Source organism: Paenibacillus sp. EB106-05-06-XG162 (assembly GCF_058791655.1).
In genome coordinates this window covers 344,335-402,005 of the sequence record NZ_JBYTDT010000003.1, presented here as the reverse complement: position 1 = coordinate 402,005, position 57,671 = coordinate 344,335, and the positions used below count along the sequence as shown (strand labels likewise).

The window sequence follows — 57,671 nt, the reverse complement described above, 5'->3', positions numbered from 1 at the left end:
GCGAATGATGGACGCGCACCCGACACGGTGATCACGGAAATGGTATATCGACAACTGAACATGACGACGGTTGCGGAGATGATCGGTTTTGTGTACGATGCGCGGACCCATAAGAAGGACATTGCGGCACTAGCCCCAATTCTCTCGGAGGCATGCCTGCTTGATGATCAAGCGGCTCTTGGCATAGCGCGTCGAAGCGCTGCTTCCTTGTTCGAGCTGGTCATTCCTGTCGTAGAGAAGCTGTCTTTACAGGAAAGAGCATTGGCGATGGCGGGGAGCGTGTTGCTGAAGAACCATTTTGTACAGACGGCGTTGGTCGACATGCTGCAAGAGAAATATCCGAAGCTGCAATGCATAACCCCGAAGCAGGATGCGTCCATCGGTGCGGTTCTCATGGCGTTGGAGCGGGTGAATCGAGCAATATAATAGGTGAAGCACGCTGGATTAGATGATCCGGGGTGCTTTTTTTGATAGACAAATAGGGGAATCGTCTCCGAAGCCAAAACCCCACTGTGGGGTTATTTGTGTTATTTGTTGCCTTGGGGAAGTCGCTAATCGGGGTGAATAAGCATATGTGGGTTCGTTAGAGGGTTCAGTGCGGAATGCGTCGTTTTTGGTCGCTTGAAATCATTGAAATGAAGACAAAAACAGTCATGATTCGCTATATACAAATTTTAAGCATTCAAGCTAAACTTGAGGTGTAATCATGAAATTAAATTTCACTATTATATATAAATTTAGAAAAATATTTTGCAATAAAGTTCGGATATTCCTAAAAGGACGGTGATGCGATGAAACGCTGATAGCTGATCGATCAGAGTGGACACGAATGCATGGACTGAAACGAATGGTTGGAACAATCACAGAAAGGATGTGCCCTTGAGTGAGAAACTTCGTGAATTCATTGCGAGTGAAAATGAATGCAGCATTAGCTGCGGTGTTGATCTGCAGTACGGTGGTTTCAGGATTTGTAAGCGTTTTACCGGCAGCTCATGCACAAGAAGGCGGTGTCAGCACGAAGGCTGCAGCGGAATCTGCCCCGATTCGTGAGAAGGTGATGGCGAAAGATTCTGTAGCCAGAACGATCGAGCTGGAATTGAAAGGAAAGGTCGAACTGAGCAATGCGCTGACGGTGGAACAGCACTTCGGCCAGACCGTATTAACCAAGACGCTAAGGGATGTCATGGTAGGCGCTGAGAATGTGGATGTCTATCTCGGAGCGGATGGGAAAGCAGCCAAGATCGTGATTAACGGCGAGACGCCGATGAATCGTATGCGCGTCGGTATCCGCAAGGATATCACCGATATTGCAGATATGACACAGCTGGGCCATTCGCAAATCGAGATGAAATCGATTGACGGGTTACGTATCAGAGACAAAAAAGGTGGCACAAGCCTGGATATAGCTGCTGGATCGCTCCTCTTATTCACCGTTGACAATGGGCAGATTGCGGTGAAACAGAATGGCGCAGAGCTGATTAAGACAGCGAATCGCCTAATTATAGAGCCTGTAAACAGCGGCTCACTTATTCAGGTGACGTCCATCACCCGCAGTCACGGGAAGCCGCAGTATCGTGGCATATTCGAGGTGTCATTGAATCCAGAGAAGGATAAACTGCGGCTGATTAATGAACTCGATATCGAACAGTATTTATACCAAGTCGTTCCTAGCGAGATGCCGGCATCTTATGGATTGGAAGCGCTGAAAGCACAGTCCGTTGCAGCAAGGACGTATGCGCTTACCGATTATATGACGAGCCGATTCGCAGATCGCGGCTTCCATATCGACGACAGCACATTAAGTCAAGTGTATAACAATCAGGCGGAGAACACGCTGACGACACAAGCCGTACAGGCGACATCCGGCAAAATTATGAAGAGCGGCAGCGAGCTGGTCGATGCGAGATTTTATTCGACATCAGGCGGCTATGGTGCATCGAAGCATGAAGTATGGCAAGATATCGACACGAATCAATTCCCGGGCACGTCGCTCCCTTATCTGATCGGAGACAGCTATACATATGATCTGGCGAACAGCGGCAGCTTGCTCAAGATCGATACGGCGAGTGAGGAAGTGTTGAACGCATTCTACAAAAATTTGAACTATACAGGCTACGATTCGGAATCTCCGTATTTCCGCTGGAAAGTCAGCCTAACGCGTACGGAGCTGCAGAACACCGTTAACAAAAATATGATTGACCGTTATGCGGCTGAGCCGATGTTCGTGTTGACGAAGGACGCTAACGGCAGCTTCGTCAGCAGACCGATTCCGGCGGAAGGCGCAGGCACCATCAGCAACATGTATGTCGCGAAGCGAGGCCGAGGCGGCAACGCGATGGAGCTCGTGATTGAAGGCAGTACGGGCACTTATAAAATTATTCGTGAATTCAATATTCGCTTCACCATCAGACCGAGCAAGACGTATACCGGCGGGACGACGGACATCCTCGCTTACCGTGCCAAAGGCGGAGCGGGGGCTTACGATAATGCTCCGCTTAAAAACCCGAGCATTCTCTATTCCGCCTTCATGACATTCGATCTTGAACGGGATGAGAATGGCAGCTTGAAGAACGTCACCTTCTATGGCGGTGGCAACGGGCATGGCGTCGGCATGAGCCAAGTTGGTGCCCAAATGCTCGGGGCGCAGGGCTGGAGCTATGACCGCATTCTGAACAGCTATTACAAGGGCATGCAACTTGTGGAACTGAATGCGGCGGTGCTCAGCCATCTGGAGATCTCGCCTGCGGTCGCGTCCGTGGAGCCAGGGGCGGAGCAGACTTTTACGGTGAAAGGGTATGACAGCAGCGGCAATGAAATGGCGGTGCAAGCCGATCAGTTGACGTGGAGCCAAACGGGCGCGATTGGCACCATATCAGCTGGTGGCGTGCTGAAGGCAGCGACCAATCCAGCTGCAGGCAAAGTCACCGTATCGACGGGGACCGTTCGTGCGGAAGCGGCGGTCATTGTCGGCAAGCTTGCTCAACTCGTGGAAGACTTCGAGGACATTCAAGACATCGCGGCTTCAAGCGTGCGCGCCGTGCCGGATTCCGTGAAACTGACCCGCGTTGCAAGGCCTGAACCGGTTCGCGCTGGTGTGTATGCCGGTAAATTCGCCTATGATTTCACTGATACCAAAGGAACGTCGGCAGCGTATATGAACTTCAAGGATGCGCTTGGTGGGACGGGACGCGTCTTGGAAGGCTATCCGAAGAAGCTTGGGATGTGGTTCTACGGGGATGCTCAGAAGCATTGGCTGCGCGCTGCGCTCCAGGATGCGGCAGGCAACAAACCTACCGTTGATTTTACGGCATCTGGCGGATTGAACTGGTCCGGATGGAAATACGTTACGGTGGATATGCCGACAGGCCTTACCCCACCGATCCGACTGAATCAGGTATACATTGTGGAGACGAACGATGCCAATAAGAATGGTGGAACGCTATACGTCGATCAGTTGTCCGCCTTGTACACGAACACTGATGTATTTGAGCTCTCCCTGTCGGGACTTACGCCGATGGGCATCGGAGAGACGAAGCAAGCGAGCTTGCTTGCAGCTTACGCAGGCAGCACGGAGCCCGTGCCGGTGCAGAGCGGTGTATCTTATTACAGCAGCAATTCGAAGGTAGCAAGCATCGATGCAAGCGGTACGGTCAAGGCGCTCCAAGAGGGAACAGCAACGATTATCGCATTGTACGGCAGCGCACAGCCGGCTGAATATCAGCTGAAGGTAACGAAGGAGGCTCCAGTGCTCGAACGTGTAGAAATGACGGGATTAAGTGCAATGGAGACCGGTCAGGCGAAGCAAGCGAAGGTGTTCGCAACGTTCACAGGCAATCCGAACCCGGTTGAACTTATCAGCAGCGAAGTCACATTTAGCAGCAGTCAACCCGACGTGGCGTCGATCGATGCCGCTGGCCAGGTGAGTGCACTGAAACCAGGACGGACGACAATCACAGCATCGTATGGCGGGAAATCAGCGATCTACGAGCTGGAGGTCAAGAATCCAGTTCCTGTATTGCAGAGCATTGAGATCAATGGTCTTAGCGCCATGACGATTGGTGATACACAGCTGACCAAGGTTACGGCAAAATACAGCTTGACGCCTGATCCAGTGGAGCTTACGAGCGGCGTCACCTTCACGAGCAGCAATCCGCAGGTTGCGACGGTTGACGAAGCAGGGAAAGTCAAGGCGCTGAGTGTAGGAATTAGCGCAATAAGAGCTTCCTTCGGAGGCAAAACGGCTGAATTTACCGTCGTTGTCAATAAAGTAACTTCCTCTCCGAAACGGGAACTGAGAGCAGCTTGGGTCGCATCGGTTGAGAATATCGATTGGCCGAAGCAGGGCGTCGTGAAACCGGAGGATCAGAAACGGGATTTCTCCGCGCTGCTGGACGAATTGGCCGGCATGGGCATGAATGCCATCATTGTTCAGATTAAGCCGACCGCAGACGCGTTCTACCCGTCCCAGTATGGACCTTGGTCAGAATATCTGACCGGCGTCCAAGGGAAAGATCCGGGGTATGACCCGCTTGCCTTTATGATCGAAGAAGCGCATAAGCGCAACATGGAGTTCCATGCCTGGTTCAATCCGTACCGTGTCAGCATGAAGGATAACATCGGGAATCTGGTCGAGAACCATCCGGCAAGGCAGCATCCGGACTGGATCGTCAGTTATGGCGGCAAGTTATACTATAACCCGGGTGTACCTGCGGCAAAAGATTTTGTCGTCGGAAGCGTCATGGAGGTTGTCCGCAATTATGATATCGACGCCGTGCATATGGATGACTACTTCTACCCTTATCCGGTCAACGGCCAAGACTTCCCGGACGCGGACACTTATAAGACGTACGGCGGAGCTTTCACGAACAAAGCCGACTGGCGAAGAGACAATGTGAATCAGCTGGTTCATGAATTATCAGTCGAGATTAAGCAGGTGAAGAACTATGTCAAGTTCGGCATCAGTCCGTTCGGCGTATGGCGGAACATCGCAGATGATCCGACAGGTTCGGATACGACGGCTGGACAACGTAATTATGATGATTTGTACGCGGATACGCGCAAGTGGATTCACGAAGGCTGGATCGATTACATTACGCCGCAAATTTACTGGAACTTCGGATTTAGTGCGGCTGCTTACGAGAAACTGGTCGATTGGTGGACGAAAGAAACAAAGGGAACGAATGTGCATCTCTATATCGGGCATGCAGACTACAAAATTAACGATAACAACGAAGCTTGGGCCAAACCCGATGAGCTGCCGAACCAGCTCAAGTACAATTGGAACTTCGAGGGGGTTAAAGGCAGCATGCATTTCAGCGCCTCGGATCTTATCCGAAATCCACTCGGCATCAAGGATAGACTCATCCAAGACAGCTATAAATTGCCTTCCCTTATTCCTGTTATGCCGTGGCTGGACAATAATGCTCCTAAAAAGCCTGTTCTGCAGTCTGTGATCAAAGGCGCGGCAGGCATCGAAGTCACCTGGAAGGGTGAACAAGGCAGCGATGAGACTTCCTATGTACTATACCGGATTGAAGGCAAAGAGGGCTTAAACGTGGATAATCCCGCTCACATTGCAGCCATCATTCACAAGCAGTCAGCGGATGTTCAGCATTATACCGATAAAAATGCCGTTGAGGGACGTGTGTACACTTATGCCGTCACGGCCGTGAACCGGCTTCATCACGAGAGCGAAGTCAGCAATCCAATCACCCTTGGCGAGAGCGTGAAGCGGATCGAGCTCGGAATGCTGGGCGAGCTTGCGGTAGGCAGTACCAAGCAGGCGCAAGTATTCGCCTACCTTCCGAACAGTGACGCACCGATGGATGTGACGGGCAGCTCGCAATTTGCAAGCAGTCAGACTGCTGTTGCATCGATCGATGCAGGGGGATTGATCACAGCGCATCAAGAAGGCACGAGTGTCATTACGGCGACCTATGGCGGGCTTACAGCAACGGCGACCATAGAAGTTCGAAAGCAAGAGCAGCAGCTATCGACCGTGTTAACGGGGCCGAGCAAAGTACAGACCGGCCAGCCGTTTACCGTCCAATTCGGTCTTCATGGCGTTACGTCGAATGTATACGCTCAGGACATTACGATTGCGTATGATGAATCGATTGCCGAATACGTCTCGTCAGCACCGCTGATGAACGGGATCGATATCCTATCGGAGAAGAAGAATCCAGGCAAAGTCCGGCTCATTCTTGTTAGTCAAGGTGCTGGCAATGCGGTTAGCGGCAGCGCTGAGCTGGTGAAGCTCTCCTTCCGAGCGAAAAATGTCACGCAGTCGGCTTCAGGCACGATTTCGGTCACCAAAGCATGGCTTGGCGATGGGGAAGGAAACGAGCTGGAGGCGCGGCCAACATCGATCCGAATTGAAGTTACGGTGGTTCCACCAGGCTTGCCGGGTGACGCGAACCATGACGGCAAGTACACGATCGGCGACTTAGCGTTCGCGGCTGCAAATTATGGCAAAGACAATAAGCATCCGGATTGGAGCCGGATCAAGGCCGCCGACTACGACGGCAATGGCGTGATCGATATTGATGACCTCGCTGCCATAGCGAGAAAAATTGTGGAATAGTATGTAACACAAAGACCAACCGTAATAATTAACTACGGTTGGTCTTTTGTGTTTCGGACGAATCAGGAATTCCGCCGATGGGAATGGGAAATGCTGTTGTTAGGCTTTGTTGCCTTTGACCCAAATGGATTGAATATTTAGATCCGTGTCCAGCATTAGCAAGTCGGCTTGCAGACCTGCACGGATGCTGCCTGTACGATCATCGATACCAAGCTGCTTCGCAGCGTTGTAGCTCGTAAGCTGTACCGCTTCTTCGATACTTACACCGACGCGGCGGATGATGTTCTGGAATGCAACAATCATCGTCAGCAAGCTGCCTGCAAGGGAGCCGCCGTCTTTCAGACGTGCTTCACCGTTCTTCGCGATAACGGCAAGACCGCCAAGATCATAATCGCCATCGCCAAGACCCGCAGCAGACATCGCATCGGTAATGACCACGAGGTTGTTGTTCGTCTTGCATTTCACCAGAACTTTCATTGCTGCCGGATGCACATGAATGCAGTCTGCGATTAGCTCTGCCACGATCCGGTCTTCACTCAGGACCGCACCGACCGTACCTGGCGCACGATGCGTCAGAGGCGTCATCGCATTATACGTATGCACCGCTTGGTTCAGACCTGCTTCGACAGCCGTCATCATCTCTTCGTACGTTGCATCCGTATGTGCTGCTGCGACGTTGATTCCGTTCGAACGGGCCCAACGAATCGCTTCGATTGCGCCGTTACGCTCGGCAGCCAGGGAGATTTGCTTAATCACCCCTGGATATTTCGTATTCCAATCTTCCAGCCAATCCACACGTGCTTCAACCATGAATTCAGGGTTCTGTGCACCTTTATATTTCGGGTTAATGAAAGGCCCTTCCATGTGTACGCCATGTACTTGTGCGTACGGCATGGAATTGTTCTTATATTCGCAGACTTCTGCCAAGACACGTTCAATCGCATCGTGCGATTGTGTCATGGTCGTCGCCATAATGGTTGTGGTCCCTTGGCTCAGGTGGAACTTCGTAATGGTATCGAGCACTTCTTTATTCGAATCCATGAAGTCGGCACCGTATCCACCGTGCACATGCACATCGATGAATCCAGGAATAATCCATCCGCCTTGTGCATCAAGCGCTTCATGCTGCCATGCCGCAAGGTCTGCGACCGGCACTTCTGCTTGTGTTCCAACAAATACAATCGTTCCATTCTCGATGCGTACACAACCATTTTTGATGATTCCTTGCGGGGTTACGACGTTGGCGTTAACGATAAAAAATGTGTTTGATGTACTCATTGCAATTCACCTGCCGCTTCTTTGTCGAGTAGTACAACAACATTTGAGTGTGTTTGAAGCAAGGAAGCCGGGCAATCGGTTGTGATTGGGCCTTGCAGCGCACGTTTCACGATGGAAGCTTTATCTTTGCCGCGAACGACGAGGATGATCATTTTCGCTTTGAGGATCGTACCTACACCCATCGTAATCGCTTGGGTAGGAACTTCATCAATGGAGTTGAAGAAGCGTGCATTCGCTTCACGCGTTTGTTCCTTCAATTCTACCAAATGCGTTCCGCCGTTCAGCGTATCGTCTGGTTCATTGAAGCCGATATGTCCATTGTGGCCAAGGCCGAGCAATTGCATGTCCACTTGCTTGGAAGTCGACATCATCTCATCGTAGCTTAGACATTCCGCGAGCAAATCTTCCGCATTACCGTTCGGTACATGCGTTTGTTCCATTGGAATATCGATATGGTTAAAGAGTTGGTTGTTCATGAATGTACGGTAACTCTCTTGATGACCTTCAGGCAAACCAACGTATTCATCTAAGTTGAAGGAAGTGACATGTTTGAAGCTCACGAGACCATTCTGATATTGACGGATAAGTTCTTGGTAAATCCCGATTGGCGTACTTCCTGTTGCAAGTCCTAGAACGGAATAAGGATTCGTCTGCACGAGGCTGGCGATAATGTTCGCCCCGACTTGGTTCAATTCTTCATTCGTCTCAAAAGTCAAAATATTCATGTGGTAATTACCTCCCCTTATCATTGCGGTACTTCTGTACCATTTCATACGATCTTTCAATACGTGGAATGTAGCGTGTATACTGCTCGCTGACGAGACCTGAGAACAAGATATCAATGACATGCAGCTGTGCAATCCGGGATGCCATGTCGCCTCGGCGCATGCCTGCTTCCATCGTTGATGTGAACAATGGAATATCCGCCATGGTCGAAACTGTAGAACTGCCGTATTTCGTTAATGAAATCGTCGTTGCTCCATTTTCTTTGGCACATTTGAGTGCATCAATCGTCTCTTGGGTCTCACCGGAATGCGAGATCGCAATTGCGACATCTCCCGGTGTCAGGTTCGAAGCGGAGATGATCTGTAGATGTGAGTCTGCGCTGTATCGCGTTCTCTTGCCGACAAGACCTAGCTTGTAGCACAAATCCTGTGCGACGATCCCCGATGTCGCCATGCCGTATACATCAACCAACTTCGCCTCTCGCAGCACATCTAATGCACGTTCAAGTTGATGAAGATCTAGTAAACGTGTTGTATCAACGATGGAACGCAAGTGATTGGCTTCGATGGCTGCAACCACGCTTGCTAGCGGGTTGCCTGCGACAATATCTTGATACTCTTGCGCTTGTTCCTTCTGCGCGATGTCCGCGGCGAGTCGCATCTTGAAGTCTGGAAACCCGCGAAAATGCAAGGATTTACAGAACCTCGTCACCGTTGCTGCGCTCGTCGTGGATTGTTCCGCAAGCTCGGTAATGCCCATATTGACTACATTTCCCGGAAAGCTCAGGATGTAGTCGGCAAGCTTGCGTTCTTGCTGATGAAAGGTGTCAAGCTGCTGTTCAATGGCATTCAAAATGCTGGACAAAACTCGCACCCCTCTGTATTCATGTGTGAAAAAGATTTTAATATTTTAACCATTAATCATGAAAATTATTTCAATACCATCATATATGATGGTTCTTTTTTTTTCAATAGAAAGGGTTGGATACGATCATGTTTTTCTAGCGAATTCTTCAAGTGAATCAAGCAACACTTGAAAGTCACATTTTTTGTTCAGGCAATGTTCATATCGCAAAGAATGCGACAAGGATCGGCTAATGCTTGTCAGGACAGTTTGCGGTTCTTCGCAACAATTGCCCCTTGTAGACTACAAGATATTCATCGTATATTCCTGACATGAAATCTGAATTTTCGGCAAGGTACGAACAATGATGAAGGAGCGAAGAATATGAGTCTATGGAAAGCGGCAATAGAGGATGCACTGCTAAAGACAAAGCAAAATATCGAGAAATTTGGCGATTTGTTCCCGCACGTCAGCGTTGATGGTAACGGAGGCAGAACGTATACACTTAATGCAAATGATGATTGGACGGACGGATTCTGGTCCGGCATTCTATGGCTATGCTACGAATATAGCAATGATGAAGTTTATAAACAGGCTGCTGAAAAGACGGTGGATAGCTTTCGCCAACGGCTTGCGGACAATATCGCCCTTGGGCACCATGATATTGGCTTTCTGTACTCGCTCTCATCGAAGGCGCAATGGATCATTTTGAAAGACGAAAGCGCCAGGCAGCTGACGCTGCAGGCGGCCGATAAGCTTATGACCCGTTGGCGAGAGAAGGGGCAGTATATTCAGGCATGGGGACCGATTGGCGATGCGCATAATGGAGGACGCATTATCATCGACTGCCTAATGAACTTGCCGCTATTGTACTGGGCGTACGAACAAACTAGAGATGAGCGGTATCTCCATGTTGCGGCCGCTCATGCCGACAAAAGCCGCCGATATCTTGTACGAGGCGACGATTCTTCTTACCATACGTTCCATTTTGATCAAGAGACAGGCGAGCCGATCGGGGGCACAACACATCAAGGTTTTACGAACGGTTCAACATGGACACGCGGGCAGGCTTGGGGTGTTTACGGCTTCGCGCTCTCTTATCGATATACGAGAAACCCGCTTTATTTGGAAACTTCGCGGCGACTTGCGCGTTTCTTTCTGCAGCATTTGCCTGAAGACGATGTTGCTTATTGGGATTTCAACGTACCGGTGAACGAAAAGACATATCGCGATAGCTCTGCCTCGGCAATCGTTGCAGCGGGCTTGATTGAGCTTATCTCTCATCTGGATGCAGACGACAAGGAACGGGCTTATTTTGAAGACGGGCTTCAGCGTTCGCTGAAATCGCTTGTTGATAACTACTCCACGATGAACGAACCGAACGCGGAAGGTCTGATCAAGCGTGGCTCTTACCACGTGAGAGGCGACTCGTCGCCGGATGATTTCATGATCTGGGGGGATTACTACTACCTAGAAGCACTCATGCGTTTAGAGAAAGGGATTAAAGGCTACTGGTACGAATGATGATCCATTGATCATGAACAGCAGATGATACGCAGAAACGCTTACCGTCCTTAAAGGACGTCGTAGGCGTTTCTCATTTCTACCATATATCTTAGATAGAATCTTCATTGAATACACCTGCCAAAAATGTGCCTTGCTTGTGACAGTTGAAATCGGTTACACTACGTTTACTTAGGCGCAATGCTCATCGTGAGGTGAATTGTTCATGAAATTTCCAGAACTATTTTTCGTGCGTAAAAAATCGATGCTTCGGAAAATGATCATCGTTTCACTTATTATTTCTATTGTACCGACGCTCATCACAGGACTGGGCAGTTATCTCTATGCTTCGTCCGTTGTAGAAACCGAAGTCAATAAGGCTAACTATCAGATTCTGAAATCTGCTTCCGATAATGTGGATAAAAAATTGCAGACGATTCAGATTAATCTGCTGCAAATATTGAACACGCCTTATTTTCTATCGGATTACAAGGTAGATTTAACTGTTGATCAAATGGACTTCTTCGGTAAAGTGTATAAGATACTTGGAGCATTTCAAAATACGAATAAGGATTTAAACGAGCTCGCGATTTATATCCCGAACATTGCATATGTCTCTCCGACGAACGGAACCATCCGTCCAGATGGTATAAACAAGTCCGTTCGGGATAAATTCGATCATGAGCTGAAAGAGAATTACCGACTGCGTTGGATGAACGATACATTCCCGGTAAGGCCTTATGCAAATACGGGCAGGGGCGTTACGCTGATCAACAAGTTTCCACTCGGCAGCAGTTCTCCCATTGGACTTGTGATTGCGTCGGTAGATTCGAGTCAGTTTCGCGAAATTATCGGAGATTCGACTGTTTATAAAGGGCAATCCATGTTCGTTGTGAGTGAGGACGGGACATTAGTCGCAACTACAGCAGACCAACAACAACCAGGCAATTTCTATGAGAGCATCTTGCAAGCAGGGGAAGGGAAGTCCAAGTATAATTTTAACTGGAATGGTACGACCTATCTGGCTACAAGCATCTCTTCGAACTACAGCCATTGGAAATATATCGATGTGATTCCTGTAAATGAATTGAACGCTAAATCGAGAGGCATCGCGTTCATTACGATGGGCATCGTCTTCTTTTTCTTGATTATAAGTGTCGGCGTATCGTTCTTCGGAAGCCGCAAAATTTACAGGCCGGTAGAACGGTTGTTGACGAGTATTCGAGGGGATTCCGGTACAGAGATCGATACCGATGAGATGGGCTTCGTGCATCGCAACTGGCTGGAGCTCAAACATACCGCATCTCAGCTGGAGGCTGAACTGTCGAATCAATTGCCAATGATTCGCGAATCCTTTGTTCTTCAGCTGATGCAAGGCCAATTTGCCCATTATACCAAAGAACAATTGGGAGGATTTCTGAAACGTTATCAGCTTCCGGAGCAAGCGGAATTTGCTGTGCTTGCCGTTGTGTTCGACATAGACACGAGCCGGAAAGGGAAATTCGGTGACAGTGACAGAGAACTCATGCTCTTCTCCATGAAAAATATCATCGACGAATTCATTCCGCTAAGCGGTTGGCAAGGGGTGACGGTCAACGTATTTCATGACAGTTTAGTATCTTGGTTATGCCATGTGCCTGGAACTCCTGAGATGGGCAAGGAGGAGCCCGATTTCTTCGAATTTGCTGAAAACATGCGCAGCAGACTTTCGGAGTATTTGTGTCTCCCTGTAACGGTTGGGCTAAGTGAAATCGGATACGAGATCAAGGAAGTTCCGGGGCTGTACCGTCAAGCGATGTTCGCTTTGGAGTCGCGCATCATTGTGGGGAGAAATAAAGTCATTCAGGACAAGGGTAACTTCGTTAGCGAGAGCAGTTACCCTGTGGAATTGGAACTGCACTATGAGAATTCGCTGAAGCTTGGCAATCAGGAGGAAGCGGAGCGGATGTTAACTGACTTTATGGACACGGTCAAGAGAGTGGCGAGATCCCCAGAGGGTGTGCTGCTGTACTGTAATCAGCTGCTTGCCGCTACATTACGAACGGCTTACAGCTTGAATGTGGAACCAAAACAGTTAATCGAACAAGATGATCCATATACGCATATGCGCAAGCTGAAGAGCATCGAGGACATTACCTCATGGTTTGTTCATGCTTTGATTTCACCGATTATTGGCAGCGTTCAGAGGAATCGTCGTGGTGAGTATGAACGAATGGTCACGACTGCCGTATGCTTCATACACGACAATTATCATCGGGATATCTCGCTCGAAGAATGCGCGGATTATTGCGGTGTCAGTACGTTCCAGATTAGCAAATGGTTTAAGAAAATCAGGCAGATTGCTTTCATTGATTATTTGACGGAATACCGGATTGAGAGAGCGAAGCAAATATTAGCGGAAACAGACTTGCCGGTTGGCGAAGTATCCTTACTTGTTGGGTATCAGCGTCAAAATTTCATGCGCGTCTTCAAGAAACAGGTCGGTACGACTCCCGGACAGTACAGGGAGTCAGTCAAGCAGCTGCCATCCTGACCTTGAAGTTTGAAGAAACTGCCATCCATTGTAGGTATGCTTGGGGTTATCCCTACAAGCATACCTTTTTTCATGAATCCGTTGATTTAGATGCAAGTCGCATGTTTTGTTCAGGTATTCTCGTTGCTGCAAGGAATGCGACACAGAACGAGCAAAGAATTGTCGTGTCGGGTACGCTTCTCCCGCAACAATTGTGCCTTGTAGGTTACAAGAGGAGAATCGTATATTGCAAGTATTAAATCTGCACTTGCAGCTGAGAGAGGTGATGAGCATGACATTATGGTTAAGGGGCTGGGGTACAGCCCTGAAGCGAGACAAGTATTTATACTTATTAATGACGCCGGGCATACTCTTTTTTCTCATCTTTAAATACGGACCCATGTGGGGTTTGACGTTAGCGTTCCAAAACTACTCTCCGTTCCTTGGATTCTGGAAGAGCGAATGGGTAGGCTTCAAATATTTCGCTGAGTTCTTAACGAATCCTGATTTCTTTAAGATCCTACGGAATACGCTGGCGATTAGTTTCCTGAATATCCTGTTTTTTTTTCCGGCACCGATCATCTTAGCTTTGATGCTTAACGAAGTGCGCCGATTAAGGTTTAAGAAATTTGTGCAGACGGCGATCTATTTACCCCACTTCGTATCATGGGTCGTTATTGCAGGCATTTGCTTTATTTTGTTAAGCGAGTCCTCAGGGGTTGTTAACGGACTGATTGTTGAGGCGGGAGGGTCGAAAGTTGACTTTCTGACAAATCCGAATACATTCTGGCTGTTGTTGACGACGCAAAGTATTTGGAAGGATGCCGGATATGGAACAATCATTTTCCTGGCAGCATTGACGAGCATCAATCCCGAGCAATACGAAGCAGCTCAGATCGACGGGGCGAGCCGATGGAAACAGCTGCTGTACATCACGCTGCCAGGGATTAAGTCCACGATCGTTGTGCTGCTCATCCTTCGATTAGGTACGGTTATGGATGTCGGTTTTGAGCAGGTCTATCTGATGAGCAGTGCTCCTGTAGAGAGAGTTGGCGACGTGTTCGATACGTATGCATACCGCGTAGGGGTTCAGCAGGGAAGATTCAGCTTCGCAATCGCTGCAGGGATGTTCAAATCGATCGTCGGCTTCATTATGGTCATTACGGCCAATCGTGTAGCCAAGAAAATGGGTGAGGAAGGGGTGTATTAGGATGGATCGTTCCTCCAGATGGTTAGATGGCTTTATATACGTATTGCTGCTTTTGTTCTCTTTATCTGCAATTCTGCCGTTCATATATATCACGATCGTATCCTTTACAGATCCGCATGAATTTATAACAACGCCGGTTATGCTGTTTCCGAAGTCATGGAGTTTAGCTTCATACCGCTATATCATGTCTTCCAACCAATTTCTTACTTCCTTCTTTGTCACAACGATGTTGACGATCGTCGGTACGGTATGCGCTTTGTTGGTAACGTCCGGATTGGCATACGGGTTATCGCGCAAGAGGTTGAAAGGCCGAAATTTCATCCTGACTTCAATTTTGTTCACGATGTTATTCAACCCAGGTATCATGCCAAACTATTTGTTGATTCGATCATTAGGGCTGTTGAACAGTTTCTGGGCGCTAGTCCTGCCGGGGTTAGCGACTGCTTTTTATGTACTGCTAATGAAAAGCTTCTTCCAAGACGTGCCTGCAGAGCTGGAAGAATCGGGAAGAATGGATGGCTGTTCGGATATCGGGATCTTTTTTCGGATCATTCTTCCGATATCACTTCCGGTGATCGCCGCATTCAGTTTATTTTACGGAGTTGGGTATTGGAACACGTATTTTAACGGAGTCCTTTACATTAATAAGGACACGCTGCGTCCACTCCAAGTCGTCTTACAGCAAATGCTGGCCGCAAGCTCTTCGCCGACCGATTATGCTGAGGCTTCAGCAGCCGTGATACCAGCAGAAACGGTGAAGATGGCAGCTGTTGTCATTACGGCAGTACCTATCGTCATGGTCTATCCGTTCCTTCAGAAATATTTTGTGAAGGGCTTAACGCTCGGTTCGGTCAAGGGGTAAGCTATACGGATCTTGAGAGGGGGGATGCGGCGCGGCGTTATAGAAATGGCAATCATCGATTTTTACTTAAAGGCGGGTCAGCAATATCCATATAAGAGGAGGCAAACAATCAATGAAAAAGTATATGAAGATAACAGGCCTTACGTCAACAGCTTTGCTCATGCTGCTTATGACCGCGTGCGGAAGCGGGGATAGCGCTAATTCAGGTGATACGCAGCAGTCGTCATCAAGTGCAGAGTCCAAGTCTCCTACGGAAATGACAATCATCGCGCCAACTTATAATGATGCTCCAAAGAATGATTTGGAAGCCCTCCAACAAGTCAACCAGAAATTCAATATTAAAATCAATGCTACGTATGTTCCTTCGAATAATTACGATGATAAAGTGAACATCATGCTGGCGTCGAACGACTTGCCGGATTTGACGGTTGTATGGGACATTACGAAGTCAAATTGGGCGCAAGCACTTGATCAAGGGGCCTTCTGGGATTTAACGCCATATATCAAGGACTATCCGAACTTATCCAAGATTGATCCTACCATTTATAGCGCACTTTCGTTTAACGGCAAGACGATGGGGATTCCGCGGGTCAGACCACTTGATGGTCAAGAATCGCTTATTATTCGTAAGGACTGGCTTGACAAATTGGGTTTGCAGCCGCCTAAGACGACCGAAGATTTGTATAAAGTTATGGAGGCGTTTACGAAGAACGATCCAGATGGTAATGGCAAACCTGATACGTACGGTTTCGCTTCGTATGCGACGCCAGGCGTTCAGACGTACCTATTCTCGATGTTCGGATCTTCGTCCTCACAAAACGGTGCGATTATGCAAGGCTGGAAACAAGATAGCAATGGTCAATTGACTCCTGCATTTGCAACTTCTCAGATGAAAGATGCACTCACTTATTGGAGTAAAGCTTTTAAGGATGGCCTCATCGTTCCGGATTATCCGGTCATGAAACCACAGCAGCTGAAAGACATGTTCATTCAAGGAAAAATCGGGATGTACATCGGCAATATCGTCGACATTTATAATGCACCAAACGTCATTCAAGAGCTTCAAAAGGTGAATCCGAAAGCGGATGCAGTTGCTTACGAGCTTCCAGCAGCTCCGGATGGCAAGCATTACTATGAGAAGAGTACAGGATCTTTCGGTCAGCTGATGATCAGCAAGAAAGTTTCGGAAGATAAAATGAAGAAGATTTTAGAAGTTTTGGATTATGGAAATACACTCGAAGGTTCGAAACTGATAAGCTATGGCATGAAGGACAAAGACTATACAGAAACCAATATTCCGACCATCGTGGTACAGACAGATGCTGGCAAGGCGAATCAGTACTCAAATACAGGTCAATGGATTCCTGGCTACTTTAACAAATATTCAAGAGCGGAACATGGAGATATGTCGCCAGAGGTCATTAAGTCCAACCACGAGCTCGTGGATGCGATCAGCAATAATTCTATCCTGGATCCAACTGCTGGTATCAATACACCTACAAACACAGAAAAGGGCGCTGATTTCCTCAAGAAAATTTGCGATAACGAAATCAATACTCTCGTAGGTAAAAGCAGCTTGGAAGACTGGGATAAGTTCGTGAAATCCATGCTTGATGATCCTTCCTTCCAGAAGCTGGAGCAAGAAGCGAACGAAGCATTCAAAGCGAAGAACAACGGTTAGATCATTAAGTTCGTGCGTATTCGTTATATGGTCGGGTAGATGGGTACGGAGATATCCGTACCCCCTGATTTTTTGATTCATGAAGAGGAGTGACCTTTATGCTAATGAACCGTTACGTGAATGACATTTCCGGACTCATAACTCCGTATGAAAGCTATAACCCGTACCCAAAGGTTGAAGAAAGGGCGATATGGGATTCCATCCCGAGCACCATTCGAACCTATTGGATTTCCAGGGGAGAATCTAATCTTGATTTTTCATGGCCTGCGATTACGGCCGTCGATTACATGGGATATTCGAGGAATGGAAATGTTATGCGATTTCAGAATAAATACGAGGAACGCAGGATTTCATTGGCCTCCTTAGTCCTTGCAGAATGTATGGAGGGAGCAGGCCGCTTTATGGATCAGATCGTGAATGGGATCTGGACCATTTGCGAAGAGTCCTCCTGGGTAACTCCCCCTCATATGGTGATTTCCAAAGCGAGCTCTAGGGACTGTATCCCTCATATTTCGGATCAATACATTGACTTATTTGCCGGTGAGACGGCAAGTTTGATGGCAACCACTCATTATCTTTTGCAAAAACCGCTGGATGCCATTAGTCCCAACCTATGCAGTCGAATTCGTATGGAAATGAAGCGCCGTATTTTCGACCCGTATCTGGAACGCAGCGATTTGTGGTGGATGGGACTGCAAACGAACCGTAAAATGAACAATTGGAATCCGTGGATCAACTCCAATTGTTTATCTGCCTTTCTGTTGTTGGAGAGCGATGATGAACGCCGCTATCAAGCCATTGAAAAGGTCATGCGGACGCTTGACCGGTTTATTCACGATTGCAGTACGGACGGCGGATGCGATGAAGGTCCGGTTTACTGGGATCGTGCCGGCGGGGCATTGTTTGACTGCCTGGAGCTGTTTCATGAAGCTTCACAAGGAAAGATGAACTTGTATCAAGAACCATTGATACAAGATATTGGGCGATACCTATACAGAGTCCACATTGACGGTTCCAATTTCGTCAACTTTGCCGATAGCAGCGCACAATTTGACATCGAAGCCTCAACGGCATACCGATATGGCTCCCGCATCGGGGATCAGAATCTGATGAGATTAGCGTCATTCGCCTATCAAACGAACAAACCGCCGCTCTCCAGGTGGCTGACACTGCATCGCGTGATCCCTTCCTTTTTTGTTGATGACAAGATGAAGGAAATGAAAGAAGCACCCCCATATGTCCGTGATGTATGGCTGAACAATATCGGAGTGATGTCTGCAAGGGAACAAGAAGGGTCCAGCCAAGGTTTGTATCTGGCCGTTAAAGGGGGCCATAATGACGAGAGCCATAATCATAACGATATCGGTCATTTCCTTGTATATTCGGATGGGAGTCCTTTTCTCATTGATGTCGGTGTCGAAACGTATACCGCCAAGACGTTTAGCCCAGAGCGGTACGACATTTGGACGATGCAGTCAGCTTACCATAATGTCCCTATCGTAAATGGAATCCAGCAGTTGGCCGGCATCGAGTATAGAGCAAGTGAAGTCAACTATCAGGGCCGTGATGAAGCTGCGCAAATTTCGATGAATCTGGCTTGTGCCTATCCGAAGGCAGCAGGTATTGTTTCGTGGAAACGCACTTATGGTCTATATCGAAACAAAGAGGCTTATATCAAAATCGAGGACGAATTTCAACTTCTTCAAGCAACCGATGATATTACAATCCACTTGATGACTCCTTGCATGCCTCAAATCAAGAGCAATGGAAGCATTCTGCTGCAGAGTGCCAGCGGCGGGAAAGTGTGTATTGACTATGACGGAAGCAATCTTGAAGCATCAAGTGAGACTATTGAATTAGCAGATGAGAGATTGCGGGCAGTCTGGGGCGATTATCTGTATAGAATCCACTTAAAGACAAAGCAAGCCGTCTCTGCTTCTGTATGGACCATGTATATTAAAAATCTAATATAAATCCACCGATAACGTATCATGACAAATTTCTGCAAAAGCGTGTCGCTGCCCGGCGGTTAGGGATAGCACATGCTTTTTTGCATGAAATGCCTGCAAGACCCTGCGTTCACAAAAATGGGTTTTCTGCCGAATCGGCTTGCGGTGTCCGGTGCTCAGCTCATCGTACTGGATTGCATGGGCTATTCCACATCGCATCGCCACGCTGCACAACCGAAATCGCCCACTACCTTGTCTCGCCGCAAGGTGGTGGGCGATTTTGTTGTGTTCTCATTAGCCAATGATCATATTTGATCGAGTTATTATACCGAAATCTGCTCCAAAGAAAAATCAAAGAAATAAAACAGAACAGAATAAGAACACTTGTTCTGTTCTGTGGTAAATTTATACCATAGAGATTCGAGGGAAACACGGAACACCTAATCAAGTAGTCGATACGCAGACCTTAACAAGAAGGCTGCACGAACAAGTGTAGGTATGGATCGGTGATCACTTGAATCTCTTATTTTGCTCATTGAGGGGAGGCGGTAGATATGCGAACAAGGATCGAAGGAAATGAGGTGATGGACCCTGTTAACGACACTCACACATGTTAGAAATTTCGTCTTTACGACAGATCAGGATGGACCGGCTAATGAGCAGCTGACGATGTTGATCCTATCTGCTTCGCAGGGGATTGAAGCGTATTGCAAGAGACGGTTCAGTCAGGGCACACATACCGAAATTTACAGCGGTGGCAAGACGCGAATTGAGCTTCGGAATTACCCGGTTCAGAGCATTCAACGTGTTACGAAGCTTACGGGTGAAGCGATCAACGGGTACGAATTGCTACCGGAAGACGGAACGCTGCTGCTCCCAGCAGGATGGCCGGCGGGGGAAGACAACATCAAGGTCGAATACGAAGCAGGTTATACGACTTGGAGTCAGGTTACCGGAACAGAGAAAGTAACGCTGCCCGCTTGTATTGAGATGGCCTGTATTCGCTATGTGCAGATGATGTATGAGGGACAGATTGGCAAGGTGTCGGAGCGAATTGGGGATTATGCGGTAACGTACACCGATACGCCAAATGGTCAATTGCCTCAGCCTGTTGCGCAGCTCTTGGAACCTTGCCTTGGACGGTGGTTGTAATGCTCGGTTTGTTGCAGCAGAGCATGACGTTGAAGCGGCTTCGTACTTCGCTCGATGATTTCAACACACCTAGTGTTGAACAATGGGTACTGGTCGGGCGATTCCGCAGCCGTTGGCGCCGGAAGCAATTCCAGCAGTTAAGCCCGGAGGCGATCAACGCGAAGATTCAGGTTCGTGAACGGTATCGGGTCTATGTTCCGATCTGGTCCGGGATTCGAGCAGGGGACTTGATCTATATGGGACAAGATCCGGAGCCATTCGGTGTCTCGGCTGCCTATTTATTCGGCAAACAGCATATGGAAGTGGAAGTCGAGCGGGTGCGCAGCTTATGAAGCAGCGGGCACTCGTTCCTAGAAAGGGGAGAGGATCATGCTGAGGTGGACGCTTGATGCGATTCGTACGCAATTACGCGCTGTGGCACCGCAAGTTCCTATCTATTTAAAGTCTGCTGCCAGCGGATTTGAGCAGCCGTCCTTCTACTTGCGATTGGTTGAAGGAACGTATGAGGAGACGCATCGCACGAATTATATGATGCAAGCCGTCTGGGAAATCGTCTACATGCCGAAGGAAGACGAGGCAGGGCAGACGGATCCGTTCGATCTTCTCGATATGGCGGATCGGCTGCATCAGCATTTCATGGCATTGCCGTCCCTACCGGGTGTGGAAGGGGTAAGCTTCGATCGCACGGCGCTCCGAGGGCTGATGAGACAAGGGGATTTTGCGCTACAGATCACGCTTGAGTTGGAATTAGAAGGACCGCAAGTGACTTATGACATCATGCAAGAAATCATTTTAAAAGATGAATAGAAGATAAGAGGAGGATTCTTATGGGATTACCAAATGTAAATATTATTTTTAAGCAAAAAGCCGCATCGGCGGTACAACAAGGGTCAGTCGGCGTCGTCGCGATCGTCTTGAAGGACGCGTCCGTTACCGCATTAACTAGCTACGAATTACATGGACTTGATGAGTCACCGCAAGGGTTGAAAGCTCAGAACGCTGCGTATGTGCAGCAATCTTTTATGGGCATGCCAAAGCTCGTGAAGCTGGTCGTTATTCCGGAGACGGAGACGGACTACAGCAAGGCTATGCAATACCTGGAGACGATTGCTTTTAACGTGGTGGCGTTCCCTGGAGCAGCGACGGCAGAAGTAACGGCGCTCTCGACTTGGGCCAAAAATGTATTTACGAACAAGGAGCGTAAAATTATCGCGGTGCTGCCCAATGCGGCGGCGGATCATCCTTCTGTCGTAAATCTGGCAACAGATAATATCGAGGTCGGTGCTCAGAAGTATACGGCGACACAATATACGGCTCGGATTGCAGGTCTGATCGCAGGTCTACCGCTCACGGTAGCGCCAACGTTCCAAGTATTGCCTGAGGTGACGAATGTGCCTTCGATGACGAAGTCGGAAGCAGATACCGCGGTGAATGCCGGGAAATTCGTGCTCTACCATGACGGCGAGAAGGTAAAAATCGCACGAGGCGTAACCTCTCTCGTAACGACGACGGAAGCGATGGGCGAGGATTGGAAGAAGATTAAGGTCGTTCGCATTCTGAACAAAACCTATCAGGATCTGAAGGAAACGGTTGAAGACTTCTATGTAGGCAAGGTGCAGAACAGCTATATGAACAAGCTGCTGCTCATCTCGGCGATGAATGCGTATTACGAAGCACTTGAACAAGACGGCATCCTCGATCCAGGCAAAAATACGGCTGAAATTGACCTGACAGCACAGCGTACTTACTTGAAATCCATTCTTGGCACAGATGTTGTTGCAGGCATGACGGAACAGCAGGTAAAAGAAGCGAATACGCGGGACAAGGTGTTCATTACGGCCAAACAACGCCCGCTTGATGCAATCGAAGACGTCACGATGACGGTCTATCTATAAGGAGGAATGAAGGATGGCAACTTTTAATGGGGAAAAAGTGATTTCAGGAACGTTCGGCGAGGCTTGGCTCGACGGACAATACATTGCGGAGATTATGGCGCTCGAGGCCAAAATCGAGATTGAGAAGGAAGATGTTCCAATGGCCGGCCGTTTCGCGACGGATAGCAAGTTCATGGGCTTCAAGGGCAGTGGAACATTGCGGATGCACAAAGCCAATTCGCGAATGCTCAAAGCGTTAAGCGATAACTTGAAGAACGGGATCAACCCGCGTTTTCAGATTATGTCGAGCTTAAGCGATCCGTCCTCTTCGGGTGCGGAGCGTATCACGATCAAGGATGCTAGCTTCAACGATCTGTCCCTCATCAACTGGGAATTGAAGAAGAAGGGCGAGATTGAAGCGCCGTTCACATTTACCGACTGGAGCGTCGAGGATTCAATTAATCCGTAAAAAATAGAGCATTAAAGGAGGAAGTAAGGCTATGAGTCAATTATCTCTCGATTTATTGTTGAAAATGGACAAGTCCAAAATCCAGCGCCCAACGGCCAAAATTGAGATGAGCCGCTTAAGCGAGCTTGTCGGGGAGCCCGTGGTTTTCACCTGCCAAGCGCTCACGATGGATGAGTTCGAGGAGGTGCAGGAGGTTTCGGTTTCTTTTGGCAAGAAGGGGGAACTGGAAGAATTCAGTACTAATAAAGTGCAGATCTTCACACTGCTCAAAGGAATCGTCGATCCGAAGTTATCCGATCCGAAGCTGCTCGAATGTTACGGCGTCACAACGCCGAAGCAGTTGATTGAGGAATCGAAGCTGCTGCTGCCGGGTGAAGTGACGCAGTTATACAACGTGATCTCGGGTCTCTCGGGATTCGGTGACGAAGCGATTAAAGAACTAAAAAACGGATAAAATCGGACGGCTATGTTGAAATGCTCTACTACTATTGGAGTCGCAAAGGGATGCGCCCAAGCGAGTTCTATAATATGCCGGCAGGAGAGCAATGGCTGATCCGAGTGTTCTATGAGATGGAAATGGAGGAGCGGGAACGGATTGCAAGGACAGGCAATGTCTTTGCGACCCTTCCCGTTCTGTAGGGAGGTGAGAATGGAATGTGTGGTTCAAATGGAGAGAAGAAATCTTGCAGCAAATGCAATAAGGCCGGCAGTGACGGATCGGCGAACATATCGCTGAAGCATGCGCTGTTCCAAGTGCAGATGGTGCAGCGGCAGGTGGATCTGCTGAAGAAATCGATGCGCAATATGCAGATGAATATTCAGGTGAAGACGGATGTCGCATATAAGCAAGTGCTGGATTATAAGACGAAGATGGAGAAGACAGCAAAGTTCAATATCGAGCTTGTTGCGGAGCCGAAGATTAATTTGGATTGGAAAGATATGCTGTTGAAAGCTGCAGCTTTTATCGCTGTGCTTGCGGCGCTCAAGATCGCAGTCAAAAAGCTGGGCAGCGGCACAGCGGAGTTCAAGATTAAATATTCGATCGAAAAAATGAAGCCAAAACGTACGAAGGCGACGCTAATGAATCCACCGCCCGTGAAACCGAAGGATTCTGGCGGAGATGAAGGCGGACTCCCGCCAAGAAGTAGAAGGCGGGGAGGCAAACGCGGCGTGGGGCTGCTCGGTGGATTAGGCGGACTGCTTGGTGGGTTAGGCAAAGGACTTGGCGGCCTCGGTAAAATGTTGAATCCGTTCAAGCTGATCGGCAAGATCGTACCGATGTTCAGGCTGCTCGGGCCAGTGATCTCGAAGCTCTCACCGTTGATTGCGAAGCTGGGGGACGCATTTCTGAAAGGGATGGGGAAAAGCTCAGGCATGATTAAAAAGGTGAGTACTTTGCTAGGTTCTTTTCAGGGTGTGCTCATTAACTTGGTTACCATGGCGGGACAGCGTTTTTCGCAATTCATCGCGTGGCTGCTGCCGGCGCTACCAACGATCGTCGGATTTATTTCAGGGGTGGTTCAGAAGGCTGTTCAGTTCTTTGCGCCACTGCTGCCGCCGATTATGCAGGTGTTCCAGACGGTGTTCGGTTGGATTGTCGAGAATATGCCTGTGTTCCAAGCGGCGATCGGAAATGTATTTAGCGCACTCGGCCCGATTATTCAGACTGTCGTGAATGTGTTCCAGATGCTCTGGGGCATTTGGATGGAGGCATGGCCGACGATTCAATCGATTTTGGAATCGGTATGGGGTGTCGTGCAGCCGATATTTGACGTCTTCATTACGATCATTCAGATTTTGATGAACGTGATTCAAGCGGTCTGGGATGCGCTTAAGCCGGTTCTTGAGATGATTTGGGAGGCCCTTAAACCTATTATTGATGGGATCGGCAGCATGATTAGTGCGTTCGGCGACGGCTTGGATTGGGTGCTCGATAAGGTATTCGGAGGCGGTGGAGGCAGCGGTCAAGACGGCACAAGTGCAGGGGTAAGTGATCCAGCGAAGAAGCATGCGGCTGGTCTGCTCACGGTTCCAAGGGACAATTACCCGGCGCTGCTGCATCGCAATGAGGCTGTACTCACGGCACGCGATGCTAACCAATACCGCAATGGCGGCGGTGGTCGAGGAATCACGATCAACTTGAATAATCCGGTGGCGCGCGAAGAAGCCGATTTTAAGAAATGGGCGGTCATCCTGCGTACAGAGCTGGAAAGTGCGGGCCTGAACATGGCTTAGGAGGTGAGAAGGAATGATCGAATTTTGGCTGACATTCAACAATAGTGAGGAATCGATCTGGCTGCATATTCCGCCGCCGACGTTCGAGATTCAGACGGGGTTGTGCAATTCGACGGTCACCTTGCATGAGCTGGGCGAGCTGATGCTGATTGGCAAACGAAGGCTGAAAACGGTGTCGCTGAGCAGTTATTTTCCGGTGGTGGACGATGGACTTGGTCAGTACAAAACGCCGAAGCCGCCGAAGGAGCTCGTGAAGATGATCGAGAGCTGGCGGGATAGTCAGAAGCCGATGCGGCTGCTTATTTTCGGCAAAGGGCTGACTATTAATGAAGCGATGGTGATCGAGAATTTCTCGTATTCGCAGAAGAACGGGCCGGAGGATGTGTATTTTACGCTGGATTTGAAGGAATATCGGTTCGTGAAGGTGAAGACGACGCCGCTAAATGCGAAGGAAGCTGGACAGCTGCGACCCCGACCTTCAGACAAGGGGATTGTGAAGACGTACACCGTACAGCCTGGTGATACGCTGAAGAAGATTGCAAAGAAGGTCTGCGGGAATGAATCGTACTATATCTCGATCCAAAATAACAATAAGTTGACGACCGAGAACAGCGTTCTCGAAGTCGGTTCGACGGTGGTTATATCGATGAAATAAAGGAGGGGGTGGCATGCGGATTGTATATATCTCCCGGACGAATCAGAAATCAGATATTACCGAGCTGTTCATTCGGGCGACATGGAGCGGCGATGTGAAGGAAGTGGCGAGGAAACTCGAGGTCTCGTTTGCGGTGAACGCGGGAGATCCTTATTTTCCGAAGCTGTATATGGATCTGGGCGAGATGCTCATGGTGATCGATGATCAAGGGAAGGAGCTGTGGCGGGGATATATTTTCGCGAAGAGCAAGTCCTTATCGGGTACAGAGATTACGTATACGGCATATGACGGGCTGATCTATCTGACGAAATCGAAGGTCTCAAAGAACTTCAAACAGATGACCGCCGAGCAGATTACCAATCTGTTATGCAAGGAATTTGGTGTTCTCGTCGGGGGACTCGCGAAGACGAATATCCCGCAGAGCTTCGTGCATATGGGGAAGACGGTATACGAGGCGATCATGACTGGGTACACGCTGGCGTCGAGTCGAACGAAGCGAAAATATATGCCGAGAATGCGGGAAGGCAAGCTGGATGTGGTGCTGCTCGGCGAGACGGTCGCGAAGCGCATCCTGACGGCAGAGACGGATTTGCTCGAATCCACGGTGGATGAGAGTATCGATGCGATGATCAACCGCGTGTTAATCGTCAATGAGTCGGGGGGCGTTGAGCGGATCGTAGACAACGTGCCGTGGGTCGAGAAATACGGTCGGATGCAGGAAGTGTACCAGAAGGAAGAAGGCAAAGACGCGAATCAGGAGGCTAAGTCGAGATTATATGGCATGGATTGCAGTGCTTCGGTTCAGGTGATTGGAGGACGAGATACCTATGATCTGGTTGCGGGCAATGCGGTGCGAATGATCGAGGATGTGACCGGGATGACCGGTCTTTTTTATATCGAAAATGACTCGCACGCCTTCGAAAACGATACACATACGCTGAATTTACGGCTCAATTTCGAGAAGGTGATGGACGAGTACAAACCTGATGAGCAAGGGGGGATCTGATGTCGGAGTTATCATGGTTCGTTGAATTTATTCGGGATCAAGGGCAGAAATCGATTGGTCCTTCGGTACTGCTCGGTCAGGTGCGTGCGGTTCCTCCGGCATTGGTGGTTCGTGCAGAAGGGATGGATCTGGAGGCAGAGGATCTCTATGTGTCTTCTTCGTTGCTGCTGCCCGAAGCGCTGTATGTCGGGGATAAGGTCGTGTTGATGCCGCTCGCTAGCGGGCAGCAATTTATTGTACTAAGCAAGGTGGTGAAGATGGGTGAATGATCTATTTCCTTTGGTGGATGTTCCACCAGATTTGGCGTTTAGCAGCAGCGCAAGTTTGTCGCTATTCCGGGAATATGCCTGGGATTTCGCTAGGGATGAATTCGTGATGAAGGATGGGCAGCTGGTGCTGCTCGAAGGACAGGAAGCTGTAAAGGTGTGGGTATACAAGGCGCTTCGTACCGAGCGTTATCGGTATTTGGCGTACAGCTGGGATTATGGGAATGAGATTGAACGGCTCATGGGCAGCACATTCTCGCCAGCGGCGCAGCGCAGTGAGGCAGAGCGGTACGTACGTGAGGCGCTGATGGTTCTTCCATATATTAGGGAAGTTAACCAAATCGAGATCACGTTTGCTGGCGATGTGCTGAATGTTGAAGCGACGGTGGAGACCGTCTATGGGGAGGTGAATGTGCGTGTTTGAACAACAATCATGGGATAGCATTCTGTCGCGGATGCTGAATCGTTTTGCCCCTGAAGGGGTGGCGAAGCAGGAAGGCAGCTTCGTCTATGATGCGATGTCGCCGGTTGCGGTGGAGCTGTCGCAGGCGTATAGCGACTTGGATCGCGTGCTTACGCAAGGATTCGCGGAGACGAGCAACGGCGTATACCTGGATCGACGGGCAGGTGAGCACGGCGTGACGCGCAAGCCGCCGGCGAAGGCGCACGGACTGGTGAAGGTGAGCGGAACTGCGGGGGCTAAGATTCCAGCAGGGACGGCGTTTGCGACGAAGAACGGGACACTGTTCATGACGGAGGCTGAGGCAGCTATTGCAGCGAAAGGGTTCGTGAAAGTTGATGTGGTCGCGGAAGAGGCGGGTGTGAGTGGGAATGTGCCTGCGCTCGGGATTACGGAGGTCATCGGCAGTATTCCAGGCGTTCAGCAGGCAGTGAATGAAGCGGCTTTTACCGGGGGGTATGACGGAGAGTCCGATGACGCCTTGCTTGATCGGCTGTTGACCAAGGTCCGTACGCCGGCGACGAGCGGTAACGCGAACCAATATCGCCAGTGGGCGATGGAAGTGACAGGGATCGCGGATGCCAAGGTGTTCCCGCTATGGAACGGCAACGGTACCGTCAAAGTCATCCTACTGGACGATGCTCGCCGTGCGCCAGCGCCTGAGCTGGTGACTGAGGTTACGGAGCATATCGCAAGGGTACGGCCGATTGGGGCGAACGTGACCGTGGCGGCAGCGGTGGAGGTGCCGCTGAATATCGACGTGGACCTGGATGTTCTGCCCGGGACAACGCTCGCGGAGGCCAAAGCATTGATTACGAATGAGATAAGCGCGTATCTGAAGGAACTTTCGTTCGTGGATGCGATCGTCCGTATCGCCCGGATTGCGAATGTCATCCTGGATACGAGGTCGGTCGTAGATTACCATGATCTGAAGATTAACGGGGCCGATGAGAATATCGTCATCCCGGAAGGCAGCGTCGCGGTGATCGGGACGGTGAATGTGCGATGACGGAAGGGAAGGAAGCATCAGGAGTGCAAGTAGCTGGATTAATTAATCCGCTGCGGCGGTACGTGCCGGAATTCGTGTCAGGCTCTCGTGTTCTTGGAGGAATGCTAGATTCGCAGTATCAGGAGAACGTTGAATTGACCGCATCCGTTGGAGATGTGCTCGATCAATTCTATATCGAGACCGCGACCTGGGGGCTGGAAAGCTGGGAGCGGATGTGCGGCATCGTGACGGACTCGTCCAAGCCGCACGATCAACGCCGCAGCGTGATCAAGTCCAAGCTGCGCGGCATCGGCACCGTCACGGTGGACCTCGTGAAGAACGTCGCAGAAGCCTTTGCGAACGGCCAAGTCGACGTCCAGGAGGACGCAGCCAAGTACACGATCACCGTCACCTTCGTCGGCAAGCTCGGCATCCCGCCGAACATGGAAGACATTACCCATGCGTTACGGGATATTATCCCGGCACATTTGGGGATTGAGTATGTATATAAGTTCTACTTATATAGCGATTTAAAGACATCCGGTAAGAAATATAGCGATATAGCTTCTTTATCGTACTATGACTTATTGAATAAGGGGGTTAAGTGAAATGGCGAAAACTACAAAGTTGAATCTACCACTTGTGGATAACACGATGACTGCGGATGTGCCGCGAGACTTGAATGCACTTGCGAATGCTATTGATACTGCTGTAGAGACGCCTGCGGGTGCACAGGCGAAGGTGGATGCGGTATTAATTACTTCAAAATCATATTCTGATAGTAAAGCATCAGTAGCAGAGAATAATGCGAAGGTTGCTAGTGTTCAGAAAGAAACGATTAACATAGCTCAAGGGACAGATTTAAATAGTATCCGATCAAATGGTTTTTATGACGGTAATGGTATAGTAAATGCTCCGAATAGTGGTTGGTTTTATTTCTTAGTACAAGAACACTCAGCAAATGGAAACTCATGGCGCACACAGACTGCAACTAATTTCGATTCAGGAAGACGATACTTAAGGACTCTGGTCAATGGAGCATGGACACCTTGGAAGAGAACGTTGAATGAAGATGATTATACCTCACTTTTTCAATATGCCAATGACGGAAAGATCACAATCGCTAACGCTGTCAGCGGCAAAGGTGTTACGGCAAGTCCAAGTGATACATTCGCAACGTTAGCGACAAAAATAAGTCAGATTCAAACGGGAGGACGAAAAGCGTTTAACTATTCTAAATCACGACCAACATCAGCAGGCACACGCGTGTATGAAATAGTTGATTACCTTCCAGATGGTATGACATTTGGATTATTCATTCAAGGTTATAGTTATATTACTAATGGAGGAAGTACGAACAAGTCGTATGTAACGCCTGTCCTAATTGATGATGCAAATACAACTTTTTATATTGGTTCATACGGTGGATTTGAAGTTAATACTTCTACGTATTTATCGTTTGATATGCTGGGTAAAAAAGTAACTAATGATTATTCAGGCCCAGGTGCAGGTAGTGGTGTAAGGACTGTTAACTTTCCAGAAAATTTCAATCTAAAAGGAAAGATTCGACTTGGATTTTATGTCTATGCTGATGTAGAAGTCACTATGTCAATGTCGATCAAAGGTGATCTAGTTTATTTCTAACCTATTCTTTGTATTAGTAGGCCCATAAAAAGTCACTGCTTTGTGCTTGATAGCAAGTAGATATAATGATATTCATTTAATTTTAGTGGTAAATGAAAAGTGATATAAGATGCTTTTGTGAGAAGACTTGTGGATGATCGGTTTATGCTCAATGCATACTAGCAAGAGTCGAAAGAGTATAATATTTCCGTTAAAATGATTCCCTAGCTAGATTGAGTAAGGAGAAGCAAGCCATGAGAATGGCTTCTTTTCTTTTCAAAGAAAGGAGTAGTTATGGACAAATTATTGGCAACAATTTTAGGAGTTATTGCAGTGCCGGTATTTGAATTTCTATATGGAGGAGGTGGAATGGTGAATATGATGATGATGGCACTCATATTTTTCGTGTGTCTGGACTGGCTGAGTGGCATTCGCGCCGCTCAGAAAGACCGATCCTACGCCAGTAAATATGGGATCGACGGGGTATTTCGCACTTTTTTTATTCTATTGTTACCGGCAGGCGGACATTTACTCGATGAAGCTTTTCAAATGCCGGGCATTCTGTTCGGTGTCATTTCGGTGGGTGTGCTGTATCACCATTTGCAGTCGATGACAGCGAATGCGATCCGCGCGGGGTGGGGGAATTGGTTCCCGGAATGGATCATGACACGAATTACAGAATGGGTGAGGAGTGAACTGGACAAGAAGACAGAACGGGCCGAGAGCCGAAAGGGGGAATCCAAATCATGAAAATCGTTATTTGGGACGCAGGGCATGGAGGCAAAGATCCAGGAGCAACGGGTAATGGACTGCGAGAGAAGGACATTGTCCTCCAGATTGCTGCCGGAGCAGCCAAACAATTGGAACAACAATATGAAGGTGTGAAATGCATTCTAACACGCAATGCTGACGTATTCTTAGAGTTACAAGAGCGAACGACATTGGCGAATAATGCCCATGCCGATGCACTGATCTCAATTCATTGTAATGCTGGTGGAGGTCAAGGCGGATTCGAATCTTACATCTATAACGGTGCCGTCTCAGACGAGTCGGTTCGATTCCAACAATGTCTACACACGGCGATACTGAACAAGTTGCAGCCATACAGCATCTATAACCGAGGTACCAGACGCGCGAATCTTCATATGTGTCGGGATTCTCGGATGCCTGCTGTTTTAACCGAGAATCTATTTATTGATGTACCGAGTGACGCCGCACGTTTGAAACAACATAACATCATCCAAGCGCTCATCGAAGGTCATGTCGAGGGGGTAGCGAACTATCTCCAATTACAGCGGAAAAAGAAGGAGAACGAACAGACCCATCTAACCCCGCCGATTCCCGAACCGAAGCAAACACCACTATTTGTGAATGGCAACCACGTAACCGATGCAATCCTCATCGAAGGCATTTCTTATGCCCCCGTAAGATCTTTCGCAGAGAATCTTGATGCAGAGGTGCATTGGGATGCAGCGAAGAAACAAATCCATATCTCGAAAAAATAAGAACAAACGTTCCTAATATGTGCTATAATGGTCTAACCAAGACGAACAAGGAGGGACCTCGATTGGAACAAATGATTATCCCTATGTTACAGGAATTGGACCGTAAACGAACGCAAGCCGCTGTCGATGACGCGCTGGAGAAGTATCGATTTTTCAAGACGATTACCTTCGAAGTTAGGGAGAGCAGTATAACGGCTTCATACCAAGAGCGCCTTCATGGATCGACGAATCAGACAAGTGATAAGACGGCGAATATTGCGATTTATAATGTGGACGAGCCGGAGAAGCGTAAACTATATTGTGAACGGATCGAGCAGATCATTGAACATTTGCCGCAGCGGGAGAAGCTGCTCATGACGGAGATGACGAAGAAGGATCGAGTCTATAACTATGTGGTGTACAACCAGATTTTTGATCCTCCGATTAGTGAATATACGTTCTACAAGCTCAAATGGGAAGCGACGAAGAAGCTTGCCTATGCACTCAACATTCAGGTTTGCAAGGGAAGTTAGGACGAGCGAACAAGGTTGATTGGTGGCACGCTGGCGGCGTCCGCAGCGGATATTTCTGTGATGGACAGCCGTCTGAAGCGGAGAACATGCTAACTAACGATTTTCTTGATCACAAGGAAACCCCGGGATACCGCATTAAATCTACATACTTCCATTTCATCTCATATCGACTGACAATACCATTGAAGGGTAGCGACCATAAAACGAAATTTTTGTTGACGAATCGCGAGCGCGAAGTATTCGAGCTGTTGGTACAAGATAAAACAACGAGAGACATTGCAGGGCAATTATTTATCAGTGAGAAAACGGTGCGTAATCACATTTCCAAGGAGATGTGATTTGAAATAGACGGATTACAATCTCCTTAACAAATAGGTTTCGACTAATGCAGCAATTCCTGCGACGGCGAACACCACCACAATCGGATTTAGAACGGGGATATAGTAGAATACAGCAACAACAGCCATTGCACACCATATGCCAGTGCACCAGTGGCAGCTAAGTAGCGTTCCAATCCAATATCGTATTCCCGTTCCTTGAATGCTACTTTCGCGAATGATTGTCCCCTGATCATCGGTCGTGTAAGTCACGGAGATAAATGGTTTCCGTAGAAATTCCATGATATCATCATATACAATTAGATGGGTCAAACGAAACGAAGCCAGCGCCAGAATAAGCAACTCTAACCAGTTCAGTTCGATCAATTGTCATAACCCTCTCTCTTAACGATATGGCAGCTATTTCACTATTTTTATGAACATGTCAATTTCGTCCAACCTCATTGTCGAATCTATCATAGGATATACAAAGATTTGAAATCGGAGGTGACTGGCAAATGTGTTTCTGTCATTCAGTGAACAACGTGAATAAGGGCAAGGGCGTCGTCGAAGTTGTTCATAAAGGCCCAAAAGTACAAGCACCTCAACCTATTGGAGTGACTGCTAGAAAATTACAAGGCGTCGTCGTATTGCCACAGCATAAATAATCGTACTACAAGCTATGCAATCGGAACGGAAGTGTGAAAGATATATCGTCTGTATTGCCGGAGAAGGAAATCGTCCTTCTCCGGTTTTTTTCTGTCATAAGACAATCTGGGTGATCCATATGGTGTACTTGAGGTGATGCCTGGATGGAACCTAAACCAATTAAAATTGTGTTCAAGGAATGTGCTCGAGAGAGTTCACTGGAACAAATCTTGGATGAACTTGTGAAGGACGCCGTCAAAAGAATTGTGATGAAGTATGAGCATATCGTCCTCCAAGATGAGCAATAATCTTTGACTGGGTGGTGTCTAGTCCTATGAAAGACGAAACCGCGATATACGTAAGGGTCTCGACTATGAAGGATTCGCAAAAAGACAGCCCTGAGCATCAGCTGGGAATCTGTGAAGAGAAAGCGAACGCTCTACATTTACATGTGAAATATATTTACGAAGACCGAGATACGGGGACATCCATTGTGGCACGGAATGAAATTCAGAGGCTAATTGCCGATGCGAAACATGGAAGGATTAAGAATATCATCTTTGCTTCACTCTCTCGGTTTTCAAGGGATACACTAGATTCTTTAAACCTAAAGAGAGTTCTCGTAGATGCTCTGGGTATAAGATTAATATCCATCGAAGAAGGGTATGACTCGGCGAAAGATAATGACGAATTGAAATTTCAAATCATTTCCGCAGTGAATCAAAAGTTGAGTGAACAAATTAGCTTGTCTTCCAAACGGGGGATTCGTCAGTCTGCGTTAAAGGGGAATTTTACAGGAAGCATTACGCCTTATGGATACAAGAAAGTCATGATCGGAAATCGTAAGACACTAACCCCGGACGATGAGACCAAATCGGTCGTACAAATGATATACAAACTATATACAACAGATAAATTGGGTGTGAAGGCGATTGTGAACTATTTAAATGAAAAGGAGATACCTTCTCACAAAGCTGGCGTATGGGGGATCTCTAGTGTTCAAAGAATACTAATGAACGAAGTGTATACGGGGAATAACGTGTTTAGTAAATACGAGATGAAGAAGATCTACAATGACATTAATAATATGGCAGACAGGTCTAAGAAACAAGTGCAGCGTGCTAAAGAAACTTGGGAACGAAGTGCCTTTAAGACACATGAGCCAATTATTGAAGATGAGACATTTCATCGCGCGCAGGAAATACGTTTACAACGTAGCGGAGGAGCAAGAGGTGGTATTCGTAACCGAGTGAATCTATTTGCAGGCATCATCTTCTGTGCACATTGCGGGTCAGCGATGGTCATGATGAAATCAAATGGGAGCAAGTCCAGAAAAGAAATTCGAGAATACCGGTACCTTATTTGCTCAACGCGTCGTAGGCAAGGGGAGAAGGGGTGTGTGAATAATCTATCGTTGCCTTACGACAATGTACGTCATGTGATATTAGATGAAATAAGTCAGAAGCTAAAAATAGCTATTCCTATCGAGACAATTGTGAATAACAGCATACAGAGAATCAAGAAGAACAATATTGCAGAAGAAACGAAAGTTAAGGAGACAAAAAGACTCGAGAAAGCCATAGATACGAACCGGAATTTATTATTTCAATTAAGGAAGCAAAAGATGCTAGATGATCTAGACGAACAGCAGTATTCGTATGAAAAGGAAATGTACGAGCGAGAAATAGACAGTATGCAACAACGGTTAGATCATATAGAAGGCGTGAATGAAGAGACACTTAACCTTCATGTTATAAGTGAAGAGATTCGTACGGCCATTCATGAACTTGTTGAGCTTCGATTTGAACATCAGGATCCACTACGGCTGATTCTAATTACATTGATCAAACAAATCACGGTGAATGTTACGGGTGAGATTGAAATCCACACGCCTTTAGCCCTGGTGTGGCAAAATCATGGTGTATTTCAAACCACATTTCCAATGTAATGCAGAAACTCAATGTAAAGGGTCGTTCGCAAGCGGTTGTCGAGTTGATCAAGCTTGGGGAGCTAAAAATTTAGTTAAGCTTGTTATGCTCTAATTGGCCTTCTTTGCCTTTGTTTCCTTAGGGAACAAGGGTGGGAAGGTTCTTTGATTTAGTCCCTTGGATAGTCAATTCTCATAATATCCATAAAGGGAACTTTTATCGTCTCACTTCCTTGTTCAACATGAACTTTACTGGTTCTTGAATCTAAATGGACAATCTGTCCACGAGCTTGTTCTTCCCATCCCCATACCGTAAGTAATACCTCTGATTTTTCATGAAAAGCTTCAGTAATTTGATTTCCTAACTCCTCTAACACAAATTCATCACGTGTTGGACGTTTTGGGATTTTTGTTTTTGCCATTATGTTTTTCCTCCTGATACAGTTCTAATTAGAATAGGTATCAATTGTATCATATTAAAAGATAAATAAGAGCCCCTCGAAATTGCAAAGGGCTCCTTCGCGCGCAGACATAGATAGTTATATGGCGCTATCTGTATCTAGTTCTCTAGTTCGGCCTCAAATCGCCATCTGCATATACTCATCCGGCTTAATCCCCTCATACCGGGTAAAAGCCCGCTTAAAGGAATATACATTCTCATACCCCACCCGAAGCGCGATCGCATCGATGGCGCATTTCTTCTCCCGAAGTAACTCTTTCGCCATTTCCATCCGCAGCCGGCATAGATAATCATAGAAATTAATGCCGGTTACCTCTTTGAAAATCTTCGAAACGTTCGAGCTCGACATTTGGTACATCTCCGCTAGCATCTTCAATGAGACGTCGGCGCTCGTATAGTTGTCATTGACGTATTGCAGCAGTTTGCTGCCCACTTCCATCGTGGACGAGGTGTTCGAATACCGGTTCCGCTCGCAGATCAGCGTACCCACTTCATAGACATAGCTCCACATCGCGGCGGTGTTCCCCGCGTTTATCATACTCGTGAATTGCTTGGCATAGATGCTCGTATCGAGATTGACCTCATGCAGTACGCGGAGCATCGTCTCCATCAACAAGGAGACAAGTCGAACAGTGCTGCTCTCCGACAGCTGCCGTCTTGCATTCTCGCTGCTGATCTCTTGCAGAATATGCATCGACGTATCCAAGTTGCCTACCTTGAGGTTATTGATCAGCTGAACCTCCCAATCGGTCGGATAGTAATAGTCGAGCTCATTCGGGACCGCCTCTTCCTGCATCGTACGAATATGGCCGCGCGAGAAGAGAAGGTACTGCAATTGCTCATGCGCAGCATAATAGGATTTGCTGATGCCGACCAGACCTTGCTCCACCGGGCCGTGCAGGACGTCCAGATGGAATCCGCTGTTCTGCGCAATCTCCGCAGCAATCTCAGAGGCGATGCGTTCGATTAGCCCATCGGCGCCAAAAGGCTGTTCCGAAGATACGATCAATGCTTTATCGGCGTTGGTGATCTCGAAGAGCTCATAGTCAAGCTGCACCTGCTTCATCACGTTCTCGACGACGAGCATCGTAATCATCTCGATTTTACGGATCATTGCCAGCTCGGTCACTTCGTGAATGGCGTGCAGGCTTACAAGCATCGTGCAATAGGACATGTCCTCCGTATAGCGGATGCCGAATTTGGCGAGTCCGTTGACTTGTGGATCCTCTGGAAAGTATCCCTTGAGCAGCCGAAGGAACATATTCGATCTGGCAGCGCTCTCGAACGCAAGCATCGACTGTTGAAGCTCTTGATTCTCATGCAGCAAGCGATCGATCGACTTCTCAATATAGTTGTATTCCGAACTGGCTCCGGCACCAGGCTTGACATCTTCATACCGAACGCCATCCGAGAGTTTGTTCAACAGGGCGCGAAGCGGGCGATAGGTGATGCGAGTTAATATGAAGGCTGAGCAGGTGCCGACGGCGATCGATATTAGAATGGCTAACAGTGAGCTGAATAAATTATGGATCCATACCCCGCTGCTGTCCGTATACGTGACCGCATATTGCCAATCGCTAGATTTCGAGGGCAGCGCTAGGGTATAACTTTTCTCACGAGTACTTTGCTCGCCGGATGATTGCTGGATCTGTTGATAGATGCTCGCTTGATGCGTTGTAATCGATAGTTCCTTAAACTCGCTCCCTGCAAATCGATGCATATAATCCGATAAGTAAGCGCTGTCAATAAAGAGTACCAAGACCGCCCGCGGCCGATTGACGACTTCTAAACTTTGAAGGACAGGGATGACGCGCTTAGGGCTATCCCATAGTTTCAAAGCGGTAGGCTGCATAATTTTGAAATCGTTATTGTCCATCACGGATTTCTGAATGGCCTGTTGTGTGTTTGGGTCAAATACGGTGACATGCGAGAAGAAGTCTTCTGCTTGGAAGTTGCCGATGGAAGAGAGGATCCATTGCTTCTCAGGGAAGATGACCATGCCGAAGGAGAGAATGCCGATGGAATTGACATCATTGTCAAAATCTTTGCGGATCTCAATCATTTTCAATAAGTCGAATTCCTGGTCATATACGTTCGTATTTTGCATAAGCTTCTTCACCCAGGACTTGCTGCTCAACGTTTTGCCGAATTGTTTGAGCTCATTTAACTTGTTGTCGATGATATCTGCAATTCGCCTTGCATCCGACGCGTGTCTGTCATATTGCTGTCGCTGCTCCTCCACGATGTTCCGGTGTACGTTCAAGCTGCTGAAGATGATGATCGGAATGATTAAGATGGCGGTATACGACAAAAATATTTTACGAAACGTACGGTTTCCGAAACTTTTCTTATGCAAATTGCATCCCTCCTCCGGCATGGAATATCGAACTGAATGAATGAAGAAAATGGCAGTCCATCCCGATCACGTGAGGTCTGCCATTTTCCTTTTTTTTGTAACATTACTGGATGCTGTTATACCTGTCAAGCAATTGTTGATCGATCTCAATCAATTGGTCGAGGCCAAGCTTCTTCAGTTCCGCAATATATTGATCCCAGTCGTCAAGCGATTTCTGACCTAAAGCGAGCTTTGTCGCCAGCTCTGAGGAGTAGGTGTTCAGGTTGGTCAGGATTTTCGTCTTCGTCTCCAATTGCTTGTCATCCGGAATCGCCAAGAAGTTATTGTTCATGTTGACATAATACGGCTTGTAGTTAAGCACTTGCAGTTCATTATCCGCTTTATATTTCGGTGCGCTGGCCAGCTCGAATTCCAGGTTGGAGAATTGCACGCGCGGGAAGACGGTATCGCCGAGCAGCATGTTGCCCGTCACCTGTTTGGTTTTCGCTAATTCTTCCGCCGGTCCGTTGTTTAGATATACTTTTGCGCCGTTGCTCTCGACTTTATAGGTCTGTCCTTCAATACCCCAGAACATCAGATCTGCATATTTCTCCGAGTAGACCATATCGAAGAATTTTATGGCTGCCGCGGGGTCTTTGCAATCTTTTGTAATGGCATATTTATTGAAAATAAGGAAGTGAGGCTCCTGCTGCACGGCTGGCGTGATTCCCTCAACAGCCTTCAGCGGCATGAGCGGCAGGAATTCGCCACCGCCTTTAATTGTCGGTTCTTGATAATTCTCCAAATTATAGTCGTGCAGGGAAGCTACTTGATTATCCGTCATTTTCTGTTGATTCTGCTCACCTGTCGCTTCAATGAGGCTTGTATCGAGCACGCCTTCCTTCACGAGCCGCTGCATATAGCGGAAGTAATCCTTAACGCCTTCTTGATACCATGGAGATACGATTTTTTTGTTCTCGACATCAACGGCTGTGATGCCCGAACCTAGCCCGAACCATTGGGCGATCGCACCGGTGAATTGACCTGGATAATTGTAGGCGAGCACTTCGTCTTTCTTGCCGTTGCCATTCGCATCAAGCTCTCTGAATTTCTTGAGCGTCTGCAGATATTCATCGGCTGTCGTTGGAACCGGGAGATGGAGCTTTTCCAGCCAATCTTTGCGGATGAGCATCGTAAGGGAGACCGGCGCCGGATCTTTGCCTTGGTAGGTCTTTTTGTGCAGGTTGCTGAACCAGTACATTTTGCCGTCCGGAGAGGTGGTCGATTTTCTTGCGTAAGGGAACTCTTGGTCGTACATTTTCTTGATGTTGCCGTTGCTGTACTTCTCGATGAGCGGGTTCAAGTCGACCAGCACGCCTTGCTTCGCAAGGTTCAGCACGGTTGTATTATCCAGCTTCGAGACGTTCACGATGTCAGGCAGATTGGACCCCGACGCCATTCTTGTCTTGAGCACCACTTCATATTGTTCTGCAGGGACAAATTCGTTGTCCAGCTCGAGTCCTTCATTCTTCAGCAACTTGTCGATCTCGCCCCATACCGGATAGTTCTCGCGATCATCGTATTTAATATATTTGTTGATGCCGGCGGGTCCGAGCATTTTTAGTTTCGTAACCTTCTGTTCAGAAGAAGTGGTGCTGCCGTTGCGTTCCTGCTTCGTGCCGCTCGCATCATTATCTGTTTTGCTGCTGCAAGCAGCGACGGATCCGACGAGCAATGCAGCCGTCAACCCGGATAGAAATGTTCTTTTCCAAAGCTTCATGGACGAATTCCCCCTATAATTAAATGTTTATGCTTCTATTCTTTTAATGAACCTAGCAGAGCGCCCTTGATGAAATATTTCTGAAAGAATGGATAGGTAAAAATAACGGGCAGCGTCGTAAAGACGATGATGGCATACTTCAATTGAATGTTCGATAACATGTTCTCTACGGCATTTCGGGTATCCTGGAGCGACAGTGTTTTCAAATCTACTGATTGCTGTACCACGACGCGGTATAGATACATCTGCAGCGGATGCAGCTTCTCATTCGGCAGATACACGAGCGCATCGAACCAACTGTTCCAAATGGCGACGATCGAATAGATGGCAATGACCGCGATAATCGGTTTGGATATCGGCAGGACGACTCGGAACAGCATCTGCCAGTGTGAGGCACCGTCAATAAAGGCGGATTCTTTCAGCCCTTCCGGGATCGTCGAGAAGAACGTCCGAACGAGAATGATGTTCCAGATGCTCACCATGCCGGGAATGATGACGGCGAACATGGTGTTGTATAGCCCGAGCTGGTTCACGAGCAGGTAAGATGGAATCAATCCGCCGGCGAAATACATTGGGATCAAGATGAACGCAACAACCCATTTGCGCCCGATCAGTCTGCGTACCGTCAGTGGATAAGCACCGAGCACGGCCATGAGACAATTCAAGAACGCTCCCGCGGATACATAGATTATCGTATTCGAGTAGGCCCACCACATTTTGGTGTCTCGGACAATCAGTTCATAGGAGCCGAGAAAGAATCCTTTAGGGAACCAGAATACGTTCATAGCCGCGACTTCTTGAGGATTGCTGATGGACATGATGATGACGAAATAAAAAGGATACAGTGTAATGAAGCAAATGATGAGTGCGATCACGAGCAAGACGATATCGACAACGACGGAGCCTTGCCGAATTGCGTTCGGATTCCTCTTGAGCGAGGCTATCATCGAACTCCTCCTTACCATAAGGCGTAGTCAGAATATTTGCGGCTTAATGCATTGGCAATGTAGAGCAAAGAGAAATTGATGATCGAGATGAATAAGCCTACTGCCGTACCCGAGCTGAAATTGCCGCCGAGCAGGCCGTCACGGTACAAGTAAGTGCCGATGACATCCGCCGTCTCATAGACCATCGGATTATAAATAAGTAGAATAAATTCGCTGTTCGCTGACAATAAATTTCCAACGGCAAAGATCAACAAGATGAAAATTGTCGGACGAATGGAAGGCAGCGTAATATGGAGCATTTGCTTGAATCGATTAGCGCCGTCCATTTTGGCCGCTTCATATTGATGCGGATCGACGGAGGACATCGAGGCCAGATAGAGAATGCTGCTCCAGCCAAAAGATTTCCAGATATTCGTGATCGTATAGATGGCAGGAAAATATCCAGCCTCTGTATTCAGCGCAACCGTCGACTCGCCGCCGAACAGCTTCACCATCGCATTGATAATGCCGTCCGCATTAATGAAGGACAAGACCATGCCGGCAACGACAACGTTGGAAATAAAGTGAGGCAAGTAGCTTGCCGTCTGTACGAATTTCTTGAAAATACCGCTCTTTAGCTCATTAAGTAGAAGGGCGAATAGAATTGGCACCCAAAAGCCGAAGACAAGCGTGTAAAAACTGAGTAAAAACGTGTTACGCATCAGCCTTCCGAAATAAGGACCGCTAAAAAAATCGATAAAATGCTGCAGCCCAACCCAGTTAGCGCTTTCAAATGAGAAGAAAGGTTTTCCCGGGTAATAATTCTGAAATGCGATGACGATCCCGTACATGGGAATATAGCTGAAAATAAAAATATGCAGCAGGACAGGCAGCATGATCAAATACAGCTGCATATTCTCACGTAAGCGAAAAGAGACACGCTTACCTGGCTGACGGATTGCTCTCATAACCTTCTCCTTTCACCGATCGATTGCGGCATTTCCGGGCCCGTTCTTCCGCATGGATTTATCATAATGGGGAATTTTGGGTGGCAGCAAGCAACATAATTTGAAATGCTGCGCAATATTTTCGGGCATGGCGAGGAGGTATGTAAAATGGTTCGGAAGTAAAAAAATGTATTCCGAAATCAAGAAATGTTTATTGCTTAAATGGATTCGCTGTTCATTTCGCTCTCTTAAGAAAATGCTTGGCATTATTGAAGCAACGAAGTCTAATTATATGAAGTGGCCAGGGGAGCATATGGACAAATGGGGGGACGATGCTACGGTAACGGCCTTTATCAATAACTATGAAATCGGGACCTACAAAGCAGGTAAATTCAAATTCAAAGGCGAAGCCTAATCATCTTTACCATCGAAACGTGGTTGGATGTGGGAAAAGGTAGTACACTGAGAAGTATCGAATATAGGATGGATTGATCGTTAAGTACAAAGGAGATAACAACATGAATATCAAGAATACATTTGAAGTCGCGAAGGAAATGGAAGCACTAGCGGATGGATACAACACGTTGGCTGCACGTGAATCTAGCGAGGAAGCGAGAAACATCTATACCGAAATGACCTATCATTTGGACGAACTGCAATCTAAGCTATTGCAAATTTCGAATTATTACCCGGAGGGGCAAGTGGAGAAGGCTGTCACACTTAAGCGCGAAATCGAAGAGCTTCCTGAGGGCAGCGAGCTTACCTTGTTGCACGCCTATAATAATGAGAATCTAGCACTCGTAGAAGATGATGGGATGGAATTGTATTTGGTTCCGCTCGATGCCCTTGGAGGAGAAGAGTAGATTCGGGATTCTTTCTGTGAAATAAGGGAGGCTACCATGTCTCAATATCTTAATCTAGTTATCATAATTGGACTACTAATAGGAGTAGGTTTTCTACTCCTAACAAGTCGAAGTTCTAATAAGAAGCATACTAACGGTAGGTGGATTGGATATGCTCTCCTTGGAATGACAGTTATGCTTGTCATCGTTGCTATCTTGCAGCATTTCGATGAATCCGCGCACAATGTCGGACACTAGTAGTAGAATGGCTATCCTCAGAATGGAGCTTTAGTCCCATATAGCAAAAAAGCCCGAATCCAATTCGGGCTTTTTGCCATTCCAGTAATGCAATTATTAACCTTGAAGAATAGCTGTCTCAAGCGCTACCACGATCATGTCGTTGAACGTCGTTTGGCGCTCTTCCGCAGAAGTTGCTTCATGCGTGATCAAGTGGTCACTTACCGTGAACATGCCAAGACCTTTGATCTTATGTTTCGCTGCCAATGTATAGAGCGCTGCAGTCTCCATTTCAACAGCTAATACGCCGTATTGGCCAAGCTTCATCATCGTTTCTCTATTGTTATCTTCTGTGTAGAACACATCGGAAGACAGGATGTTACCTACACGAAGGTTCAAGTTCTTTTGTTGCCCGATTTCGTATGCTGTTTTGATCAGATCGAAATCAGCGATCGGTGCGAACGAATACCCAGGGAAACGCGTGTGGTTGATCGAAGAATCTGTACATACCGCTTGTGCGATGAGTACGTCACGGATCTTCACATCCTCTTGGATCGCGCCGCAAGTTCCGATACGGATAATTGTTTTCACGCCGTAATCTTGGATTAATTCTGTCGAGTAAATCGCGAACGATGGAACACCCATCCCGGAACCTTGAACAGTAATGGGTTTCCCTTTATACGTACCTGTATATCCTAACATGCCGCGCACTTCGCTATAGCATTTCGCATTTTCTAGGAACGTCTCTGCAATATATTTCGCGCGAAGCGGATCTCCTGGCATTAGAGCTACGGGTGCAATGTCACCTGGTTTTGCTGCTAAATGTACACTCATCGTAATAAAAGCCTCCTTCGTGATTTCAAGCCATTTGTTTTGAAAACGTTTTACTTCACTACAGTAACATACCTCATTCAATATTTCCGTAACCCGTACCATTCCTTTTATGTGAACTAGATTACAAAAAAACCGTGCAGAGGTTAACTGAACTTCTTGACCATTAGACCTATAATCGAATTGTCACGAGGCTACGCATACCAGATGCGATGCTTCGGAGGGACGTGACCTACGGAATCACAAATGCTGCGAAGCTTGGCGAGATCCGTAATCGTAATCGTCTTTCGTTCAATCGAGATGATGCCCTCATCTTGGAAATCCTTCAACACTTTGGAGATGGACTCCCGCGTTACGCCAATCATATTGGCAATCACATGATGTGTGAGTTTGTAGTCAATAATGTAAGCGGATTCAGTGTCCGTTTCCATTCCAAGGTTGCAATACAGGTCGTAGATGAGGTTGGCAGCCTTCAGACGTGTATCTAGGAAAGAGATATATTGCGCTTTACGATTCAAAATTCGAACACTCTCCACGAGCAACCAATAAGCCCGGCGGAGCACGCTTGGATATTCATCCACGATTTTGAGAAAATCTTGCTTAGTAATAAACCACGTATGAACGGTTTCCATCGCCGCGATCGAGGCAATGCGGTAATCGTCATAATAGATAGCTTCAATCTCGCCGACGACGTGGCCGGGGAAGGCGACCCCATATATGATTTCCTTATCTTCTAATAAACTATACACTTTGATCGACCCTGAACGAATAATGAACACATCGCCATTCTGATCTTGTTCGTAGATGATGACTTGGTTTTTCCGGAATTGACGTTTCTTGAGCATCGGCATGATGCGTTCCACGCCCTCATCGGGCAAGTCTTGAAAAATGGTGATTTGTCTCAAATCGGTTATCATGGGTAGACCTCACTTTCAGGCGGTTTCATGGGATTCAACTTTTTTATTGCAAGCGCCGAACATTTTTCCATGAAATATAGGCAAATATAACAACAGGAGTGGTTACTTATGACTTTCAAACGAATTACGACGATCGTATTAGACAGCGTTGGCATCGGCGAATTACCGGATGCTAATCAATTCGGGGATGTAGGATCCCATACCTTAGGGCATATCGCTGAGCGTGTGCCGACTATTCAATTACCGAACCTTCAGAAGCTAGGGTTAGGGAATATCGCTCCGATCGCTGCAATCCCGCCAGCCCAAGAGCCTCTTGCGATGTATGGTAAAATGGCAGAGACTTCTGTTGGCAAGGATACAATGACAGGTCACTGGGAACTCATGGGTTTAAACGTTACGATTCCTTTCGAAGTGTATCCGAATGGATTCCCAGCAGAAATGATTGAAGAATTTGAACAACGTACAGGCCGTAAAGTGATCGGGAATAAACCGGCGTCTGGGACGGATATCCTAGTCGAATACGGCGAAGAACAGATGCGCACGGGCGCATGGATTGTCTATACGTCAGCCGACAGCGTATTCCAATTGGCTGCACACGAAGACATTATTCCGCTCGATGAATTGTATCGCGCTTGCGAAATTGCTCGAGAAATGACGTTAACTGCTCCTTACGCAGTGGGACGTATCATTGCTAGACCTTATGTAGGAACGCCGGGTAACTTCACCCGTACACCGAATCGTCATGACTATGCACTTAGCCCGTCTGGACCAACTGTTCTTAATGCATTGAAGGATCATGGACTTGATGTCATTGCTGTAGGTAAAATAAATGATATTTTCACAGGCGAAGGCATTACGGAGTACACTTCCACGAAGAGCAATGAGGATGGTATTCTTAAAACAATTGAATATATGAAGAAAGATTTCCATGGTATGTTGTTCACGAATCTGGTTGATTTCGATTCCTTGTACGGACATCGCCGAGATCCAGCAGGTTATGCTGCATGTCTTGAAGAGTTCGATCGCTATGTGCCTGAGATCCTCTCCACCATGGGTGAAGATGACCTGTTAATCATAACAGCAGATCACGGGAATGACCCGATTCATCCGGGAACCGATCATACTCGTGAATACGTGCCGGTACTTGCATATAGTCCGAAGTTCCAAGGGAAGACAACGACGATTGGCGTTCGTTCGACTTTTGCCGACTTGGCAGCGACGATTGCAGCGAATTTCCAAGTATCCTTCGATACACACGGTAAAAGCTTCTTATAGTCATCCGATATATTGTTCTACTTGTTCATTATGACGGCGGGGCGGCGAAAATTCAACTTCCTTGAAGTGCTGTTCTAGCCAAATGTCCCTGCTGTCAATGAAATATATAAAAATAATTCTTGGAGGGTCGATCTACATGAAAAAACGAATCAATCTTATGCTCGTATTCGTCTTGATGGTGTCTATGGCATTAACAGCTTGTGGTGCGAAGAAGACGGAAGAAGGCGGCGCAGCCACGGGTGAAGCTCCTGGCGGCAAAAAATTGAAAGTCGGGATGGTTACTGACCTTGGTAGCGTGAATGACAAATCATTCAACCAGAACGCCTGGGAAGCTCTTCAAAAGTTAAAAACTGACTTCGGCTATGATGTAAAATACTTGGAGCCTAAACAAGATTCCGACGTAGAGCCAAGCTTGAACCAATTCGTAAAAGGCGGTTATGACCTGACTTGGGCGACTGCTTTTACACTCGATGATGCGGTAACAAGAATCGCGAAGGAAAATCCAAACGCGAAGCTTGGGATTATCGACTCCTCCATCGAAGTGCCTAACGTGGCAGCGGTTTCGTTCAAAGAACAAGAGGGATCCTACTTGGTGGGGGTTATCGCAGGTCTTATGACGAAGACGAACAAAATCGGCTTTGTCGGCGGGATGGAAATTCCTCCAATCCAACGTTTCGCCGCTGGTTTCCGTGAAGGGATCAAGGCAGTAAACCCTAACGCGAAATTCATCGTCAACTACACAGGTCAATTTACACGTGCTGACATGGGTAAATCGGCAGCAGCTACCATGTACAACGACGGCGTGGACATTATTTTCCATGCATCCGGTTTGACAGGTAACGGCGTATTTAACGAAGCCAAAGAGCGTGTTGCTAAAGGTGAAAAAGTATGGGTTATAGGTGTAGATAAAGACCAATCCTTGACTTTCGGCGATGATGTAACATTGACTTCGATGATCAAGAAAGTTGACGTAGCGGTATATGAAATCTCCAAACAACTTGCTGAAGGTAAATTCCCAGGCGGTAAAGTTACTCAAATGGGTCTAAAAGAAGACGGTGTAGGCATTGCTGATACATCGAGCAAGAATGTTCCGGCGGATGTATTGAAGAAAGTTGAAGAGTACAAAACAAAAATCATTAACGGTGAAATTAAGATTCCTGAGAAATAAACGATTTTTGTTGTGAACGAGAAGGCCATCCTTTGCATTCGTGCAGAGGATGGTCTCTAAGATTCATGATTTCTGGCAGTAGGTAGCAGGAAGGAGAACGTCTAATGGCGCAGGCTGAAACGGTGCTGGAGCTTAAGGGAATAACGAAGCGTTTTGGTGAAGTAGTTGCGAATGAGGATATAAGCTTTGCGCTTAAACAGGGTGAGATTCACGCATTGCTCGGCGAGAATGGTGCGGGCAAGTCAACACTGATGAACATTGTATTTGGGCTATATCAGCCGACAGAAGGTTCAATTTGGGTAAGAGGTCAAGAGGTACAGATGGATACGCCGAATAAGGCGATTGAACTGGGGATCGGGATGGTCCATCAGCATTTTAAATTGGTACAACCGTTCACAGTAACGGAGAATATTATACTTGGTATGGAGCCAAAAGCAGGCTTAGCAACAGATATGAAGAGCGCTTCCGCAAAAATACGACAATTATCGGAGCAGTATGGACTCAATGTCGATCCATCCGCAAAGATTGAGAATATTTCAGTAGGGATGCAGCAACGGGTTGAAATTTTGAAGACGCTTTATCGCGGTGCGGATATTGTCATTCTAGATGAACCGACAGCCGTTCTCACGCCGCAAGAAATTACCGAGCTGCTCGCGATTATGAAACGCCTGGCAAGTGAAGGCAAATCAATTATTATCATTACGCATAAATTGAAAGAGATTATGGAAGTAGCGGACACCTGTACGATCATCCGTCGTGGCCGCGTTATTGATTCGGTTGTTGTTAAAGAATCAAGTCCGCAAGAGCTAGCCGAGAAGATGGTTGGTCGGGAAGTTCGATTCAAGACGGATAAAGAGAAAGCGCAACCACAGCAAGCGATTCTCTCGGTCAAAGATCTGAAAGTTCGCGGCGACAATGGACAAATGGCGGTTAACGGTCTATCCTTCCAAGTGCGCGCGGGTGAGATCGTCGGGGTTGCAGGGGTAGATGGCAACGGTCAAGCGGAACTCATTGAGGCATTGACAGGTATGCGTCGTTCTGATTCAGGCGCTATTGAGCTTGATGGCGTCAATATTCTGAATAAATCACCGCGTATCGTCGGACAGTCCGGGATGTCGCATATTCCGCAGGACCGACACAAACATGGTCTAGTGCTAGACTTTACGGTGCCTGAGAATTCCATTCTTCAAATTTATAATAAGCCTGAGATGAACAAAGGCGGATTGATGGATAGCAAAGCAGCGCAAACGCTTGCAGAGAAATACGTGAAATCCTTCGATATTCGGATTCCAGGGTATGATGTACCGGTTCGGGCGATGTCCGGGGGGAACCAACAGAAACTGATTATTGCACGGGAAATTGACCGCCGTCCGAAGGTGCTGATCGCGGCACAACCAACGCGGGGATTGGATGTAGGTGCAATCGAGTTCGTGCACAAAGAGTTAATTGCAGAGCGCAACAACGGGAAGGGCGTATTGCTCGTATCGTTCGAGCTTGAAGAGATTATGAATGTAGCAGACCGCATTATTGTCTTGTTCAATGGTCAAATTGTAGGGGAAACGTACCCAGATCAAACCAATGATCAAGAGCTTGGACTGATGATGGCAGGCAGACGACAAGGAGGGGATTCCAATTGAATAATGTACGCAAACTCCTTCGTTCCGATTCGATTTGGATTCCGGTCTTATCGATTATTATCGGGATTTTGATTGGCGCGATTGTCATGTTGGCCGGCGGGTACAACCCTATTCTCGCTTATCAATCCTTGATTGAGAAAATTTTCGGAAGTCCGTACGACATCGGTGAGACGCTTCGCCAAATCGTACCGCTCATCTTATCAGGTCTTGCTGTTGCCGTAGCTTTCCGCGGCGGCATGTTCAACATTGGGGTCGAGGGACAGATTGTGATGGGTTCACTCGGTGCTTTGTTGGTCGGTAATATGTTAGATTTGCCGCCAATCCTTCACGGGATCGTAGCGATTCTTGTCGGCGCATTGTTCGGCGGAATCTGGGGCGCACTTGTTGCGATTTTCAAAGTTAAACGCGGCTTGAACGAGGTTATCTCCTGTATCATGTTGAACTGGATTGCCTTATACATTAGCCATATCGTAATTAAGACATTCATGGCGGAGATGGGAACTTCTCGTTCGCAGCCGATTCATGATTCGGCAAGTATTCAAATTGCTTGGTTGTCCGATCTATTCGGCGGCGCACGGATTCACTGGGGATTCTTCATCGTCATCTTCATGTTAATCGGGTACTACTATTATTTGAACCGTACAAAATGGGGCTATGAATTGCGTGCGGTTGGTTACAATAAGCATGCAGCTGAATATGCGGGGATGAACGTATCGAGCATTGCCATCCGTACATTCTTCATCTCGGGTGCGATTGGCGGATTGATCGGTACTTTCGAAATTCTAGGCGTGTTCAAATACATGGCGATTGCACCGAATACGTCAGGTATCGGGTTCGATGGTATCGCGGTTGCATTGCTGGGTATGAACACTTCGGTAGGCGTACTCTTATCGGGTACATTGTTCGGAGCGCTCTACTATGGTGCGCAAGGGATGAGCTTTGGTGCGGATGTTCCGCCAGAAGTTATTCGGATGGTAATTAGTATTATTATCTTCTTCGCTGCAGCACCGGCCGCAATCCGGATGTTCTTGAAGATGTTCAGACGCAAACCGAAGCGGGAGGAGGGGTAGGACATGGATATTCTAAGCAATCTAATCAACGGGACGTTCGTGTTCGCCACAGCATTAATCTTTGCTTCACTCGGCGGGGTAATTGGAGAGCGTACGGGGGTTATCAACTTGGGGCTTGAGGGCTTCATGGTATCCGGTGCTTTCTCAGCAGCCGTCGCTACACATTATGCGGAGACAGCAGGAATGGGTGGGGCTTCGCCATGGATCGGCTTGATCTGTGCGATGGTCGTTACCTTAATCTTCTCAGGCATTCATGCACTTGCTTCAATTAAGTTCAAGGCGAATCAGGTTATCAGCGGGATTGTCGTTAACTTGCTGGCTGCGAGCTCAACCTTCTTCATGGTTAAATTGTTATTCGATGGTGCAGCAGAGACACCGATTATCGATCATGTATTTCATAAATGGGCGATTCCAGGTCTGAGCAGCATTCCGTTTCTGGGTAACGCGATCTTCACGGCTTATCCAACAACGTATATCGCTCTGATCCTCGTAGCCGTGGTTTGGTTCGTGATGTATAAGACACCGCTTGGTCTTCGTATGCGTGCTGTAGGGGAGCATCCGGGAGCAGCTGATACAGCGGGTGTCAAAGTAAACCGTATCCGTACGTATGCCGTGCTTGTCGGCGGATCGATCGCTGCGCTTGGCGGTGCGACGATTGCCTTGACAGCAGGAAGCAGCTTCGCACAAAGTACGATTTCGGGTCAAGGGTTTATCGCGTTAGCAGCGGTTATCTTCGGTAAATGGAATCCCGTTGGTGCATTTGGCGCTTCGTTATTCTTCGGTTTTGCGCAAGCACTGAAGGATCAGGCACAAATCTACGATTGGGCGAAAAGCATTCCGACGGAAGTATTCTATATGCTGCCGTACTTGATGACACTACTCATTCTCCTCTTCGCCGTTGGACGCTCAAGCGGACCAAGTGCGCTTGGGGAACCGTATGATCCGGGTAAACGATAATTCGATTTTTAGTAATGAACGCCTCTTATCCTTAGGATGAGAGGCGTTTTTGTGTTGCCTGTATATAACCCGAACCCCTCTGTGAATGAATTGCAGTAATTGCTGCAACATCAGGGCATAATCAGTTTTGTCCATCATATGCTGATAATACAAGTATATAGCGATAACGATAAGGCAATGGCGCCTTGATTCATGCGACTTCGGAGTCTTCCGAATGGATTGTATGGAGCATGGCGTTTTTTTGTCTTACGTTTTCGAGGTCCCCACGTTATCGTCAGAATGCAGGATCGGAGTTGAATGCTTGTTATGGATAAGCCCATTCGAGCTGTACCGCTCGCCGTTCGCGTGATCCCGAATGTAGATGCAGGCTTGGCAGCACAGCTGGAGCTACCCCCTACAGTCCGCAGCTTGGGACTGATTACATCAACGATCGATGACGTCGGTTATACGGCAATCGATGAAGCGACGAAGCGTGCAGATGTGGACGTCGTCTATGCGAAGTCATTCTATGCCGGATCAGGCCATGCCTCAGGGCCGCTATCTGGTGAATTTATCGGGATGATTGGCGGTGCGAGTCCGGCAGAAGTGCAGAGCGGCCTCTCTGCCGCCATTGAAGTGATGGATCGTGGCGCATGCTTCTACGCGCTTAATGCCGAGGCGACGCATGCCTATTATGCGCATGTCGTCTCTCGAACAGGTCGATACTTATCACGCATTGCGGGTATCCGCGAAGGTGAGCCACTCGCCTACTTGATCGCCCCTCCGCTCGAAGCGATGATCGGATTGGATGCGGCCTTGAAGGCGGCAGATGTGAAGCTGCAGACCTTCTACGGTCCACCGACAGAGACGAACTTTGCAGGCGGACTTTTAACAGGTAGTCAATCGGCTTGTACAGCTGCAGCGGAGGCGTTCCGTGCTGCGGTACACGACGTTGCACGTAACCCACAGTACATGCGATGAGGGTAGAGGAGGTAGCGTATGAGCGGTAAACATGAAGCGTTAGGCATGATCGAGACGTGGGGAATTCCAGCCTTGATCGCTGCATCGGATGCGGCCGCCAAAGCCGCAGATGTACGTGTCGTTACGCTGGAGAAGGCGGATGCCGGAATCGTCACGATCTATTTGGTCGGGGATGTGGCTTCCGTTCGAGCAGCGGTTGATGCAGGGCAGGAAGCGGCAAGACAAGTCGGCAAGCTGTTAAGTGCGCATGTCATTGCAAGACCGGATCTGCAGGTGCAAGATCGGATCTATCCGAATCCGGAGTAAGGAGGAGACCCTATGGGATTCGATATTGATTTACAATCCATACAAGAAGTACGTGATGCCTTACAGCGTGCGAAGGCTGCGCAAGCGCAGCTGGAGGCGATGAGCCAAGTGCAGATCGACGCCGTGATTGCGGAGATGGCAGGCGAAGTCCGGCGGTCTGCTTCAGCATTGGCCGAGCTTGCCGTACAGGAGACAGGCTTTGGCAACGTGCCGGATAAAGCGGCAAAGAACTTGTTCGTGGCCGATTCGATCTACCCCGCCATCAAATCGATGAAGACGGTTGGGATCATTCATCGGGATGAGGAACGCAAAGTATGGGAAATTGCGCAGCCTGTTGGGGTTATTGCCGGCATCGTACCGTCTACGAATCCGACCTCAACCGTCATGTTCAAGGCGATGATCGCGCTCAAAGCACGCAATAGCATCGTATTCAGTCCACATCCGGGGGCGAAGCAATGTTCCTTCGAAGCAGCGTCTCGGATGCAATCGGCGGCAGAACGGGCAGGCGCACCGCCGCACATCATTCAATGTCTCGCACTTCCAACACTAGAAGCAAGCAAAGAACTCATGACGCATCGGGATACGGATCTGATCCTCGCCACGGGCGGCACCGCGATGGTAAAAGCCGCTTACAGCTCTGGCAAACCTGCATACGGCGTCGGTCCTGGCAATGTCCCGGTCTACGTACATCGAAGTGCAGATGTGGAGCAAGCAGTATCGCGCATCATTCGCAGCAAGACGTTCGATTACGGTACCATATGTGCTTCGGAGCAGGCGTTAGTCGTTGATCAGGCTGTTAAATCAGCGATTATCGATGCGTTCATCCGTCGTGGGGCGTATATGCTATCTCATGCGGAGAAACGAGCGATCGAAGGACTCATCCTCCGAAACGGCGGCCTGAATTCGCAGATTGTCGGCAAATCTCCCGAAGCGATTGCTGCACTCGCTGGCATCACAATTCCGGTTCACACGACCGTATTCATCGCGGAGGAAGAGGAAGTCGGCAAGCATGCCCCTTTTTCAATCGAGAAGCTGTGTCCAATTCTTGCGCTCTATACGGTGCAGGATGAAACGGAAGGCTGTACGTTATGCAAAAAGCTGCTCGAGCTGGGCGGATTAGGTCATACACTGGGGATTCATGCGACGGATCTTCAAGTGATCGAAGCGTTCGGTCTGGAGAAGCCAGCCTCACGAATCGTCGTCAATTCGGGAACGACTTTCGGCGGCATCGGCATGAGTACGGGAATCTTCCCCTCCTTAACGCTCGGCTGCGGCTCGTATGGCAATAATATTACGTCCGACAATATCGGCCCACAGCATTTGATGAACGTGAAGCGGGTTGCTTTTCACATGCAAGACATTCCTGAGCGAGAATCCGTACAGCCTGTGGCAGTCGGCACTGATCATGATACGAAGCCAGCAATCAGCATAAGCCGGGAAGATGTGATGGAAATTGTAAAAAGAGTGCTAGCCGAAGTAGAGCGTTCATAGAATGGGGTAATTGGCTCGTCCGAATTGTAAAATCGCGAAGGAGGCGTGTTAAATGGCTGGAGAAATGTCGGCATTAGGCATGATTGAGACGAAAGGGTTAGTCGGAGCGGTGGAAGCCGCGGATGCCATGGTCAAGGCAGCGAATGTGAAGCTGATCGGGAAAGTTCATGTCGGTGGTGGACTCGTGACCGTAATGGTTCGCGGCGATGTTGGCGCAGTAAAAGCAGCAACCGATTCGGGCGCAGCAGCAGCGGAGAAAATTGGCGAGTTAATCTCGGTTCATGTCATTCCGCGTCCACATTCGGATATTGAGCATATTTTGCCTAAATTAGAAGGGTAGTAAGATGCGATATGGGGATTGTGACTGAATCGAGCCTAAGGGCGATGCTTCCGTCGGGAATTCCGAATCCGTTTAAATTGGAGCCGAATGGGAAGCTGACGCCGGCAGCCGCAGATTTTCTGAAATCGAGAGGGATTAAGGTCAGGATCACGAGTGAGATGGACGCATCACGATCGAGCGCAGCATTTCCATTGATCCCGGTTGGGGTATCGAACCGCCATGTTCATTTGTCAAAGCTGCACATGGAACAGCTCTTTGGCACGGGCGTGTCATTGACACCTGATCGTCCTCTATCTCAGCCAGGTCAATATGCGGCGATGGAGAAGGTTACTTTGCGCACAGCGAGAAGTGAAATTCGAGGCGTTCGCGTGCTCGGACCTACCCGGGAAGAAACACAAGTAGAAATATCGCGTACAGACGGGTTTCAGCTTGGATTGCAGGCGCCGCTCCGATTATCTGGCGATACGGCGAATACTCCCGGAGTCACGCTCATTGGCCCCGCAGGGCAAGTACATCTGGATCATGGGGTGATCGTCGCCAAATGCCATGTTCATATGTCCCCCTCCGATGCTGCTGCTCTTCGAGTGAAGTCTGGCGATACCCTTATGCTGCGAACGCTGCATACGCAGGGGAGACCCCTTGTTTTCCCATCTGTGGCGGTACGTGTGCATGAGCGATATGTGCTTGATTTTCATATAGACATGGATGAGGCCAATGCGGCAGGGCTGCATACGGGAAATCACGTTGAAGTTATTACACCTTGAAGGGGAAGAAGGCGATTCCATTGGATCTGACACAAACGGTGGAGCAGCTGGTTCGCGAATTGCTGCGATCCATGCCTAAAGCCGATAAGCCGTCTCCGCAGGTCTTGTGTATTCTGAATGATTCACGTGCGGCAGACCTCTATCTGGATCATTTCGTGACGCTGAAGCAAGCAGGCGTTGCACATGATTTGCTCCTGCTCGATGGCGAGGCTTCCGGTTGGATTGGAACACAGTGCATTGAGTGTACAGGGGCGGGCAAATGCATCGCGATGGACGAATTTGCACCAGCGCCGATCGAGCTGCCACAGCGTTATGCGGCCATTGTCGTTCCGGAGCTTGATCTGGACCAAGCTTCTCGCATCGTTTACGGCTTGAAGGGGACCGTTGTCTCCGAGCTTGTGCACGCGGCTCTGCTCATAAGCAAGCCCGTCTTCATCTCTTCGGATGGGAGCGGGATTTCACGGGCGAACCGCCGTACTCTGCAAGTCACCGCATTGCCGCCTGGTTACGACAAACGTTACCGTGCAAAGCTGCGGGAGCTGCAAGAGATTGGTGTTCTCCTGGCGGATTTCAATCAATTAGCTGAGCGGATCATCGCTGCGCTGCTGCCGGAGCAGACCGTTGATTCACCGCTGGAGCAGAAATCGGGCAGTGCTGTGTTCGAAGGAAAACTGCTAACGGCTTCGGAGGCGGCACGGCTGCTTAGTCATCGTAAGGGTCATGTGTTATCCGTTGCAAGAGGGACACTGATCTCGCCGCTTGCCCGAGATGTCCTTCGGGAACATAAGGCTGAGCTTCGGTTCGTAGATGAGGTGAAGAACGATGTTCCTCGGTAAAGTGCTCGGCAGTGTCTGGGCGACACATAAGGAGAGCGGAATGGAGAATCTGAAGCTCATGATTGTTCAACCGATGAATTTCAAAGGGCAACCGCAAGGCAGTACCGTGATCGTGGCTGACCGGATCGGTGCGGGTATTGGGGAGAATGTGATCGTATCGCGTGGGAACCCGGCGCGGATGCTCTTCGATAATCGAAGCGTGCCGATTGATGCCATTGTTGTCGGGATTGTCGATGCCTACGAACTGTCGGATGAAGTTATCATGTTCCATGAAAGTACAGGAGAGGGAGGGGAGACGAATGAGTGAACAGAAGCAGCGAGTCGTGCAGGAATATGTACCTGGCAAACAGGTGACCCTCGCGCATGTAATCGCGAACCCCGATCCTATCCTCTATACGAAGCTGGGGCTCCATGATGCCGGTGCGATCGGTATCCTCACGCTGACGCCGACGGAGACGTCGATTATTGCTGCGGACATTGCGACGAAGGCTGCCGATGTCGCGCTGGGTTATTTGGATCGGTTCACAGGATCACTTGTGATCACGGGCGAAGTGGCTGCTGTGGAGATGGCGATGGAAGCGATCAACTCTTTTCTCTCCGGCAAGCTATTATATACTCCCGCGTTATTGACGAGGTCCTGATATGGTGAAACCCAAAAAACGTGCCATGTTGATCGGATCCGTGGGCGCTGGCAAATCGACCCTGCTCCAAGCGTTGTTCCAAGATGAACTACCGGCGCGTAAGACGCAGAGTTTGGAATTTCGGGATTGGATCATCGATACCCCTGGCGAATACACGGAAAATCCGATGTACTACCGATCCTTGATGGCGACCTCATTCGAAGCGGGGCTGCTCCTCATTGTACAGGATGCGACGGCAAGACATATCGCGCTTCCACCAGGATTTGCAGGTGGGTTTCCGATTCCAGCGATGGGCGTCATTACGAAGATGGATCACCCCGAAGCGGATCTGATTCGTGCGGAATCGCTCATTCGCATCGCACTGCCGGAAGGGGAATTATGGCAGACGTCTTCCATCACAAAGCATAATATTGATGCCTTGCGTGGGCGCTTGACCTTCCTTCTTACCTAATCCATCTCATTCTTGGCGCTAGTCATTGTAGAAAGGGGAATCTGTCGGATGTCATCACAGACGCATCTTCAGAAGCTCTGTCTTGAGCATACGGAACTACGGCCAGAGGATATCCAAATCCTCGGAACGCTGGCAGCTCAGCTTCCCATGATGGCAGATTTGTCTCAAGCGGACCTATTCATTGACTGTCTATCGCGAGATAGAGAGTCCGCAATTGTCGTGGCTGAGGCGAAGCCGACGACGGCATCAAGTCTATACCTTGGCTCCGTCATCGGACAATTCGCGTACGCCCAGCATGAACCTGCCGTCATGTATTGCTTGCTCTCTGGCAAGCCTGTGACAGGGTCACGAGCGATTTCACAGGAGCAGAAGGAAATGCAGCAGAACGTCGTTCCGATTCAGAATCAACAGGGCCAACCGATTGGCGTGTTGATTCTGGAGCGTGATATTACGCACGAGGTACAGCAGGAGAAGAACGTCGCTTTCCTGAAGGAGAAGACGGAACAGCTCGGTAAAACCTTGCTGCATCTGGCATTACAGGAGGATCGGACCACAGGCTTGATGCATGAAGGAATGATTCTGTTCGATGCAGAGCGGCACGTAACCTATTCGAATCGGAGCGCGGAAGCATGGCTGATGAGACTCGGAATGACGGAAGAGCTCGAAGTCAGACGATGGCTCACATCGTTATTGCCGAAGGAACGGAATGTGCTCCAGAATCAAATGCTGACCCATGAAGTAGTGAGCGGAACGTACGCACTAGAGGTCAAGTCCATGCTGCTCTATGAGGAGGGCCATCCAGTCGGCGGTCTGCTGCTCATCCGGGATTTGTCGGAGCTGAAGGAACGAGAGAAAGAGCTTGTACTCAAGTCCGCTTTTATCCAAGAAATGCATCATCGGGTCAAAAATAATCTCCAAACCGTCGCAGGACTTCTTCGGCTGCAAGTGAGGCGTACGCAGCATGAGGAAGTCAAGCAGACGTACCGGGATATGATTCAACGGATGAACAGCATCGCGTTGATCCATGATATTTTGGCGTATAAAGGGCTGGATCAGATTAATCTGTACGAAGTTATCCATCGCCTCTGCCCGATGGTGATTCATTCGCTTACGGCGCCAGATCAGAACATACGCTGTGAACTTCCGGTGATGGAGACCTTGTGGATCGAGCCAGAACAAGCTACCACTCTAGCACTCATCGTGACGGAGCTGATTCAGAATAGTATCAAGCACGGCTTTGGAGACGCCATGAACCAGGAACCGATCATTACGATAACCCTTCATCAGTCGGATGATATGGTCACGATGGCGCTTATCGATAATGGGGCGGGTATTCATATGCCAAATAGAGAGACGAGTGTCTCAGCGACGGGCGGGCCCCATTTTGGCTTAAATATGGTACGGACACTGGTTCAAGGGCAGCTGAACGGGACTTTCCGCTTCGAGGGTATCGAGCACGGGGCGGTCGCAGAGCTGCAATTTCCGCTATCGAATGGGGGGAGGGAATCGGAATGAATCATGTTGCAGCGACAATAAAAACGACCTTGATCGTCGACGATGATGCGCTCATTCGAATGGATTTGCGAGAAATGCTCGCGGAGTACGGATACGAGGTCGTAGGGGAAGCGCGGAATGGGGAAGAAGCGATAGAAATGGCGCATCGTTTACAACCGGGACTGATTCTTATGGATGTCAAAATGCCCGGACAGAGCGGAA

At 48.3% G+C, this 57,671-nt stretch carries 58 protein-coding genes and 2 pseudogenes (2 of these 60 only partly in view); 49 read left to right on the top strand and 11 right to left on the bottom strand.

The features are described from left to right. Window positions 1-426, top strand: the 3' portion of a protein-coding gene (locus tag AC3WU2_RS10655) for an N-acetylglucosamine kinase (protein WP_492454047.1). It extends 495 nt beyond the left edge of the window; 426 of the gene's 921 nt are visible here — the last part of the coding sequence; its start codon lies off the left edge, out of view; the stop codon is at window positions 424-426. Window positions 427-883: 457 nt separating this feature from the next. Then, on the top strand, window positions 884-6,583 hold the full coding sequence (locus AC3WU2_RS10650; protein ID WP_492453875.1) for a family 10 glycosylhydrolase: 5,700 nt from the start codon (window positions 884-886) through the stop codon (window positions 6,581-6,583). A 99-nt stretch (window positions 6,584-6,682) separates the two neighbouring features. Here AC3WU2_RS10650 and nagA read toward each other — a convergent pair whose 3' ends face one another. The 3 genes from nagA to AC3WU2_RS10635 are packed head-to-tail and all read right to left on the bottom strand — an operon-like array spanning window position 6,683 to window position 9,451. Next, window positions 6,683-7,861: an N-acetylglucosamine-6-phosphate deacetylase gene (nagA, locus tag AC3WU2_RS10645; RefSeq protein ID WP_492453873.1), complete on the bottom strand. Its 1,179-nt coding sequence runs from the start codon at window positions 7,859-7,861 to the stop codon at window positions 6,683-6,685. Continuing rightward, entirely contained in the window at window positions 7,858-8,586 is a 729-nt protein-coding gene (gene nagB / locus AC3WU2_RS10640) for a glucosamine-6-phosphate deaminase (RefSeq protein ID WP_492453871.1), read from the bottom strand. The genes nagA and nagB overlap by 4 nt, the downstream gene beginning before the upstream one ends. A 7-nt stretch (window positions 8,587-8,593) precedes the next feature. Next, on the bottom strand, window positions 8,594-9,451 hold the full coding sequence (locus AC3WU2_RS10635) for a MurR/RpiR family transcriptional regulator (protein WP_018756925.1): 858 nt from the start codon (window positions 9,449-9,451) through the stop codon (window positions 8,594-8,596). Window positions 9,452-9,814: 363 nt separating this feature from the next. Between AC3WU2_RS10635 and AC3WU2_RS10630 the strand changes: the two genes are divergently transcribed. The 26 genes and pseudogenes from AC3WU2_RS10630 to AC3WU2_RS10505 all read left to right on the top strand — a co-directional run. Further along, a complete protein-coding gene (locus AC3WU2_RS10630) occupies window positions 9,815-10,954 on the top strand; it encodes a glycoside hydrolase family 88 protein (RefSeq protein ID WP_492453869.1) in 1,140 nt (379 codons plus the stop codon). Between the two features lie 205 nt (window positions 10,955-11,159). After that, window positions 11,160-13,466, top strand: coding sequence for an AraC family transcriptional regulator (locus AC3WU2_RS10625; RefSeq protein WP_492453868.1), 2,307 nt, complete (start codon window positions 11,160-11,162; stop codon window positions 13,464-13,466). A 226-nt stretch (window positions 13,467-13,692) separates the two neighbouring features. Next, entirely contained in the window at window positions 13,693-14,655 is a 963-nt protein-coding gene (locus AC3WU2_RS10620; RefSeq protein WP_492453866.1) for an ABC transporter permease, read from the top strand. A 1-nt stretch (window position 14,656) separates the two neighbouring features. Then, window positions 14,657-15,517 (top strand): carbohydrate ABC transporter permease, encoded by an 861-nt coding sequence (locus AC3WU2_RS10615; protein ID WP_492453864.1) that lies wholly within the window; start codon window positions 14,657-14,659, stop codon window positions 15,515-15,517. Between the two features lie 112 nt (window positions 15,518-15,629). Continuing rightward, a complete protein-coding gene (locus AC3WU2_RS10610; protein WP_492453862.1) occupies window positions 15,630-17,198 on the top strand; it encodes an extracellular solute-binding protein in 1,569 nt (522 codons plus the stop codon). A 98-nt stretch (window positions 17,199-17,296) separates the two neighbouring features. Continuing rightward, complete coding sequence (locus AC3WU2_RS10605) at window positions 17,297-19,171, top strand: heparinase II/III domain-containing protein (protein ID WP_492453860.1); 1,875 nt, start codon at window positions 17,297-17,299, stop codon at window positions 19,169-19,171. A 69-nt stretch (window positions 19,172-19,240) separates the two neighbouring features. After that, window positions 19,241-19,462 (top strand): AroM family protein, encoded by a 222-nt coding sequence (locus AC3WU2_RS10600; protein ID WP_492453858.1) that lies wholly within the window; start codon window positions 19,241-19,243, stop codon window positions 19,460-19,462. A 276-nt stretch (window positions 19,463-19,738) separates the two neighbouring features. Further along, on the top strand, window positions 19,739-20,299 hold the full coding sequence (locus tag AC3WU2_RS10595) for a phage gp6-like head-tail connector protein (RefSeq protein WP_492454045.1): 561 nt from the start codon (window positions 19,739-19,741) through the stop codon (window positions 20,297-20,299). Beyond that, window positions 20,299-20,631: a hypothetical protein gene (locus AC3WU2_RS10590; protein WP_492453857.1), complete on the top strand. Its 333-nt coding sequence runs from the start codon at window positions 20,299-20,301 to the stop codon at window positions 20,629-20,631. Before AC3WU2_RS10595 ends, AC3WU2_RS10590 begins: the two co-directional genes overlap by 1 nt. 37 nt (window positions 20,632-20,668) lie before the next feature. Continuing rightward, window positions 20,669-21,106, top strand: a complete 438-nt coding sequence (locus AC3WU2_RS10585) for a phage tail terminator family protein (RefSeq protein ID WP_492453855.1) — start codon at window positions 20,669-20,671, stop codon at window positions 21,104-21,106. Window positions 21,107-21,126: 20 nt separating this feature from the next. Then, entirely contained in the window at window positions 21,127-22,194 is a 1,068-nt protein-coding gene (locus AC3WU2_RS10580; protein WP_492453854.1) for a phage tail sheath subtilisin-like domain-containing protein, read from the top strand. Window positions 22,195-22,207: 13 nt separating this feature from the next. After that, entirely contained in the window at window positions 22,208-22,642 is a 435-nt protein-coding gene (locus tag AC3WU2_RS10575) for a phage tail tube protein (protein WP_492453852.1), read from the top strand. 31 nt (window positions 22,643-22,673) lie between these two features. After that, window positions 22,674-23,096, top strand: a complete 423-nt coding sequence (locus tag AC3WU2_RS10570; RefSeq protein ID WP_492453851.1) for a phage tail assembly chaperone — start codon at window positions 22,674-22,676, stop codon at window positions 23,094-23,096. 50 nt (window positions 23,097-23,146) lie between these two features. Then, window positions 23,147-23,281 (top strand): hypothetical protein, encoded by a 135-nt coding sequence (locus AC3WU2_RS10565; RefSeq protein ID WP_492453849.1) that lies wholly within the window; start codon window positions 23,147-23,149, stop codon window positions 23,279-23,281. Window positions 23,282-23,296: 15 nt separating this feature from the next. Beyond that, complete coding sequence (locus AC3WU2_RS10560) at window positions 23,297-24,877, top strand: phage tail protein (RefSeq protein ID WP_492453848.1); 1,581 nt, start codon at window positions 23,297-23,299, stop codon at window positions 24,875-24,877. Window positions 24,878-24,890: 13 nt separating this feature from the next. Beyond that, the gene (locus tag AC3WU2_RS10555) at window positions 24,891-25,532 is read left to right on the top strand and encodes a LysM peptidoglycan-binding domain-containing protein (RefSeq protein WP_492453846.1); all 642 of its coding nucleotides are present in this window, start codon (window positions 24,891-24,893) and stop codon (window positions 25,530-25,532) included. A 13-nt stretch (window positions 25,533-25,545) separates the two neighbouring features. Continuing rightward, entirely contained in the window at window positions 25,546-26,538 is a 993-nt protein-coding gene (locus AC3WU2_RS10550; protein WP_492453844.1) for an XkdQ/YqbQ family protein, read from the top strand. After that, window positions 26,538-26,807 carry a hypothetical protein gene (locus AC3WU2_RS10545; protein WP_492453842.1) on the top strand — a complete coding sequence of 90 codons (270 nt, stop codon included), beginning with the start codon at window positions 26,538-26,540 and terminating at the stop codon, window positions 26,805-26,807. The genes AC3WU2_RS10550 and AC3WU2_RS10545 overlap by 1 nt, the downstream gene beginning before the upstream one ends. Then, window positions 26,800-27,228 (top strand): DUF2634 domain-containing protein, encoded by a 429-nt coding sequence (locus AC3WU2_RS10540; RefSeq protein WP_492453841.1) that lies wholly within the window; start codon window positions 26,800-26,802, stop codon window positions 27,226-27,228. Before AC3WU2_RS10545 ends, AC3WU2_RS10540 begins: the two co-directional genes overlap by 8 nt. Next, window positions 27,221-28,273, top strand: coding sequence for a baseplate J/gp47 family protein (locus tag AC3WU2_RS10535; RefSeq protein WP_492453839.1), 1,053 nt, complete (start codon window positions 27,221-27,223; stop codon window positions 28,271-28,273). Before AC3WU2_RS10540 ends, AC3WU2_RS10535 begins: the two co-directional genes overlap by 8 nt. After that, window positions 28,270-28,860 (top strand): putative phage tail protein, encoded by a 591-nt coding sequence (locus AC3WU2_RS10530; protein ID WP_492453837.1) that lies wholly within the window; start codon window positions 28,270-28,272, stop codon window positions 28,858-28,860. The genes AC3WU2_RS10535 and AC3WU2_RS10530 overlap by 4 nt, the downstream gene beginning before the upstream one ends. Before the next feature lies 1 nt (window position 28,861). Further along, a complete protein-coding gene (locus AC3WU2_RS10525) occupies window positions 28,862-29,896 on the top strand; it encodes a pyocin knob domain-containing protein (RefSeq protein WP_492453836.1) in 1,035 nt (344 codons plus the stop codon). Between the two features lie 348 nt (window positions 29,897-30,244). Next, window positions 30,245-30,625: a phage holin family protein gene (locus AC3WU2_RS10520; protein WP_492453834.1), complete on the top strand. Its 381-nt coding sequence runs from the start codon at window positions 30,245-30,247 to the stop codon at window positions 30,623-30,625. Beyond that, the gene (locus tag AC3WU2_RS10515) at window positions 30,622-31,380 is read left to right on the top strand and encodes an N-acetylmuramoyl-L-alanine amidase (RefSeq protein WP_492453833.1); all 759 of its coding nucleotides are present in this window, start codon (window positions 30,622-30,624) and stop codon (window positions 31,378-31,380) included. The genes AC3WU2_RS10520 and AC3WU2_RS10515 overlap by 4 nt, the downstream gene beginning before the upstream one ends. Window positions 31,381-31,451: 71 nt before the next feature. Further along, entirely contained in the window at window positions 31,452-31,892 is a 441-nt protein-coding gene (locus AC3WU2_RS10510; protein ID WP_492454043.1) for an ArpU family phage packaging/lysis transcriptional regulator, read from the top strand. 182 nt (window positions 31,893-32,074) lie between these two features. Beyond that, a pseudogene (locus AC3WU2_RS10505) lies at window positions 32,075-32,227 on the top strand (LuxR C-terminal-related transcriptional regulator); the annotation flags it as partial. A gap of 18 nt (window positions 32,228-32,245) precedes the next feature. Here the strand turns inward: AC3WU2_RS10505 and AC3WU2_RS10500 are convergent. After that, a complete protein-coding gene (locus AC3WU2_RS10500) occupies window positions 32,246-32,596 on the bottom strand; it encodes a DUF1360 domain-containing protein (protein WP_492453831.1) in 351 nt (116 codons plus the stop codon). Window positions 32,597-33,021: 425 nt separating this feature from the next. Between AC3WU2_RS10500 and AC3WU2_RS10495 the strand changes: the two genes are divergently transcribed. The 3 genes and pseudogenes from AC3WU2_RS10495 to AC3WU2_RS10485 all read left to right on the top strand — a co-directional run. After that, a complete protein-coding gene (locus AC3WU2_RS10495; protein ID WP_018756931.1) occupies window positions 33,022-33,165 on the top strand; it encodes a hypothetical protein in 144 nt (47 codons plus the stop codon). A 26-nt stretch (window positions 33,166-33,191) separates the two neighbouring features. Then, complete coding sequence (locus tag AC3WU2_RS10490) at window positions 33,192-34,805, top strand: recombinase family protein (protein ID WP_492453829.1); 1,614 nt, start codon at window positions 33,192-33,194, stop codon at window positions 34,803-34,805. Further along, a pseudogene (locus tag AC3WU2_RS10485) lies at window positions 34,781-34,879 on the top strand (LuxR C-terminal-related transcriptional regulator); the annotation flags it as partial. The gene AC3WU2_RS10490 and the pseudogene AC3WU2_RS10485, both read left to right, overlap by 25 nt. 75 nt (window positions 34,880-34,954) lie before the next feature. On the opposite strand, the gene AC3WU2_RS10480 reads toward AC3WU2_RS10485, so the two are convergent. The 5 genes from AC3WU2_RS10480 to AC3WU2_RS10460 all read right to left on the bottom strand — a co-directional run bounded on the left by AC3WU2_RS10480 (window position 34,955) and on the right by AC3WU2_RS10460 (window position 41,253). Continuing rightward, window positions 34,955-35,206 (bottom strand): YolD-like family protein, encoded by a 252-nt coding sequence (locus AC3WU2_RS10480; RefSeq protein WP_018756933.1) that lies wholly within the window; start codon window positions 35,204-35,206, stop codon window positions 34,955-34,957. 156 nt (window positions 35,207-35,362) lie between these two features. Next, window positions 35,363-37,600, bottom strand: a complete 2,238-nt coding sequence (locus AC3WU2_RS10475; protein ID WP_492453827.1) for a helix-turn-helix transcriptional regulator — start codon at window positions 37,598-37,600, stop codon at window positions 35,363-35,365. Between the two features lie 103 nt (window positions 37,601-37,703). Next, entirely contained in the window at window positions 37,704-39,359 is a 1,656-nt protein-coding gene (locus tag AC3WU2_RS10470; RefSeq protein WP_492453826.1) for an extracellular solute-binding protein, read from the bottom strand. 35 nt (window positions 39,360-39,394) lie between these two features. Next, a complete protein-coding gene (locus tag AC3WU2_RS10465) occupies window positions 39,395-40,306 on the bottom strand; it encodes a carbohydrate ABC transporter permease (protein WP_492453824.1) in 912 nt (303 codons plus the stop codon). Window positions 40,307-40,317: 11 nt separating this feature from the next. After that, entirely contained in the window at window positions 40,318-41,253 is a 936-nt protein-coding gene (locus AC3WU2_RS10460) for an ABC transporter permease (protein ID WP_492453822.1), read from the bottom strand. 166 nt (window positions 41,254-41,419) lie between these two features. On the opposite strand from AC3WU2_RS10460, the gene AC3WU2_RS10455 reads away from it, so the two are divergent. After that, window positions 41,420-41,647 (top strand): hypothetical protein, encoded by a 228-nt coding sequence (locus AC3WU2_RS10455; protein ID WP_492453821.1) that lies wholly within the window; start codon window positions 41,420-41,422, stop codon window positions 41,645-41,647. A 103-nt stretch (window positions 41,648-41,750) separates the two neighbouring features. Continuing rightward, entirely contained in the window at window positions 41,751-42,095 is a 345-nt protein-coding gene (locus tag AC3WU2_RS10450; protein WP_492453819.1) for a hypothetical protein, read from the top strand. 333 nt (window positions 42,096-42,428) lie between these two features. Here AC3WU2_RS10450 and deoD read toward each other — a convergent pair whose 3' ends face one another. Further along, window positions 42,429-43,145 (bottom strand): purine-nucleoside phosphorylase, encoded by a 717-nt coding sequence (deoD, locus tag AC3WU2_RS10445; RefSeq protein WP_018756941.1) that lies wholly within the window; start codon window positions 43,143-43,145, stop codon window positions 42,429-42,431. A 191-nt stretch (window positions 43,146-43,336) separates the two neighbouring features. Next, the gene (locus tag AC3WU2_RS10440; RefSeq protein ID WP_018756942.1) at window positions 43,337-44,059 is read right to left on the bottom strand and encodes a Crp/Fnr family transcriptional regulator; all 723 of its coding nucleotides are present in this window, start codon (window positions 44,057-44,059) and stop codon (window positions 43,337-43,339) included. A 108-nt stretch (window positions 44,060-44,167) separates the two neighbouring features. Here AC3WU2_RS10440 and deoB point away from each other — a divergent pair, with 108 nt between their 5' ends. From deoB to AC3WU2_RS10360, 16 genes are all read left to right on the top strand, one after another. Beyond that, window positions 44,168-45,334 (top strand): phosphopentomutase, encoded by a 1,167-nt coding sequence (gene deoB, locus AC3WU2_RS10435; protein ID WP_492453816.1) that lies wholly within the window; start codon window positions 44,168-44,170, stop codon window positions 45,332-45,334. Between the two features lie 136 nt (window positions 45,335-45,470). Next, window positions 45,471-46,502 (top strand): BMP family lipoprotein, encoded by a 1,032-nt coding sequence (locus tag AC3WU2_RS10430; RefSeq protein ID WP_492453814.1) that lies wholly within the window; start codon window positions 45,471-45,473, stop codon window positions 46,500-46,502. A 104-nt stretch (window positions 46,503-46,606) separates the two neighbouring features. Then, window positions 46,607-48,139: an ABC transporter ATP-binding protein gene (locus AC3WU2_RS10425; protein ID WP_492453812.1), complete on the top strand. Its 1,533-nt coding sequence runs from the start codon at window positions 46,607-46,609 to the stop codon at window positions 48,137-48,139. Further along, a complete protein-coding gene (locus AC3WU2_RS10420; protein ID WP_492453810.1) occupies window positions 48,136-49,209 on the top strand; it encodes an ABC transporter permease in 1,074 nt (357 codons plus the stop codon). Before AC3WU2_RS10425 ends, AC3WU2_RS10420 begins: the two co-directional genes overlap by 4 nt. 3 nt (window positions 49,210-49,212) lie before the next feature. Then, window positions 49,213-50,166 carry an ABC transporter permease gene (locus AC3WU2_RS10415; protein WP_018756947.1) on the top strand — a complete coding sequence of 318 codons (954 nt, stop codon included), beginning with the start codon at window positions 49,213-49,215 and terminating at the stop codon, window positions 50,164-50,166. A gap of 306 nt (window positions 50,167-50,472) precedes the next feature. Next, entirely contained in the window at window positions 50,473-51,126 is a 654-nt protein-coding gene (eutL, locus tag AC3WU2_RS10410) for an ethanolamine utilization microcompartment protein EutL (protein ID WP_492454041.1), read from the top strand. A gap of 18 nt (window positions 51,127-51,144) precedes the next feature. Next, window positions 51,145-51,432, top strand: coding sequence for a BMC domain-containing protein (locus AC3WU2_RS10405; protein WP_492453808.1), 288 nt, complete (start codon window positions 51,145-51,147; stop codon window positions 51,430-51,432). 12 nt (window positions 51,433-51,444) lie between these two features. After that, window positions 51,445-52,923, top strand: a complete 1,479-nt coding sequence (locus AC3WU2_RS10400) for an aldehyde dehydrogenase family protein (RefSeq protein ID WP_492453806.1) — start codon at window positions 51,445-51,447, stop codon at window positions 52,921-52,923. Between the two features lie 52 nt (window positions 52,924-52,975). Further along, the gene (gene eutM, locus AC3WU2_RS10395) at window positions 52,976-53,263 is read left to right on the top strand and encodes an ethanolamine utilization microcompartment protein EutM (RefSeq protein ID WP_018756951.1); all 288 of its coding nucleotides are present in this window, start codon (window positions 52,976-52,978) and stop codon (window positions 53,261-53,263) included. 11 nt (window positions 53,264-53,274) lie between these two features. Next, on the top strand, window positions 53,275-54,027 hold the full coding sequence (gene pduL, locus AC3WU2_RS10390; protein ID WP_492453804.1) for a phosphate propanoyltransferase: 753 nt from the start codon (window positions 53,275-53,277) through the stop codon (window positions 54,025-54,027). Window positions 54,028-54,047: 20 nt separating this feature from the next. After that, entirely contained in the window at window positions 54,048-54,863 is an 816-nt protein-coding gene (locus AC3WU2_RS10385) for a hypothetical protein (RefSeq protein ID WP_492453802.1), read from the top strand. Then, a complete protein-coding gene (locus AC3WU2_RS10380) occupies window positions 54,850-55,170 on the top strand; it encodes a EutN/CcmL family microcompartment protein (RefSeq protein ID WP_492453800.1) in 321 nt (106 codons plus the stop codon). Before AC3WU2_RS10385 ends, AC3WU2_RS10380 begins: the two co-directional genes overlap by 14 nt. Next, entirely contained in the window at window positions 55,163-55,504 is a 342-nt protein-coding gene (gene eutS / locus AC3WU2_RS10375) for an ethanolamine utilization microcompartment protein EutS (RefSeq protein WP_018756955.1), read from the top strand. The genes AC3WU2_RS10380 and eutS overlap by 8 nt, the downstream gene beginning before the upstream one ends. Window position 55,505: 1 nt before the next feature. After that, entirely contained in the window at window positions 55,506-55,955 is a 450-nt protein-coding gene (locus AC3WU2_RS10370) for a EutP/PduV family microcompartment system protein (protein WP_492453798.1), read from the top strand. A 48-nt stretch (window positions 55,956-56,003) separates the two neighbouring features. Beyond that, window positions 56,004-57,470: a sensor histidine kinase gene (locus AC3WU2_RS10365; RefSeq protein WP_492453797.1), complete on the top strand. Its 1,467-nt coding sequence runs from the start codon at window positions 56,004-56,006 to the stop codon at window positions 57,468-57,470. Then, window positions 57,467-57,671: the 5' portion of an ANTAR domain-containing response regulator gene (locus AC3WU2_RS10360; protein ID WP_492453795.1), read on the top strand. The gene runs 455 nt beyond the window's last position; 205 of the gene's 660 nt are visible here — the first part of the coding sequence; its start codon is at window positions 57,467-57,469; its stop codon lies beyond the right edge, outside the window. Before AC3WU2_RS10365 ends, AC3WU2_RS10360 begins: the two co-directional genes overlap by 4 nt.

Bases quoted from the DNA above. Each gene is read 5' to 3' on its own strand.
- AC3WU2_RS10560 (WP_492453848.1), top strand. From the start codon at position 23,297: ATGTGTGGTTCAAATGGAGAGAAGAAATCTTGCAGCAAATGCAATAAG.
- AC3WU2_RS10565 (WP_492453849.1), top strand. From the start codon at position 23,147: ATGCGCCCAAGCGAGTTCTATAATATGCCGGCAGGAGAGCAATGGCTG.
- AC3WU2_RS10370 (WP_492453798.1), top strand. From the start codon at position 55,506: ATGGTGAAACCCAAAAAACGTGCCATGTTGATCGGATCCGTGGGCGCT.
- AC3WU2_RS10625 (WP_492453868.1), top strand. From the start codon at position 11,160: ATGAAATTTCCAGAACTATTTTTCGTGCGTAAAAAATCGATGCTTCGG.
- AC3WU2_RS10590 (WP_492453857.1), top strand. From the start codon at position 20,299: ATGCTCGGTTTGTTGCAGCAGAGCATGACGTTGAAGCGGCTTCGTACT.
- AC3WU2_RS10520 (WP_492453834.1), top strand. From the start codon at position 30,245: ATGGTGAATATGATGATGATGGCACTCATATTTTTCGTGTGTCTGGAC.
- eutS (WP_018756955.1), top strand. From the start codon at position 55,163: ATGAGTGAACAGAAGCAGCGAGTCGTGCAGGAATATGTACCTGGCAAA.
- AC3WU2_RS10440 (WP_018756942.1), bottom strand. From the start codon at position 44,059: ATGATAACCGATTTGAGACAAATCACCATTTTTCAAGACTTGCCCGAT.
- AC3WU2_RS10510 (WP_492454043.1), top strand. From the start codon at position 31,452: ATGATTATCCCTATGTTACAGGAATTGGACCGTAAACGAACGCAAGCC.
- AC3WU2_RS10400 (WP_492453806.1), top strand. From the start codon at position 51,445: ATGGGATTCGATATTGATTTACAATCCATACAAGAAGTACGTGATGCC.
- AC3WU2_RS10470 (WP_492453826.1), bottom strand. From the start codon at position 39,359: ATGAAGCTTTGGAAAAGAACATTTCTATCCGGGTTGACGGCTGCATTG.
- deoD (WP_018756941.1), bottom strand. From the start codon at position 43,145: ATGAGTGTACATTTAGCAGCAAAACCAGGTGACATTGCACCCGTAGCT.
- AC3WU2_RS10460 (WP_492453822.1), bottom strand. From the start codon at position 41,253: ATGAGAGCAATCCGTCAGCCAGGTAAGCGTGTCTCTTTTCGCTTACGT.
- nagB (WP_492453871.1), bottom strand. From the start codon at position 8,586: ATGAATATTTTGACTTTTGAGACGAATGAAGAATTGAACCAAGTCGGG.
- eutL (WP_492454041.1), top strand. From the start codon at position 50,473: ATGGATAAGCCCATTCGAGCTGTACCGCTCGCCGTTCGCGTGATCCCG.
- AC3WU2_RS10610 (WP_492453862.1), top strand. From the start codon at position 15,630: ATGAAAAAGTATATGAAGATAACAGGCCTTACGTCAACAGCTTTGCTC.
- AC3WU2_RS10585 (WP_492453855.1), top strand. From the start codon at position 20,669: ATGCTGAGGTGGACGCTTGATGCGATTCGTACGCAATTACGCGCTGTG.
- AC3WU2_RS10490 (WP_492453829.1), top strand. From the start codon at position 33,192: ATGAAAGACGAAACCGCGATATACGTAAGGGTCTCGACTATGAAGGAT.
- pduL (WP_492453804.1), top strand. From the start codon at position 53,275: ATGGGGATTGTGACTGAATCGAGCCTAAGGGCGATGCTTCCGTCGGGA.
- AC3WU2_RS10555 (WP_492453846.1), top strand. From the start codon at position 24,891: ATGATCGAATTTTGGCTGACATTCAACAATAGTGAGGAATCGATCTGG.
- AC3WU2_RS10615 (WP_492453864.1), top strand. From the start codon at position 14,657: ATGGATCGTTCCTCCAGATGGTTAGATGGCTTTATATACGTATTGCTG.
- AC3WU2_RS10450 (WP_492453819.1), top strand. From the start codon at position 41,751: ATGAATATCAAGAATACATTTGAAGTCGCGAAGGAAATGGAAGCACTA.
- AC3WU2_RS10425 (WP_492453812.1), top strand. From the start codon at position 46,607: ATGGCGCAGGCTGAAACGGTGCTGGAGCTTAAGGGAATAACGAAGCGT.
- AC3WU2_RS10525 (WP_492453836.1), top strand. From the start codon at position 28,862: ATGGCGAAAACTACAAAGTTGAATCTACCACTTGTGGATAACACGATG.
- AC3WU2_RS10415 (WP_018756947.1), top strand. From the start codon at position 49,213: ATGGATATTCTAAGCAATCTAATCAACGGGACGTTCGTGTTCGCCACA.
- AC3WU2_RS10530 (WP_492453837.1), top strand. From the start codon at position 28,270: ATGACGGAAGGGAAGGAAGCATCAGGAGTGCAAGTAGCTGGATTAATT.
- AC3WU2_RS10575 (WP_492453852.1), top strand. From the start codon at position 22,208: ATGGCAACTTTTAATGGGGAAAAAGTGATTTCAGGAACGTTCGGCGAG.
- AC3WU2_RS10480 (WP_018756933.1), bottom strand. From the start codon at position 35,206: ATGGCAAAAACAAAAATCCCAAAACGTCCAACACGTGATGAATTTGTG.
- AC3WU2_RS10455 (WP_492453821.1), top strand. From the start codon at position 41,420: ATGTATTCCGAAATCAAGAAATGTTTATTGCTTAAATGGATTCGCTGT.
- deoB (WP_492453816.1), top strand. From the start codon at position 44,168: ATGACTTTCAAACGAATTACGACGATCGTATTAGACAGCGTTGGCATC.
- AC3WU2_RS10365 (WP_492453797.1), top strand. From the start codon at position 56,004: ATGTCATCACAGACGCATCTTCAGAAGCTCTGTCTTGAGCATACGGAA.
- AC3WU2_RS10605 (WP_492453860.1), top strand. From the start codon at position 17,297: ATGCTAATGAACCGTTACGTGAATGACATTTCCGGACTCATAACTCCG.
- AC3WU2_RS10630 (WP_492453869.1), top strand. From the start codon at position 9,815: ATGAGTCTATGGAAAGCGGCAATAGAGGATGCACTGCTAAAGACAAAG.
- AC3WU2_RS10380 (WP_492453800.1), top strand. From the start codon at position 54,850: ATGTTCCTCGGTAAAGTGCTCGGCAGTGTCTGGGCGACACATAAGGAG.
- AC3WU2_RS10405 (WP_492453808.1), top strand. From the start codon at position 51,145: ATGAGCGGTAAACATGAAGCGTTAGGCATGATCGAGACGTGGGGAATT.
- AC3WU2_RS10515 (WP_492453833.1), top strand. From the start codon at position 30,622: ATGAAAATCGTTATTTGGGACGCAGGGCATGGAGGCAAAGATCCAGGA.
- AC3WU2_RS10600 (WP_492453858.1), top strand. From the start codon at position 19,241: ATGCTTTTTTGCATGAAATGCCTGCAAGACCCTGCGTTCACAAAAATG.
- AC3WU2_RS10550 (WP_492453844.1), top strand. From the start codon at position 25,546: ATGCGGATTGTATATATCTCCCGGACGAATCAGAAATCAGATATTACC.
- AC3WU2_RS10580 (WP_492453854.1), top strand. From the start codon at position 21,127: ATGGGATTACCAAATGTAAATATTATTTTTAAGCAAAAAGCCGCATCG.
- AC3WU2_RS10495 (WP_018756931.1), top strand. From the start codon at position 33,022: ATGGAACCTAAACCAATTAAAATTGTGTTCAAGGAATGTGCTCGAGAG.
- nagA (WP_492453873.1), bottom strand. From the start codon at position 7,861: ATGAGTACATCAAACACATTTTTTATCGTTAACGCCAACGTCGTAACC.
- AC3WU2_RS10570 (WP_492453851.1), top strand. From the start codon at position 22,674: ATGAGTCAATTATCTCTCGATTTATTGTTGAAAATGGACAAGTCCAAA.
- AC3WU2_RS10430 (WP_492453814.1), top strand. From the start codon at position 45,471: ATGAAAAAACGAATCAATCTTATGCTCGTATTCGTCTTGATGGTGTCT.
- AC3WU2_RS10465 (WP_492453824.1), bottom strand. From the start codon at position 40,306: ATGATAGCCTCGCTCAAGAGGAATCCGAACGCAATTCGGCAAGGCTCC.
- AC3WU2_RS10545 (WP_492453842.1), top strand. From the start codon at position 26,538: ATGTCGGAGTTATCATGGTTCGTTGAATTTATTCGGGATCAAGGGCAG.
- eutM (WP_018756951.1), top strand. From the start codon at position 52,976: ATGGCTGGAGAAATGTCGGCATTAGGCATGATTGAGACGAAAGGGTTA.